53 protein-coding genes (1 of these 53 running past the window's edge) are annotated in these 56588 nt (G+C 63.7%); 36 read left to right on the top strand and 17 right to left on the bottom strand.

Features of this window, described 5'->3' with window-relative positions; all coding sequences use genetic code 11:
* A protein-coding gene (locus ACFVSI_RS13835) for a FadR/GntR family transcriptional regulator (protein ID WP_387824505.1) crosses the window boundary here: on the top strand, positions 1 to 139 show its 3' portion. It extends 557 nt beyond the left edge of the window; the window shows 139 of its 696 coding nt (coding positions 558–696); the start codon falls outside the window, past its left edge; it ends in the stop codon at positions 137 to 139.
* Between the two features lie 70 nt (positions 140 to 209).
* Here ACFVSI_RS13835 and ACFVSI_RS13830 read toward each other — a convergent pair whose 3' ends face one another.
* Positions 210 to 1238, bottom strand: a complete 1029-nt coding sequence (locus tag ACFVSI_RS13830; protein WP_387824502.1) for a LacI family DNA-binding transcriptional regulator — start codon at positions 1236 to 1238, stop codon at positions 210 to 212.
* 179 nt (positions 1239 to 1417) lie between these two features.
* Here ACFVSI_RS13830 and ACFVSI_RS13825 point away from each other — a divergent pair, with 179 nt between their 5' ends.
* The 5 genes from ACFVSI_RS13825 to ACFVSI_RS13805 are packed head-to-tail and all read left to right on the top strand — an operon-like array spanning position 1418 to position 7338.
* On the top strand, positions 1418 to 2830 hold the full coding sequence (locus ACFVSI_RS13825) for a Gfo/Idh/MocA family protein (RefSeq protein ID WP_387824499.1): 1413 nt from the start codon (positions 1418 to 1420) through the stop codon (positions 2828 to 2830).
* Between the two features lie 30 nt (positions 2831 to 2860).
* Positions 2861 to 3856, top strand: coding sequence for an NAD-dependent epimerase/dehydratase family protein (locus tag ACFVSI_RS13820; protein ID WP_387824496.1), 996 nt, complete (start codon positions 2861 to 2863; stop codon positions 3854 to 3856).
* The gene (locus ACFVSI_RS13815) at positions 3853 to 4758 is read left to right on the top strand and encodes a 5-dehydro-4-deoxyglucarate dehydratase (protein WP_387824493.1); all 906 of its coding nucleotides are present in this window, start codon (positions 3853 to 3855) and stop codon (positions 4756 to 4758) included. Before ACFVSI_RS13820 ends, ACFVSI_RS13815 begins: the two co-directional genes overlap by 4 nt.
* Positions 4758 to 5906 carry a mandelate racemase/muconate lactonizing enzyme family protein gene (locus ACFVSI_RS13810; RefSeq protein ID WP_387824490.1) on the top strand — a complete coding sequence of 383 codons (1149 nt, stop codon included), beginning with the start codon at positions 4758 to 4760 and terminating at the stop codon, positions 5904 to 5906. The genes ACFVSI_RS13815 and ACFVSI_RS13810 overlap by 1 nt, the downstream gene beginning before the upstream one ends.
* Positions 5887 to 7338 (top strand): aldehyde dehydrogenase (NADP(+)), encoded by a 1452-nt coding sequence (locus ACFVSI_RS13805; RefSeq protein WP_387824487.1) that lies wholly within the window; start codon positions 5887 to 5889, stop codon positions 7336 to 7338. The genes ACFVSI_RS13810 and ACFVSI_RS13805 overlap by 20 nt, the downstream gene beginning before the upstream one ends.
* Before the next feature lie 132 nt (positions 7339 to 7470).
* On the opposite strand, the gene ACFVSI_RS13800 is transcribed toward ACFVSI_RS13805, so the two are convergent.
* The gene (locus tag ACFVSI_RS13800) at positions 7471 to 8592 is read right to left on the bottom strand and encodes a M24 family metallopeptidase (protein ID WP_387824484.1); all 1122 of its coding nucleotides are present in this window, start codon (positions 8590 to 8592) and stop codon (positions 7471 to 7473) included.
* Entirely contained in the window at positions 8589 to 10637 is a 2049-nt protein-coding gene (locus tag ACFVSI_RS13795) for a DUF6807 family protein (protein ID WP_387824481.1), read from the bottom strand. The genes ACFVSI_RS13800 and ACFVSI_RS13795 overlap by 4 nt, the downstream gene beginning before the upstream one ends.
* 327 nt (positions 10638 to 10964) lie before the next feature.
* On the opposite strand from ACFVSI_RS13795, the gene ACFVSI_RS13790 reads away from it, so the two are divergent.
* The 7 genes from ACFVSI_RS13790 to ACFVSI_RS13760 all read left to right on the top strand — a co-directional run bounded on the left by ACFVSI_RS13790 (position 10965) and on the right by ACFVSI_RS13760 (position 17536).
* On the top strand, positions 10965 to 11909 hold the full coding sequence (locus tag ACFVSI_RS13790) for a carbohydrate ABC transporter permease (RefSeq protein WP_262275886.1): 945 nt from the start codon (positions 10965 to 10967) through the stop codon (positions 11907 to 11909).
* Positions 11902 to 12834 (top strand): carbohydrate ABC transporter permease, encoded by a 933-nt coding sequence (locus tag ACFVSI_RS13785; protein WP_387824477.1) that lies wholly within the window; start codon positions 11902 to 11904, stop codon positions 12832 to 12834. The genes ACFVSI_RS13790 and ACFVSI_RS13785 overlap by 8 nt, the downstream gene beginning before the upstream one ends.
* Before the next feature lie 214 nt (positions 12835 to 13048).
* Positions 13049 to 14425 carry an ABC transporter substrate-binding protein gene (locus ACFVSI_RS13780; RefSeq protein ID WP_387824474.1) on the top strand — a complete coding sequence of 459 codons (1377 nt, stop codon included), beginning with the start codon at positions 13049 to 13051 and terminating at the stop codon, positions 14423 to 14425.
* 140 nt (positions 14426 to 14565) lie between these two features.
* Positions 14566 to 15573: an acetylxylan esterase gene (locus ACFVSI_RS13775; protein WP_387824471.1), complete on the top strand. Its 1008-nt coding sequence runs from the start codon at positions 14566 to 14568 to the stop codon at positions 15571 to 15573.
* A gap of 219 nt (positions 15574 to 15792) precedes the next feature.
* A complete protein-coding gene (locus ACFVSI_RS13770) occupies positions 15793 to 16923 on the top strand; it encodes a 3-deoxy-7-phosphoheptulonate synthase (RefSeq protein WP_387824468.1) in 1131 nt (376 codons plus the stop codon).
* Positions 16924 to 17061: 138 nt separating this feature from the next.
* A complete protein-coding gene (locus ACFVSI_RS13765; RefSeq protein ID WP_387824465.1) occupies positions 17062 to 17274 on the top strand; it encodes a helix-turn-helix domain-containing protein in 213 nt (70 codons plus the stop codon).
* Positions 17275 to 17437: 163 nt separating this feature from the next.
* On the top strand, positions 17438 to 17536 hold the full coding sequence (locus ACFVSI_RS13760) for a 30S ribosomal protein bS22 (RefSeq protein WP_003792170.1): 99 nt from the start codon (positions 17438 to 17440) through the stop codon (positions 17534 to 17536).
* A 237-nt stretch (positions 17537 to 17773) separates the two neighbouring features.
* Here the strand turns inward: ACFVSI_RS13760 and ACFVSI_RS13755 are convergent, their stop codons facing one another.
* Positions 17774 to 18394, bottom strand: coding sequence for an endonuclease domain-containing protein (locus tag ACFVSI_RS13755; RefSeq protein WP_387824462.1), 621 nt, complete (start codon positions 18392 to 18394; stop codon positions 17774 to 17776).
* A gap of 501 nt (positions 18395 to 18895) precedes the next feature.
* Positions 18896 to 19714: an HAD family hydrolase gene (locus ACFVSI_RS13750; RefSeq protein ID WP_387824459.1), complete on the bottom strand. Its 819-nt coding sequence runs from the start codon at positions 19712 to 19714 to the stop codon at positions 18896 to 18898.
* A 170-nt stretch (positions 19715 to 19884) separates the two neighbouring features.
* On the opposite strand from ACFVSI_RS13750, the gene ACFVSI_RS13745 reads away from it, so the two are divergent.
* Together ACFVSI_RS13745 and ACFVSI_RS13740 are read left to right on the top strand one after the other, a co-directional pair.
* Positions 19885 to 20139 (top strand): glutaredoxin family protein, encoded by a 255-nt coding sequence (locus ACFVSI_RS13745; protein WP_262275879.1) that lies wholly within the window; start codon positions 19885 to 19887, stop codon positions 20137 to 20139.
* A gap of 76 nt (positions 20140 to 20215) precedes the next feature.
* Positions 20216 to 20923 (top strand): redox-sensing transcriptional repressor Rex, encoded by a 708-nt coding sequence (locus tag ACFVSI_RS13740; RefSeq protein WP_387824454.1) that lies wholly within the window; start codon positions 20216 to 20218, stop codon positions 20921 to 20923.
* A 44-nt stretch (positions 20924 to 20967) separates the two neighbouring features.
* Here the strand turns inward: ACFVSI_RS13740 and ACFVSI_RS13735 are convergent, their stop codons facing one another.
* From ACFVSI_RS13735 to ACFVSI_RS13725, 3 genes are all read right to left on the bottom strand, one after another.
* Positions 20968 to 21657 carry a hypothetical protein gene (locus ACFVSI_RS13735; protein WP_387824451.1) on the bottom strand — a complete coding sequence of 230 codons (690 nt, stop codon included), beginning with the start codon at positions 21655 to 21657 and terminating at the stop codon, positions 20968 to 20970.
* Positions 21658 to 21885: 228 nt separating this feature from the next.
* The gene (locus ACFVSI_RS13730) at positions 21886 to 22605 is read right to left on the bottom strand and encodes a hypothetical protein (protein ID WP_387824448.1); all 720 of its coding nucleotides are present in this window, start codon (positions 22603 to 22605) and stop codon (positions 21886 to 21888) included.
* Between the two features lie 226 nt (positions 22606 to 22831).
* Positions 22832 to 23383, bottom strand: a complete 552-nt coding sequence (locus tag ACFVSI_RS13725) for a YceI family protein (protein WP_387824666.1) — start codon at positions 23381 to 23383, stop codon at positions 22832 to 22834.
* Between the two features lie 209 nt (positions 23384 to 23592).
* Here ACFVSI_RS13725 and ACFVSI_RS13720 point away from each other — a divergent pair, with 209 nt between their 5' ends.
* The 10 genes from ACFVSI_RS13720 (at position 23593) to ACFVSI_RS13675 (ending at position 37705) form a co-directional block, all read left to right on the top strand.
* Positions 23593 to 24258, top strand: a complete 666-nt coding sequence (locus ACFVSI_RS13720; protein WP_387824445.1) for a histidine phosphatase family protein — start codon at positions 23593 to 23595, stop codon at positions 24256 to 24258.
* A 6-nt stretch (positions 24259 to 24264) separates the two neighbouring features.
* Positions 24265 to 24870, top strand: a complete 606-nt coding sequence (locus ACFVSI_RS13715) for a TlpA disulfide reductase family protein (protein ID WP_144659158.1) — start codon at positions 24265 to 24267, stop codon at positions 24868 to 24870.
* A gap of 5 nt (positions 24871 to 24875) precedes the next feature.
* Positions 24876 to 25631, top strand: coding sequence for a cytochrome c biogenesis CcdA family protein (locus tag ACFVSI_RS13710; protein ID WP_144659159.1), 756 nt, complete (start codon positions 24876 to 24878; stop codon positions 25629 to 25631).
* Entirely contained in the window at positions 25631 to 27334 is a 1704-nt protein-coding gene (locus ACFVSI_RS13705; protein ID WP_387824440.1) for a cytochrome c biogenesis protein ResB, read from the top strand. The genes ACFVSI_RS13710 and ACFVSI_RS13705 overlap by 1 nt, the downstream gene beginning before the upstream one ends.
* Positions 27334 to 28401: a c-type cytochrome biogenesis protein CcsB gene (ccsB, locus tag ACFVSI_RS13700; RefSeq protein ID WP_387824437.1), complete on the top strand. Its 1068-nt coding sequence runs from the start codon at positions 27334 to 27336 to the stop codon at positions 28399 to 28401. Before ACFVSI_RS13705 ends, ccsB begins: the two co-directional genes overlap by 1 nt.
* Before the next feature lie 177 nt (positions 28402 to 28578).
* On the top strand, positions 28579 to 30621 hold the full coding sequence (locus tag ACFVSI_RS13695) for an Hsp70 family protein (protein WP_387824434.1): 2043 nt from the start codon (positions 28579 to 28581) through the stop codon (positions 30619 to 30621).
* A 3-nt stretch (positions 30622 to 30624) separates the two neighbouring features.
* Entirely contained in the window at positions 30625 to 32670 is a 2046-nt protein-coding gene (locus ACFVSI_RS13690) for a LuxR C-terminal-related transcriptional regulator (RefSeq protein ID WP_387824431.1), read from the top strand.
* Positions 32671 to 32843: 173 nt separating this feature from the next.
* Positions 32844 to 34160 carry an IniB N-terminal domain-containing protein gene (locus ACFVSI_RS13685; RefSeq protein WP_387824428.1) on the top strand — a complete coding sequence of 439 codons (1317 nt, stop codon included), beginning with the start codon at positions 32844 to 32846 and terminating at the stop codon, positions 34158 to 34160.
* A 156-nt stretch (positions 34161 to 34316) separates the two neighbouring features.
* On the top strand, positions 34317 to 36158 hold the full coding sequence (locus ACFVSI_RS13680) for a dynamin family protein (RefSeq protein ID WP_387824663.1): 1842 nt from the start codon (positions 34317 to 34319) through the stop codon (positions 36156 to 36158).
* Complete coding sequence (locus tag ACFVSI_RS13675; RefSeq protein ID WP_387824425.1) at positions 36158 to 37705, top strand: dynamin family protein; 1548 nt, start codon at positions 36158 to 36160, stop codon at positions 37703 to 37705. Before ACFVSI_RS13680 ends, ACFVSI_RS13675 begins: the two co-directional genes overlap by 1 nt.
* On the opposite strand, the gene ACFVSI_RS13670 is transcribed toward ACFVSI_RS13675, so the two are convergent.
* The gene (locus ACFVSI_RS13670) at positions 37686 to 38156 is read right to left on the bottom strand and encodes a hypothetical protein (RefSeq protein WP_387824422.1); all 471 of its coding nucleotides are present in this window, start codon (positions 38154 to 38156) and stop codon (positions 37686 to 37688) included. The two genes, ACFVSI_RS13675 and ACFVSI_RS13670, sit on opposite strands and share 20 nt — an antisense overlap.
* Before the next feature lie 126 nt (positions 38157 to 38282).
* Entirely contained in the window at positions 38283 to 38717 is a 435-nt protein-coding gene (locus ACFVSI_RS13665) for a PLD nuclease N-terminal domain-containing protein (protein WP_387824419.1), read from the bottom strand.
* 87 nt (positions 38718 to 38804) lie between these two features.
* Here ACFVSI_RS13665 and ACFVSI_RS13660 point away from each other — a divergent pair, with 87 nt between their 5' ends.
* Positions 38805 to 39116 carry a DUF4229 domain-containing protein gene (locus ACFVSI_RS13660; RefSeq protein ID WP_387824416.1) on the top strand — a complete coding sequence of 104 codons (312 nt, stop codon included), beginning with the start codon at positions 38805 to 38807 and terminating at the stop codon, positions 39114 to 39116.
* Between the two features lies 1 nt (position 39117).
* Here the strand turns inward: ACFVSI_RS13660 and ACFVSI_RS13655 are convergent, their stop codons facing one another.
* The 6 genes from ACFVSI_RS13655 to ACFVSI_RS13630 all read right to left on the bottom strand — a co-directional run bounded on the left by ACFVSI_RS13655 (position 39118) and on the right by ACFVSI_RS13630 (position 44788).
* A complete protein-coding gene (locus ACFVSI_RS13655) occupies positions 39118 to 39999 on the bottom strand; it encodes a 1,4-dihydroxy-2-naphthoate polyprenyltransferase (protein ID WP_262275863.1) in 882 nt (293 codons plus the stop codon).
* A gap of 53 nt (positions 40000 to 40052) precedes the next feature.
* Positions 40053 to 41192 carry an AMP-binding protein gene (locus tag ACFVSI_RS13650; protein WP_387824413.1) on the bottom strand — a complete coding sequence of 380 codons (1140 nt, stop codon included), beginning with the start codon at positions 41190 to 41192 and terminating at the stop codon, positions 40053 to 40055.
* 8 nt (positions 41193 to 41200) lie between these two features.
* Positions 41201 to 42151: a 1,4-dihydroxy-2-naphthoyl-CoA synthase gene (locus ACFVSI_RS13645; RefSeq protein ID WP_144659172.1), complete on the bottom strand. Its 951-nt coding sequence runs from the start codon at positions 42149 to 42151 to the stop codon at positions 41201 to 41203.
* 21 nt (positions 42152 to 42172) lie between these two features.
* Positions 42173 to 42610 carry a VOC family protein gene (locus ACFVSI_RS13640; RefSeq protein ID WP_387824410.1) on the bottom strand — a complete coding sequence of 146 codons (438 nt, stop codon included), beginning with the start codon at positions 42608 to 42610 and terminating at the stop codon, positions 42173 to 42175.
* 122 nt (positions 42611 to 42732) lie between these two features.
* Positions 42733 to 43461, bottom strand: a complete 729-nt coding sequence (locus ACFVSI_RS13635; RefSeq protein ID WP_387824407.1) for a CPBP family intramembrane glutamic endopeptidase — start codon at positions 43459 to 43461, stop codon at positions 42733 to 42735.
* Positions 43462 to 43537: 76 nt separating this feature from the next.
* Entirely contained in the window at positions 43538 to 44788 is a 1251-nt protein-coding gene (locus ACFVSI_RS13630; protein ID WP_387824404.1) for an Nramp family divalent metal transporter, read from the bottom strand.
* A gap of 367 nt (positions 44789 to 45155) precedes the next feature.
* On the opposite strand from ACFVSI_RS13630, the gene ACFVSI_RS13625 reads away from it, so the two are divergent.
* Positions 45156 to 46619, top strand: coding sequence for an amino acid permease (locus tag ACFVSI_RS13625; RefSeq protein WP_387824401.1), 1464 nt, complete (start codon positions 45156 to 45158; stop codon positions 46617 to 46619).
* A gap of 73 nt (positions 46620 to 46692) precedes the next feature.
* Here the strand turns inward: ACFVSI_RS13625 and ACFVSI_RS13620 are convergent, their stop codons facing one another.
* Positions 46693 to 47421 (bottom strand): dienelactone hydrolase family protein, encoded by a 729-nt coding sequence (locus ACFVSI_RS13620; protein ID WP_387824398.1) that lies wholly within the window; start codon positions 47419 to 47421, stop codon positions 46693 to 46695.
* A gap of 137 nt (positions 47422 to 47558) precedes the next feature.
* On the opposite strand from ACFVSI_RS13620, the gene ACFVSI_RS13615 reads away from it, so the two are divergent.
* From ACFVSI_RS13615 to paaZ, 9 genes are all read left to right on the top strand, one after another.
* A complete protein-coding gene (locus ACFVSI_RS13615) occupies positions 47559 to 48215 on the top strand; it encodes a pentapeptide repeat-containing protein (protein ID WP_387824395.1) in 657 nt (218 codons plus the stop codon).
* A gap of 128 nt (positions 48216 to 48343) precedes the next feature.
* A complete protein-coding gene (locus ACFVSI_RS13610; protein ID WP_387824392.1) occupies positions 48344 to 49570 on the top strand; it encodes a thiolase family protein in 1227 nt (408 codons plus the stop codon).
* Positions 49570 to 50370 carry an enoyl-CoA hydratase/isomerase family protein gene (locus ACFVSI_RS13605; RefSeq protein ID WP_387824389.1) on the top strand — a complete coding sequence of 267 codons (801 nt, stop codon included), beginning with the start codon at positions 49570 to 49572 and terminating at the stop codon, positions 50368 to 50370. The genes ACFVSI_RS13610 and ACFVSI_RS13605 overlap by 1 nt, the downstream gene beginning before the upstream one ends.
* Positions 50367 to 51230, top strand: a complete 864-nt coding sequence (locus ACFVSI_RS13600) for a 3-hydroxyacyl-CoA dehydrogenase family protein (RefSeq protein ID WP_387824386.1) — start codon at positions 50367 to 50369, stop codon at positions 51228 to 51230. Before ACFVSI_RS13605 ends, ACFVSI_RS13600 begins: the two co-directional genes overlap by 4 nt.
* A gap of 26 nt (positions 51231 to 51256) precedes the next feature.
* Positions 51257 to 51865 carry a GNAT family N-acetyltransferase gene (locus ACFVSI_RS13595; RefSeq protein WP_387824383.1) on the top strand — a complete coding sequence of 203 codons (609 nt, stop codon included), beginning with the start codon at positions 51257 to 51259 and terminating at the stop codon, positions 51863 to 51865.
* Positions 51862 to 52290, top strand: a complete 429-nt coding sequence (locus tag ACFVSI_RS13590; RefSeq protein ID WP_387824380.1) for a hypothetical protein — start codon at positions 51862 to 51864, stop codon at positions 52288 to 52290. The genes ACFVSI_RS13595 and ACFVSI_RS13590 overlap by 4 nt, the downstream gene beginning before the upstream one ends.
* Before the next feature lie 158 nt (positions 52291 to 52448).
* A complete protein-coding gene (locus tag ACFVSI_RS13585; RefSeq protein WP_387824377.1) occupies positions 52449 to 53363 on the top strand; it encodes an SGNH/GDSL hydrolase family protein in 915 nt (304 codons plus the stop codon).
* A 91-nt stretch (positions 53364 to 53454) separates the two neighbouring features.
* Positions 53455 to 54183, top strand: a complete 729-nt coding sequence (locus tag ACFVSI_RS13580; RefSeq protein WP_387824374.1) for a tyrosine-protein phosphatase — start codon at positions 53455 to 53457, stop codon at positions 54181 to 54183.
* Between the two features lie 128 nt (positions 54184 to 54311).
* Positions 54312 to 56411 (top strand): phenylacetic acid degradation bifunctional protein PaaZ, encoded by a 2100-nt coding sequence (paaZ, locus tag ACFVSI_RS13575; RefSeq protein ID WP_387824371.1) that lies wholly within the window; start codon positions 54312 to 54314, stop codon positions 56409 to 56411.
* Positions 56412 to 56588 lie beyond the last annotated feature (177 nt).

Below are 56588 nucleotides of genomic sequence, written 5' to 3'. Positions count from 1 at the left end.
CAGCAGGCTGCGGATGGAGCACCGCGCCATCCTCACCGCCGTGAACAACAACGACGGCGGCAAAGCCGCTGAGCTGGTGGCAGCCCACATCCAAGGCTTCTACAATGAGGCCGGACTGGGCTCGTCCCATGGGTCCTAGAGCAACGCGGGGTCACTTATGGCCCATGGAAGCCCTCCCAAGGGGTCATAAGTGACCCCGCGTTGCTTCTCTAGGCGGGCTTAAGGGCTGGGGCTGCGGTGCTCTTGCGGATTTCCATACGCGGTGAGAACTCGTCCTGTGCCTGGATGGGGGCCGTGTCTGACTGTTGGATCTGCTCCCGCATCCGCCGCCACGCCAGGCTGCCGAGCTCATTGATGGGCACTGCGGCTGTGGTCAGGGGCGGAGTGGTGTATTTGGCGAAGGGGATGTCGTCGAAGCCCGTCACGGAAATGTCCTCCGGCACCCGGATTCCGCGCTCGTGCAGGCCGCTGAGCAGCCCCATGGCCACGAGGTCGTTGAAGGCCAGGATTCCCGTGGCGCCGCTTGCGATGATGGCGTCGGTGCATTCGTGGCCCGAATCGAAGTTGGAGCCGCCCGGAAGCATCTGCAGCTCGATCTCCGGGTGCTCTGTCCGGAACTGGTCCAAGCCAACCAGGCGTTGCCGGTTGGAGGCACTGTGCTCGGGGCCGGAGAGGAAGGCCAAGCGGCGATGGCCCAGGGATACCAGGTGCTGCGCCAGCTCCTGGATGCCCTGCCCATAGTCCACACTAAGGCTCGGTGTGTTGGTGGCTACCGTGGTGCGGTTGATGAGGACCAGCGGATGCAAGGTTGGTGCCAGTTCCTCGAGCTCGGCATCGCCCATGCGGGGCGCACAGAGCACGACGCCATCACAGCGCCGCCGGGCTTCCCCGGCCAGGATCGCTTCCTCGCTGGTGACTTCCGATGAATCCGCGATGAGGACGCGGTACCCGTCCTGGGCCGCCGCGATGCTGAGTCCCCGCAGGATTGCTTGGAATGTGGGGTTGGCCAAATCCGGGACCACGATCCCGATGGTGTCTGTTTTTCCCAGGGCCAGGCTGCGCCCAACCGGGTTGGGCTGGTACTTGAGTTCAGCCGCGGCGGCGCGCACCCGTTCGGCGATGCCGGGATCAACTGCGGCGTTACCGTTCATGACGCGTGAGACGGTGGCGTGCGAGACGCCGGCCTTCTCCGCGACGTCGGCAATCCCAACGCGCCTGTTGGTGTTCCTGCGTGCCATACGGTCCCTTCCCTTTGTTCGTCCTCCGAGTGCTCCGTCGTTGGAGCGCTGGTTGACGCGACCACCAGAGTCTTGATAGAAAGCTTATAACCCTCCGAGAAAACGCTTTCTCACATATTCTTCCACACGAATCCGGGCCGTCAAGCGGTTCACTCCTGCCTTTTGAAAGGGGCACACACATGGTCAACGTCGACTCAGCCGAGACCCGCACCCCGCCAGCAGAAGCGGCGACCCGCGCCGAAGATACCCAGCGGACCCGAATAGCCCTGATCGGAACGGGCGGGCGCTCGGAGATGTACATCCGGGCCATCTACGGACAGCACGCAGACGTAGCCCAGCTTGTTGCACTGTCCGACGTCAACCAGGGACGCGTGGACTTCTACCGGGAGCTCATCAAGGAACTTGGCGGAACGGAACCCGTGTCTTCCTTCGAGCCCGGCGAACTCACCAACTTCATCCAGTCCAACAACATTGAGCGCGTCATCGTCACGACGCCCGACTACACCCACGCGGACTACATCGTCGAGGCACTCGAGGCGGGTGCCGACGTCGTGGTTGAAAAGCCGCTGACCATCGACGTCGAGGGTTGCCGCCGCATCACCGAAGCAGTCGCCAAGACCGGACGCAACGTGGTGGTCACCTTCAACTACCGCTACTCGCCGCGCAACAGCGCACTGAAGGAAGTCATCCAGAACGGCGTGATCGGCAAGGTCACCTCCATCGACTTCAGTTGGGTGCTGGACACGGTGCACGGTGCGGACTATTTCCGCCGCTGGCACCGTGACAAGAAGAACTCCGGCGGCCTGCTCATCCATAAGGCCTCGCACCACTTCGACCTGGTCAACTGGTGGATCAATGATGTCCCGGAGCGCGTGTTCGCCTCCGGCGGCCTTCGCTTCTACGGCGACAAGAACGCCGCGGAACGTGGCCTGGGGGCCCGCCCGGAGCGCGGCACAGTCGATGGCCTGGAACACGACCCCTTCCGCCTGGACATGCGCGAGGACGAGCGCCTGAAGGCCCTGTACTACGACAACGAAAAATTCGACGGTTACCTCCGCGACCAGGACGTCTTCACGGAAGGCATCACCATCGAGGACAACCTCGCCCTGGTGGTGGATTACCAGGGCGGGCCTACCCTGAGCTACTCGCTCAACGCGCACAGCCCCTGGGAGGGCTACCGGGTCACGGTCAACGGCACCGAGGGCCGTGCGGAACTCGAAGTGGTGGAGCGGGCCGCCGTCGAGTCCAGCACCGACAAGAAGACGGTAGTGGACCCGAGCGCCACCCCCATCGAGGAAGACGACGCCGTGCGCCGGAACGGTGAGCGACTCGTGGTCCAGCGCCACTGGGAAGCTGCCTACGAGGTGCCCATCATCAACGGCGAGGGTGGCCACGGCGGCGGCGACAACCTGCTGCTCTCGGACCTCTTCAACGGCCCCGGCATCGACCCGCTGGGCCGTCCGTCCGGCTACATCGACGGACTTCGCTCGGTATCTGTCGGCATTGCAGGCAACCAATCCCTGGAGACTGATCTCCCCGTCCGGATCAGCGAACTCGGCCTCGGCGTCGATCTCAGCCGCAACCAGGCCTGACCGCTTTTCCCTCACACAAGGAGACAGACCATGAGCAGGATTTTTGTTACCGGCGGTTCGGGCAGGCTCGGCCGCAGCGTGGTCTCCGGCCTCGCCGAGGCCGGTCACCAGGTGATTTCGGTCGACCGCGACGCCATCCCGGCCACCCAGCTGCCGGCCGGCGTCGAGCAATACAGCGCAGACCTGCTGGCGCCCGGGGAAGCGGAGCGGCTCATTCGCGAAACAGCGCCCGACGCCGTCATCCACCTCGCTGCTATCGCCGTACCTTTCAGCGCGCCTGAGGACGTCATATTCAGCACGAACACCCGGCTCGCCTACGCGGTGATCAGTGCAGCGACCGACGCCTGCGTACCGAAGATCATCACGGCCAGCAGCCCCACCGCCCTTGGTTATGGTTCGCCGGCCGGATGGTTGCCGCCGTCGTTTCCCTTGAACGAGCAGACGCCGCCCAAGCCGTGGAACGCCTATGCGTTATCCAAGCTGATCGCCGAACAGACGGTACAGATGTTCGCCGCGGCCCAGGGCAACAACATCCGCTATGCGGCGTTCCGTCCCTGCTTCGTGATCTCCCCGGAGGAGTGGGAAGGAGCGCCCACGCAGCAAGGCCACACGGTCCGCGAACGCCTGGACGATCCCGCCTTGTCCGCGCCGGCCCTGTTCAACTACGTGGATGCCCGGGATGTTGCCGAATTCCTGGATGTTCTGCTGGCGAAAATGGACACCATTCCCAACGGAGAAGTGTTCTTCGTTGGCGCGAAGGATGCCCTGGCCACAGCACCCCTGGCTGAACTCTTCCCGCGCTTCCTCCCCGGCAGCGGGCCCCTCACCGCGCACTTGACCGGAACCAGCCCGGCGTTTTCCATCGACAAGGCCCGCGAGCTTCTGGGGTGGGAGCCGAAGCGCACCTGGCGGACCGAACTTACCCCGCCGTATGCCGGCCCCGACACTGCAGCACACCGAGCACCACTCAATGACGAGATCCATGCCGGCCTGGTACCGGCGGGAGCAACCAAGGAGACACCATGAATTTCGACGGCGTACTGTTCTTCCCCGTCACGCCCTTCGCCGAGGACGGCAGCGTCGATGTTGCCCTGCTCAAGGAGCACATCACCTCACGGCTTCCGTTCGGCCCCGGTGGCGTTTTCCCCGCGTGCGGCACGGGTGAATTCCACGCGCTCTCCCTTGATGAGATCCGAACCGTGGTGACTGCCGCCGTCGAGGCCGTCGCCGGAACCGTTCCGGTGGTCTCCGGTGCCGGCGGACCACTGGGGCACGCCCTTGCCGCTGCCAAGGTGGCCGAAGAAGCCGGCGCGGAGGCACTCCTGGTTCTTCCGCCTTACCTGGTCACCGGCCCCACCGACGGTGTGGTGGCGTACGTTGAGGCCGTAGCGGCCGCCAGCAGCCTGCCGGTCATCGTGTACCACCGGGGCACCGCCAAGTTCACCGCCGAAGCCATCACCAGCCTCACCGCGAACCCGAAAGTAGTTGGCTTCAAGGACGGGATCGGCGACGTGGGCCTGGCTCAGGAAATTGTGTCTGCGATCAACGCGAGCGGCCGCACGGACTTTGCCTTGTTCAACGGGCTGTTGACCGCCGAACTGACCCAGGGCGCCTACCGTGGACTGGGCATCCCCCTGTACTCCTCGGCAGCTTTCGCCATGGCACCGGAGATCGCCAAGGCCTATTACGACGCCTACATGGCCGGTGATGAGGAACGACGCCATGCCCTCCTCGAAGGGTTCTACGCGCCGCTGGTCCGCCTCCGGGACCAGACTCCGGGCTTTGGGGTCTCGCTCATCAAGGCCGGTCTCCGGCTGGCAGGTTTGCCGGTTGGTCCGGTCCGCCCGCCGCTGGTTGATCCCACCGAAGAGCAGCTCCTTGAGCTCAAGGCCATCCTGGCCAAGGGCCACGAATTGGCGGAGCGCTGATGCCAGCCCGCATCACTGGCCTGTCTACCCGGTTGATCACGGTTCCGCTGCTGCGCAGCTGGGGTGCGGAGGCACCGGAGAACCATGTGATTGTCACCAGCCTGACAACGGACGACGGCGGCACGGGCCACGGTTTCTCCTGGACACCCACCATTGGTCCCCAAGCAGTCAAAGCGCTCCTGGACCACGACATCGCCCCGTTCATCATCGGGCTCGAGGCGAATGCGGAGACGGTGTGGGACCAACTGTGGAAGCGGCTCCATGAAGCCGGTGGGGGAGGCCTGACCACCATTGCGATGGCAGGCGTCGACCTCGCGCTGTGGGACATGAAGGCGCGGCGGTCGGGGACGTCGGTCACCGGGCTTTTGGGGCAACGCCAGGAGTCCGTGGAGGTCTACGGCTCGGGCGTGAACCTGCACTATTCACTGGAGCAGCTCGTTGAACAGGCCCAGCGCTGGGTGGCGGCCGGGCACAGGGCCGTGAAGATCAAGGTGGGGAAGCCCGAACTCACCGAAGACGCCGAGCGGGTAGCCGCTGTCCGGCAGGTCATTGGTCCGGATCGGCTCCTCATGGTCGATGCGAACCAGCGCTGGGACCTGGCCCACACGTTCCGCGCCTTGGAGGTGTTGGGGGAGTACGGACTGGAATGGCTGGAAGAACCCATCCGTGCAGACGACCTCTGGGCCTACCGCCGCTTGCGGAAACACTCGCCGGTGCCCATCGCGTTGGGTGAAAACGTCCACACCGTGTACCGCTTCCGCGACTTCATCGAGGCCGAAGCTGTGGACATCATCCAGCCCAACATCGTCCGGGTTGGTGGCATCACACCGTTCCGCAGGATCGTTGAATTGGCCCGTACCCACAGCATCCGGGTGGCCCCGCATTTGCTCCCTGAACTTTCGGGCCAGCTCGCGCTCACCTTGGCTGAACCGGTCAGCGTCGAAGACGTGGAGGATGCCTCGTTCGGACAACTCGGAATCCTGGCCGGCCCTTCGCCAGTTCGGATCAGCAACATGACGGGAACCACCAAGCTCAGCTCAGCGGGCCTTCCCGGACTCGGCTTCCAATTTTCCGGGGAACCGCAGCAGGCCTATGACACTTCAGCCCTTGACAGCAAAGGAAACCGCAGTGAGTACAGCAACTCTTGATCTGACCTCCATCACCGCAGCAGCCACGGCAGCGGCGAAGGTGACCGCAGCAGCTTCCGACGCCGAGCGCGCGGCCTGGTTGACCGCCGTCGCCGACGCGTTGGACGCGAACGTGACAGAGCTTGTGGCCATCGCCGACTCCGAGACGAGCCTTGGCACGGTGCGGCTGACCGGTGAAGTGGCAAGGACCAGCGGCCAGCTCCGGTTGTTCGCCCAGGTCATCACCGAGGGTTCCTACCTTGAAGCGGTCATCGACCACGCTGATCCCTCAACCACCCCGCCCAAGCCCGACCTGCGCCGCATCCTGCGTCCGATCGGCCCGGTGGCGGTGTTCTCGGCGTCGAACTTTCCGTTCGCTTTCTCGGTAGCCGGGGGCGATACCGCGTCCGCGCTCGCCGTCGGCTGCCCAGTGATCGTCAAAGCGCACTCGGGACACCTGCGGCTCTCGGAGCGGACGGCGGAGATCGTCACCGAAGCCTTGTCCAAGGCCGGAGCTCCGGACGGTATTTTCGCTTTGGTCAGTGGCAGGGAGGCCGGGACCGCGCTGGTCCAGGATCCTGCCATCAAGGCTGTGGGCTTCACTGGGTCCATCCCCGGCGGCCGGGCGCTGTTCGATCTCGCGGCTTCACGGCCCGAACCCATTCCGTTCTATGGCGAGTTGGGCAGCCTGAATCCCGTGGTCATCACAGCCGAAGCTTTGGCCGAACGTGGGCAACAGCTTGCTGCGGGCCTGGCGGGCTCCTTCACCATGGGCGCCGGCCAGTTCTGCACCAAGCCCGGGCTCGTGTTCATCCCTGCCGGGACGGACTTTGCTTCGCAGCTTGCGAAGGCAAGCAAGGACAAGCCGACCGCTGCCATGCTGACGGAGCGCATCGCGGAAGCCTACCCGGACGGGCTGCGGAGCGTCGCGGACCAGCCGGGAGTCGCCGTCGTCAGTGGCTCGGTGGAGCAGGACAGCCTTTCGGACGGTGCCGCGCCGGTGGTCTTCTCCACGACGGCGGCCAACGTCCTGGAACGCCCGGAGGAGCTGCTGGAGGAATGCTTCGGCCCCACGACGTTGCTCATCGAGTACGCCAACCATGAGGAACTGTCTGCCGCCCTGGCGAAGGTTCCCGGGAGCCTGACGGGCACTGTCCACGCAGAGCCGGATGAGGATGTCTCGGCACTCGTGGAGCAGCTGAGCGGCTTGGCGGGGCGGGTGTTGTTCGATGGCTGGCCCACGGGAGTGGCCGTGAACTGGGCCCAGCAGCATGGCGGGCCGTACCCGGCCACGACCTCCCTGTTCACCTCAGTTGGTGCGACAGCGGTGCGTCGCTTCCAGCGTCCCGTTGCGTATCAGGACGCGCCGGAAAGTGTGCTCCACCCGGCCCTTCGCGACGCGAACCCCCTGGGCATCCCGCGTCGGGTGGATGGCATCCTGACGCTCGGCTAACCCAACTAGGGGACAGCAAACGTCGCATTGAGCCGTCATTGCGACAGTTGCTGTCCCCTAGTTGGGCCACCACGGGCAAAAGGGGCGGGCCACCGTAATGGTGACCCGCCCTTTTGTGCGTGGCGGCCCCGGTCAGGGGCGAAGCGTCAAGGGACGACGGCGGCCGTCCACTTCCGTGGTCGGCCAGCGTTCGTCTACGGTCAGGACCCGCACGCCGGAGTCCGTGAGCAGAACGGTGTCTTCGATCTTCACGCCGGGTCCCGAGGGGTTCCACGTGAACGGCTGGTTGAGGACGATCAGGTCCGTGACGTCGGCTGTGACACGGGGGTCGCGGCCCGCGTATCCGGCCGGACCGCCCTGGTGATGGAGTTTCCACTGGTCTTCGCCGAAGCCGTGGCGGGTGTAGGCCTTCTGGATTTCGCTGAAGACCTGGTTGAGCCGGACTCCCGGAAGCGTGGCCCGGAAAATGTCGGCCTCCACTGCGGCGATGCGTGCCTCGGCGTCGAGCTCCGCGGGGGTGCCGGCGTCGAATGCCACCCAGCGGGTCACGTTGGCAACCAAGCCGTTGCGACGGGCACACACAACGGCCATGGCGCGGCGCCCGATGGCGGTATGCGTGGCCAGCGGATGACGGAAGCTGCTGCGGGCCTCACCGTTGCAGAGCAGCACGAGCGGTTCGGCGCCCATCGCCACGATGCGGGCAGCGATTTCCGAGACCAAGTGGAATTCGGTGGTTTTCGGCGTCACGGTCTGGAGGACATCTGTCATGGCATGCGCTACTTCAGCAGAGAGCCGGGCATATCGTGAGGCCTCGCCGGGCAAGAGCTGCTGGCGGGCGGCGCGCAATTCGGCAGTCACTGCGCCTTCCACCAGCGGATCGCCGTCGAGCGCGAGCTTCGCCGCCGCGGCGTGCAGATGGCCGTTCCACGGCACCGTGTCCAGGCTGACCCCCTCCGGGAGCTCTTCAGCGGCGATCCGTCCGGCCTCGTTGTTGAACGTCACCAAATGGTCGCCTTCCCGGTCCACCAGGAGCGCGGCGATCGGATCTCCGGCCAAGCTGATGTGGACCCGGCTGCCGTCCAGATACCAGGTGAGGGCCGTATTGGAGGTCAGAAGGAGCGAGTCGCGGCCGGCGGCGTCCAGGATGTCCAGGACACGACGGCGTTTAACGGCACGGTCGGCGACGTTGCCTGGGGCTGTGCCCGCCGGAGCCGGCGTGGAGTGAGTCGTCGTGGATTGAGTAGGTGTGGTCATGCCGGTTCCCCCAAAGTGGTGATGAGCTGTTCAATGTCATGCGTTGCCAGGAACCCGTCCACGATGAGGACCCTCACTGTCCGCTGGACCGGCCGGCCGGGTTCGGTGGCCACGGGGCGGTCCCATGCCAGGGAGAGCCCGACGCCGGGGTAGCCCTCGTGCCGCACGAACCACGGGTCCGGTGCCTGCGGCGAGGCAAGGAACACGAGTGTTGCGGGGTGGCCCAGCCCGGGATCATCGGTGACGTGCGCGGAGCCGGCGGTACCGGCGTCGAACGTTCCTGACCAGGCCAGCCACGGCGCGACGCTCCCGTGGACCGCGTCCTCGCCGCGCGCCTCCGGCGTCCAGATAGTGGCATCGGCAACTGCGGGCATCCGCCAGAAGAAGCCACCGTAGCCGCCTTGCGGCCGCCCGTTGGACCCCGGACTGCCCAGCATCACCGGACGTCCCGTGGCCGATTCCAGCGTGAAGTCGAGCCTCAACTGCCAGGCTGAATGTCCGACGGCGGCCCACTTCCACTCACGCTGTTCGCGGAGTATGGGCGATTGGTCCGGAGCGAGCCAGCTCAGCTGCTCCCGCCGGAACCCGTCGCCGTGTTCTGCGGTGTCAGTGACGATCCTGCCGTGGTCGTTGCGCCAAACGTACATCCCGGCCTCGCGGGTGTAGGTCCGGCCGCCCCAGAAGTTGATCCGGTCCACATCCTGCAGGGCGACGCCGGCCCCCAAATGCCACACATGGTCTTCCGGCACGTGGTCCGTGACCACTGTGCCGCCGAGAGTCCGCACAGGATGGAGGTAGGGCCGTGGCGATGACGTGGGCCGGATGTGCGTGCCGTCCTGGACGTTGGCGACCGCGGCACCGTTGATGGTGAGCTCAGGCGTAATCGAGGACGTCCACGGTACACCGAGTTCGGCGAACGTGGCCTGGCCCAAGGCCGCTCGTCGGATCAAGGACCCGATGCCCTGCACCACCGCATGGGACTGGTCCCCCTGGCCTTCCCATGCAATGAACTCCTGAGGGATCGGGCGTGGGGCGTCGGCTGTCCGGATGGCTTCCAGTACCGCCATGTAGGCGCCGGAACCGCTCAAGGGGCTGAGCAAATCGGCTTCGCTGCGCGCTGCCAGGAGGTTTTCCAGTAGATCGGTCCGTCCGAACGTCTCTTCCCTGCTTCCTTCCGTGGTGGTGATCTCCACGCGGTCTTCCGTGTAGTAGAGGGTGAGTTGGCCCAGGGTGCCGTACACGGTGACGACGGGTGCGGACTGCTCGGGGGCGCTGAGCGTCAGGGCGCAGGTGAGCACGGTCCCTCGCGTCGTCCGTACCCGCACAACGGAGGTGTCGTCACTTTCAGTGTCGTTGGCCCGGTAGAGGTCTGTGTCGACGGACTGAACGTCGTCCAGGGTCCGGGCGCCGGCCAGCCGAAGCCCGGTAGCCACGGCATGCGCCAAGGCGTTGGTGGCCACCCCGTCCACCACATCGGTTCCGTCGAGGCTGCGCTTGCCTGCCCAGCGGGAGCGTTTGAAGTACGCCTTGTCGCGCAGCCACATGCCGGTGGCGCTGATGCCGCGGACTTCACCGATGGCCTTGGCAGCCACCAGGGCGTCGATGGTCGGGAGGGCGTCCGAACCCAGGCTCTGGAAGCCAACCTGGACGAGACAACCGGCGTTGGCTGCTGCTGCCATGACGTCCCGGTACAGGGCCAGGGTGGCGACCGGCGGTTTCTCGAGGTACACGTTGGCCCCTGCCCTGATGGCCGCGAGGGCCAAGGGAGCATGGGTTTGGATTGGGGTGGAGATGATGACGACGTCCGGCGCCGGGCCCGTTGCCAGGAGCTCGTCCAAGGAGGCAAAGACCTCTACTTCCGTTGCGAGTGCGCCCTGGGCGGGAGGCTGCGGATCGGCCACTGCTACCAGTTCCAGGACTCCGGCGGCGGACAGTCTCTCCAGGTTTTCCAGGTGGCGTTCGCCGAAACCGTGCACTCCCACCAGTGCTATCCGTGGCAAACGCGCGGGATCCTTGGGTGGGACGGCAGCCAGGGATTGCGTCATGAAAGTGTCCTAACTGGGTCCGGGACGGAGGTCAAGGGAGTCTGGAGTATGTCTGGAGCGGTTTCATCAGAAAACGCTTTCTCAAAAATTAGCAAAAGGCTGTACATGGGTCAAGAAAACGTTTACTTTGGTACGGAGCCGCTGAAACCGGGACCCGGATCCTGGCACTTCGAAGGGGTAGCGCCAGAGAACAGGCGACGTCCTGCAGGCAAGCACCAACCACACTCGTACTCCGTGGATGGCCACGATGACCAAAGGAGACCACATGGCCGCATATGAACACGCGGGGACGCCGCAAGGCGCTCGCGGGACGGCGAGGGGGAAGCAATGAGCGCTATTGGCGAACTCTCATCCATGACCCGCCGCAAGGGCCCCATGACCAAGGAAGAGAAGAAGGCAAACGGCCGCGATAACAAAGCCGCCTACGTCTTCCTCCTTCCCTGGCTGCTGGGCCTGGGCGTCATCACGGTGGGGCCCATGCTCATGTCGTTGTATCTGTCCTTCACGGACTACAACCTTCTGCAGCCGCCGGAATGGGTGGGCCTGGACAACTTTGTCCGGATGTTCGGCGATGCCCGGCTCCACAACTCGCTGCGGGTCACGTTCACCTACGTGCTGGTAGGCGTTCCTCTCCAACTGGCCGTGGCCCTGGTGATTGCGCTGGTCCTGGACAAGGGCCTGCGCGGGTTGCCGTTCTACCGCTCCATCTTCTACTTGCCCTCCCTCCTGGGCGGTTCCGTGGCCGTTGCGATCTTGTGGAAGCAGATCTTCGGCACCACTGGCCTGGTAAACCAGGTCCTGGCGATGATCGGGATTGAAGGGCCCGGTTGGATCTCGGATCCCAACACAGCTCTTGGCTCCATCATTTTGCTTCACGTGTGGACCTTCGGCAGCCCGATGATCATCTTTCTTGCCGGCCTGCGTCAGATCCCGAACATGTACTACGAGGCAGCCAAGGTTGACGGCGCCACGACGCTCCAGCAGTTTTGGCGCATCACGCTTCCCATGCTGAGTCCCATCATCTTCTTCAACCTGGTGCTGCAGATCATCGGCTCGTTCCAGTCGTTCACCCAGGCGTTCATCGTCTCTGGCGGAAACGGCGGCCCGTCCGACTCCACCATGTTCTTCACCCTTTATCTCTACCAAAAGGGCTTCGGCCAGTTTGATATGGGCTACGCATCAGCGATGGCCTGGTTCCTGCTGGTCATCATCGGTGTCTTCACTGCCATCAACTTCATCGCTTCAAAGTATTGGGTGTTCTACGATGACTAAACTCCAGACTCTCCCCGCGGCCAGCGGCGATTCCGCGGCCACATCAGGCAAGAACCCTCGCCGTCGTGAATCCCGCGGCAACCTGGCTTTCAGCCGCAGCGCCCGCATCAAGGGGCTGGTCAAGCACGCCATCCTGATCATCGTTGGCGGCGTAATGATTTACCCGTTGCTCTGGATGGTGATCTCGTCCCTGCGCCCGAACGACCTCATTTTCCGCGAGCCCGGCCTGTGGCTGAACAACCTCGAAATGAGCAACTACACGGATGGCTGGTCCGCTTTGACCCACCCGTTCGGGCATTACATGATCAACTCGGCGATCGTGGTCCTTGGCTCGATCGTTGGAAACCTGGTCTCGTGTTCCATGGCCGCCTACGCTTTTGCCCGACTCCAGTTCAGCGGCAAGAAACTGTTCTTCGGCATCATGCTCCTGACCATCATGCTGCCGTTCCACGTTGTGATCGTTCCGCAGTACATCCTCTTCTCGCAGATCGGCTGGGTGAATACCTTCTGGCCGCTGATCGTGCCCAAGTTGCTGGCTACGGACGCATTCTTTGTGTTCCTGATGGTCCAGTTCATCCGCGGCATTCCCAAGGACCTGGATGAGGCGGCCCGCATTGACGGTGCAGGCCACCCCAGGATCTTCCTCAGGGTCATCCTGCCACTGATGGTTCCGGCGCTCGCCACCACCACCATCTTCACTTTCATTTGGACCTGGAACGACTTCTTCGGCGCGCTGATCTACCTGACGGACCCGGACATGTTCACGGTGCCGGTTGCCCTGCGGGCGTTCGTCGATTCGCAGTCGGCCACCAGCTGGGGCTCGCTCTTCGCGATGTCCATAGTGTCCCTGTTGCCCGTCTTCCTGGTCTTCCTCTTCGGGCAGAGGTTCCTCATCAAGGGCATCGCAACCACGGGTATCAAGTAGTAGCCCGGGGCTTCAGTGCGTGGAAGACCGCCTGTCGCGGGGCTGCCGGCCCCTTCCCTGACGTCGCTGTCCCTCCCGTGGCGCCGCCGTCGAAATTCCGGCAAAAGGAACAAGCCAGCATCTTGTAATACAAGAATGTGACTTGTACCATAAATTCAAGAAAACGCTTTCCCACACCACATCGCATCAGGATCAACGAAGATCGGAGACATCAGTGCCCGCACAACCAGAGGGTGAAGCAGTCGCCCCCGCAGCAGCACCATCCACAGGAGGATCCTTGGTTGCCAAGGCCAAACGCAGCAAACGCAGGTTCCGTGCCTCTGCTTTGATCGCAGCCACGGCCGCCGCGGTCCTTGCAGTCACCGCCTGCGGTGGAGGTTCCGAAGCCAAGAGTGCCGACGGCAAGGTCGAGCTCCGCTTCTCCTGGTGGGGCGGCGACAAGCGGGCCCAGCTGACGCAGGAAGCCATCAAGGCATTCGAGGCAGAAAACCCGAACATCACGATCAAGGCGGAGTTTGGCGACTGGTCCGGGTACTGGGACAAGCTGGCAACGCAGGTGGCTGCCAACGACGCTCCGGACATCATCCAGATGGACGAGAAGTACATCACCGAATACTCGAGCCGCGGCGCATTGCTGGACCTCTCCAAGTACAAGATCGACACCTCCAAGCTGGACGAGGCCGCACTGAATGCAGGCAAGGGTGAGAAAGGTCTGACGGGCATCGCGGCAGGTATCAACGCCGCTACCATCCTGGCCAACCCAGCTGTCTTCAAGGCCGCCGGCGTTCCACTTCCGGATGACAAGACCTGGACTTGGGACGATTTCGAACGCATTGCCGCGGAAGTGACGGCCAAGTCGCCCAAGGGTACCTACGGTGCCGCGGCCTATGGCACGGACGAAGCCTCCCTCGGCGTATGGCTGCGCCAGAACGGCAAGTCGCTCTACACCCAGGACGGCAAGCTGGGCTTCGAGCCCTCCGACATCAAGGGCTACTGGGAATTCCTGAAGGACATGAGCGACAAGAAGGCCGTCCCGACGGCGTCGGAAATCGTCGAGGCGGAAGCTGCGCCGCTTGACCAGAGTGGCCTGGCGACAGGCAAAAACGGCATGGCATTCTGGTGGTCCAACCAGCTTCCTGCCTTGGAGAAGGCCGCCGGTGGCGAACTGCAGATCCTCCGCTTCCCGTCCAAGACCGGCAAGGCCGACGACGCCGGACTTTGGTACAAGGCCTCGCAGTTCTGGTCGGCTTCATCGCGGACCAAGCACCCCGAGGAGACCGCCAAGTTCATCGACTTCCTGACGAACAACGTCAAGGCCGGCGAAATCCTGCTTGCAGACCGCGGCGTCTACCCGAACTCCGATGTCCGTGAAGCGATCGCGCCCAAACTGGCGAAGGCGGACGTCAAGGTGGTCGACTTCATCAGCGCCATCAAGGACGAGCTCGGCGACGCGCCGGCTGCTCCGCCGAAGGGTGCGGGTGCCATCCAGGAAATCATCAAGCGCTACACCTCGGAGGTCATGTTCAACAGGCTTTCCGCAGAGGAAGCAGGCAAGAAGGCTGTGGACGAAATGAAGTCCGCCATCAGCTAGCTTCTTCCGAGCAGAAACCGCGGTTCCGGCTGGTCATGAGTGATTGGCCGGGACCGCGGTTTCGCTGCTTCTGCAGGCTCGGCACATCCGCCCTCCCGCACTGTGACGGGGCGCACAAAGCCATGACGTAGGATGACCTCATGCCTCTCTTTGACCTTCCACTTGAGCAACTCCGCGACTACACGTCGCCTGCCACGCAGCCCGCAGATCTGGACCAGTTCTGGGACCGGACCATCGCCGAAGCCCGGGCGTTGCCCCTGGATGCGGTGTTCGAGCCAGTGGACAATTACCTCAGCGTCATTGACACCTTCGATGTCACGTTTTCAGGCTTCGGCGGCCACCGGATCAAGGGCTGGCTTCACATTCCGGCGCACCTCGAGCCCGGCACGCAGCTTCCCGTGGTGGTGGAGTACATCGGCTACTCAGGCGGGCGCGGCCTAGTCAACCAAAACACCCGCTGGGCGCAGGCCGGGTATGCCCACTTCATCATGGACACCCGCGGCCAGGGCTACGGCGGCGTCTCCGGGGATACTCCGGATCCGCACCCTTCGGCGGGAGAGGTCAACTACGCGGGTCTGATGACCCGGGGCGCGGACCATCAGGACAACTACTATTACCGCCGGGTCTACCTGGACGCGTTCCGCGCCGTCGAAGCGGCACAGAGCCATCCCGCCGTCGACCCTTCCGCCGTGGTGCTTACCGGCGTGAGTCAGGGTGGGGGCGTCACTGTCGCCGCCGCCGGGCTGACGGCCGGAAGGCTCGACGGCGTTATCGCCGCGCTGCCCGACGTCCCCTTCCTGCAGGACTTCCCCCGTGCCATTGACATCGCTCCGCGCGGTCCCTACCCCGAGATCGCGTCTTTCCTGGGCAGGCACCGGGACCGTTACGAGGCAATGCTGGCTGTGTTGAACTACTTCGACGGCGTCCACCTGGGCAGGGCGGCAACTGTTCCGGCGCTGTTCTCGGCTGCCCAGATGGACGACATCTGCCCGCCGTCAACGGTGTTCGCCAGCTACAACAACTATGGTGCGCTTGGCGGGTCACCGCAGAAGGACATCGAGGTGTACCGCTTCAACAACCACGAGGGCGGGCAGGAGCACCACTGGATCAAGCAGCTGCAGTTCCTGCGCAAACTCCTGTCATCATGACGGACACGATTTGCGGCGTCTGACCAGAGGTGGTTATGGTGTGGCTATGACTAAGCGTTGGTATGCGTATTTTTCGTTGGCTCTGGAGGGGCCCGCGTCTAACTGACACGCATCCAACTTTCCTTCAGAGCCAACAGGGCAGAGATGATTCTCTGCCCTTCGCCATATCCGGCGGGTTCTGAAAAGGGGCCCGCTCCGCATCCCGGACAGGACCCAGAAATGACCAGCATCGCCCCCGAATCCTTGACCTCGGACGAATCCACGCAGCCCGCCACCTCCAACCTTCGGGTGGCCCGCTTCGAGCCGCTTCCGGCGCCGCAGGACCTCATCGCAGAGCTGCCGCTGGATGCACGCTCAGCTGCCGTCGTCGACCGTGGCCGCGACCAGGTCCGCGCCATCATGGACGGCGTCGACGACCGCCTGCTCGTGATCGTCGGTCCGTGCTCCATCCATGATCCCAAGGCCGGACTCGAGTACGCACGCCGGTTGGTCAGCCAGGCCGAGAAGCACAAGGAAGACCTTCTGATCGTCATGCGGACCTACTTCGAGAAGCCGCGGACCACGGTCGGGTGGAAGGGCCTCATCAACGATCCCCACCTCGACGGCAGCCACGACATCGCCGCCGGCCTGCGCGCAGCACGTGGATTCCTGAAGCAGGTCACCGCGCTCGGCCTGCCCACTGCTACCGAGTTCCTCGAGCCCATCAGCCCGCAGTACATGGCCGACCTCGTTTCCTGGGGCGCCATCGGGGCGCGGACCACCGAAAGCCAGATCCACCGCCAGCTCGCCTCCGGGCTGTCCATGCCCATCGGCTTCAAGAACGGCACCGACGGCGACCTCCAGGTAGCCATCGATGCTTGCGGCGCTTCTGCCGCTGAGCAGGCATTCCTGGGAATCGACGACGACGGCCGTGCGGCTTTGGTGGCGACGGCCGGAAACCCGGACACGCACCTGATCCTGCGCGGTGGACGCAAGGGACCGAACTACTCCGCCGCCGACGTTGCCGCAGCTTCGTCAAAGCTCGCTGACAAGGGACTTAACCCGCGCCTGATCGTTGACGCCAGCCACGCGAACAGCGGCAAGAGCCACCACCGCCAGGCCGAAGTTGCTCTGGAAATCGGTGCCCAGCTCGAAGCTGGTGCGTCTTCTCCCATCGCCGGCGTAATGCTGGAGAGCTTCCTGGTGGGCGGCGCACAGAACCTGGATGTCGCCAAGCAGCTGTCCGGTGAGCAGGAACTGGTGTACGGACAGAGCGTCACGGACGCCTGCATGGAGTGGGATGTCACGGCGTCGGTGCTTAACCAGCTTGCTGCCTCGGCCCGGAAGCGCAGGGAGGTCTCGGGGGAGTAGTGTCCCACTTCCTCGAAAAGCTTTCACTTAGGCCCCATCAGCCTCTAGAGTATCTAGCACATGGTTGTTGGATGGCTCAGCATCGTCACACCGTTTCCTGGGGGTGTCCTGTCGGCTGAGAGCAAAGGAATATGGGAAATGTCCGCGGAGACTAACTTCTCGAATGCGCGTTTCATGACGGTGGCCGAAGTGGCCGACGTCCTTCGTGTTTCCAAAATGACCGTGTATCGCCTGGTTCACTCAGGGGAAATGCCAGCCGTCAGGTTTGGCCGTTCCTTCCGGGTTCCCGAGGAAGCCGTAGCCCAGTACCTCAAAGGTGCTGTGGTCGACGGACAACCCGAGACCGCCTGAGGCCGCCGGGGTCCGTTCAGCGGACCGTGGTCATGGGGTACCTCTTTGAAGCGGTACTCTGTTAAGGAACGTTTTACGTCATTGTAAGAATCTGTCAGTTGTACTGTCTGCTTCCGCGGATCCGTTCCAACAGACAGGACCTTCTAGTTTGTAAGGAACTTTCGTGGGTTCAGTTATTAAGAAGCGCCGCAAGCGTATGGCCAAGAAGAAGCACCGCAAGCTGCTTCGCAAGACCCGCCACCAGCGCCGCAATAAGAAGTAGAGATACTTCACCAAGCGTGAATGCCCGTTGCCTCTCGAGGTGGCGGGCATTTTTGCATTCCTACAGTCGCTCGCTCACGTTCCCCGGGTTTCCTGGTGACCCTCGCTCATGTTCCCCGGGTTTGTTGCGGTCGCTCGCTCATGTTCCCTTGGGTTTGTTGCGGTCGCTCGCTCATGTTCCCTTGGGTTTGTTGCGGTCGCTCGCTCATGTTCCCTTGGGTTTGTTGCGGTCGCTCGCTCATCTTTGGGGTCTTGCGAAGCCCGCCTGGATTGCAGGGTCTACCCAGGCCTTGTGCAGGGCTCGTTTGATCTCCCCTGTGGCATCGGCGAAGCCGTCAGCGAGGTCGTCTTTCCCAAAGACAAGGACAGTCCAGCCTGCTGCGCGGAACGCCTTGTCCCTGCGCCGGTCACTGTGGATCTGTTCCTCCTCAAGGTGATGGCCGCCGTCGTACTGGATAGCGAGCCGACGCTCGCGATAGCCAAGGTCGGCTGAAGGCGACAGCCGATCGCCAATCCGGAGGGGTACCTGCAATTCGGGTTCCGGCAATCCGGCATCAAGCATGGCAAGGCGGAGGATGGATTCGGGCGCTGAATCCGCTCCTACCCGCATCAGTTGGAGTGCGTCCCTCGCGCGGACGACACCTTGCAGGTTCTTGTGGCGGTCCACCATCGCACGGAGGCTGTCAATGGTTGCGTATGCCGTGTCCCGTTGTTCGAACTCGGCACGCGGCACGCGAATGAGGTGGTCACCGACGCAAATGAGTTCCTTCAAGGGCAGCGTGCGGGCAAGATCAAGCCAGGTCCTGGATCGTGTGCTGATCCAAAGCCCCCGAACCAATTCAACTTCGCCCTCGGCCACCACCACAGTGTGCCCGGTGACCCCTTTCCGCCGAGCTGCCGGAAGATTCCGCGGCTTACTCAGGTGCAGTTCATGTGCGTCGGATAGCCACGGAGGGAGCGGAAACCCATGAAGTCTGGCGGCAGTGACATGCGATATCCAAGCCCCTGGGCTCGCAGACGAAAGTGATCGTGCAGCTGCTTCAAGGTCAAAGTCCCAAGTTGACGGTCGGTAAATGCCCTTGCTGACAGGTTCTATGCTGACCCGTCCCCAAAGATGTCGTTGAGTCATGCCAGCCTCCTTGGCCTCTGCAAGGGTAAACGGAGCGGACCTCAGCTGGGAGGGGACGGGAATCGGTATCTGCATACGGCATTGTTACCCAGATGGCGTTGGGGGTGCAGAAGTTATCCACAGGTATGCCGGGCCGACTCCGGGATGTGAGAGAGGGGTGGGTTTAAGACGGGGGGATGTGAGTGAGGGTTGGGTTTAAACCGGTGGGATGTGAGCGAGGGTTTGGCTGGGCTAGACGCGGGGGCCGCGGAATCTCGAGAAGCCGCGCCATAGGCCGTAGATCGCCCCGCCGACTGTGGCCGCCTTCAGCCCGAGTGTTGCAGCGCGTCGACCGGAACGGAAGTCGTACACGGGCCAGTTGTTGTCTCGGGCGTGGCGCCGCAGCTTGGCATCGGGATTGATGACAACGGGGTGTCCCACCATGGTCAAAAGCGGAATGTCGTTGGCCGAGTCGCTGTACGCCCAGCAGTGGTCCAGATCAAGGCCCTCCCGTTCGGCAACCAGCTGGACGGCGACGGCCTTGGCAGGGCCGTGCAATATATCGCCGACCAGTTTCCCGGTGTACATACCTTCATGCACCTCGCCCACGGTCCCCAGCGCTCCCGTCAAGCCGAGACGTGTGGAAATTACGGTCGCGACCTCGATGGGTGTCGCCGTCACCAGCCAGACTTTACGGCCAACCCTGAGGTGCTGTTCGGCCAACGCTTTGGTCCCGGGCCAGATCCGCGACTCGATCATCTCGTCGTAGACCTCTTCGCCCAGGGCCTTGATGTCCTCAACGCTGATTCCGGCGGCCAGAGTCAGGGCAGAGTCGCGAACAGCATGGACATCTTCCATGTTCTCGCCACGCATCACGAATTTGAACTGCTTCCAAGCGAAGCCAGCCGCCTGAGGCAATGTAAAGGCCTTGCGTTCATACATTTTGCGCGCGACATGGAAGAGGCTGGCGCCCTTCATCAACGTGTTGTCAACGTCGAAGAAAGCTGCTTCACCGGTGTGCTTCTGCACTTGTGCAGATGCGGCAACGGCGGCGTTCTTCTCCTCGGGCATGCATTGAGTCTAGTCAATCGCCGGTAGCCCGCGCTGAGGGCGCACGAACAAACCCTTAGCGGTGGGGTGTGATGGAGGGTTGGTGTGAAGGGGGTGGGGTGTGATGGAGGGTTGGTGTGAAGGGGGTGGGGTGTGATGGAGGGTTGGGGGAGGCGGCTACCGTTAAGCACATGGCTAATCCCGACGTCGTTCTCCTCACCAAAGCTGACTGCCACCTCTGCACGGAGGCGCGTGCCGCCGTCGAACGCGTGACAACAGGCCTTGGCCTGGGCTGGACTGAACAGTCAATCGACGGCGACCCCCAACTTCAGGAGCGTTACGCGGAAGAGATTCCGGTGGTGCTGGTGAACGGTATCCAGCGCGATTTCTGGAAGATCGACGAAGATCGGCTGACCCGCACCTTGAAGAAGGCCTTGGCGGGATAAGGGTGGAGTCACCCGGTTGTAGTGGCTTTTGTTGAGTCCGGCCGGGGGTCATAGAGTGGAACAACAAAGCGACGCAATGGAGAATACCGTGACTGCGCTGGAACCATCCACGGAAGCAATTTCCGGGGATAACGAACCTGCCGCCAAGCAGATCCCGCCCGCGGCTGTGGCCCGGATGACCCTCTATTTGCGCGCGCTGAACTCCCTCCTGGCCGAAGGGGTGGAGCGGGTATCCTCCGAAGCGCTGGCAGAAGCGTCGGGCGTCAGTTCCTCAACGCTCCGCAAAGACCTTTCCTATGTCGGCTCCTACGGAACCCGCGGTGTCGGTTACGAGGTCCAGTACCTGAGCCGCCACATCGCCGCAGCGCTTGGCCTGACCCATGACTGGAAAGTGGCGATAGTGGGTGCCGGTAACCTCGGGAAGGCGCTGGCCCGGTACGGCGGGTTCGAGTCCCGCGGGTTCGACGTTGTAGCGATCTTCGACGCCGATCCGATGGTGATCGGCAACGAGGTCGGATGGCTGCGCGTCAGCGACTCGGCCGAACTTGAGCGGGTCCTGGAGCGAACGCACACGAACATGGTGGTGCTCGCACTCCCGGCAACCGTGGCGCAGGAAGTGTGTGACCGTGTGATCGCAGCAGGCATCAGGAGCATCCTGAGCTTTGCGCCAGTGCTCCTGCAGGTCCCGCCGCATGTGAACCTCAGAAAAGTGGACATGGCAACGGAACTCCAGATTTTGGCTTACCACGCACAAAGAGCGCAGACACCGGGCCAGGCTGTTTAGCCTTAACCGGGTCTGCGCCCGACGTGATGTGTGGAAGCCGGCCCTTAGCGGGCGTACGGGTTTCCGAACTGCTGCGTCTTCCGGAAATACGGAGCCGACGCCGGCAGGTACAGCAGGACGATCGCTGCGATGCCGAGCAGCGCAGACAGCGTTGCCAGGCTCAGCGGAACCAGGGCGAAGATAGAAAGCGCAGCGAGGACAGTTCCAAGGATGCGTGCCCAGTTCTTGCCCTTGCGGACGTTGATGGCCACGAGAGCGTAAAGTCCGGCACCGATGACTCCGAGTGCAACCATGACGCCGACGATGAAGCCCTTGACGTCTTCAAAGCGGACATCTGCCGCGCCACCGGCCGACATCTGCTCTTCGAACATGTTCCTGAAGGACGGATCGTTCATCGCTGCAATGGAAATGAAGATGGAGATCAGCCAGATCGCAGCTGCTCCTACTATCAACCAGAAGGCGATGGTGACCATCTGGGGTACCGTCGAAGGACCCGGCTGCTGGCTGGGCCAGTTGGTGTCCTGCCCATACTGCGGTGCCTGGGCATAAGGCGAAGTACCTGTCTGGCCGTACGGGGACTGCTGTCCGTATTGCGGGGCTGCGGGCTGGCCGTACTGGGGCGCTGCCGGAGGCTGGGACTGCTGGCCGTACTGCGGTGCTGCCGGCTGGCCACCCGGCTGCGCGGGCTGGTTGGAGTCGCCCGGGTTCGACGGCGGGTATGGAGGGTTGCTCATGGCATTCCTTTGCTTGTTCGACTGCAGGTACGGCCGCCGGGATCAGCAAAGTGACCCTGCCCCCAGCGTGGTTCTGCTTCCACCGTACCCCCAGCTTCCTGCGACGCTGCATACCACACGCAGGAAATTCAAGGGGCCAGGGAAAATCATCATGTTGGAGTACGTCTTCATGATGAAGGCCGCGGGGATCCCCAAGGGACCGCCCGCGGCCTGCGGCTCAGTTGGCGCCTAAACGAAGTGTTTTTGCGATTCCGGGAGCCACATCATGATGGCCGCGGCAACCGCGGCGGCAGAACTGAGTAGTGACAAATTGAGGGTTATGAGCAGGAAGAGCAAAGACAGGACGGCGAATCCGCCCAGGATGGACAGAACCAGCCTGGCCCAACGTGCTCCCTCTTTGAGTCGGATGGCGATGAATACATAGACGGCGCCTATCACCAGGCTGAAGACGAAGTTGAAGATGCCCGTCCCGACGGCCAACGCCCCGAAGTAGTCCCGGTAGATGAAGATGTTCGCAAAGCTGGCAATCACGCCCAAGGCCGCGGCGGCGATCCAGAGCCAATAGGAAGTGACCAGGGTCTTCGGGACGCCCGTGGTGTCGCGGAACCGTTGTGCGATGTTGTTGAAGTCCAAACCGAAGACGTTGCGCGGCGGCGCGTTGTAGCCCAAGCCGGCAGGCGGAGCCGGGTTGGGACCGGCGGGTGCTGCGTAGGCGGGTTGTCCCGGCTGCTGGTAGGACGGCGGAGCCTGGTACCCGTTCGGCGGAACACTTCCGCCCTGGGGAGGCTGATAACCCTGCTGCCCCGGGTATGCGCCCGGCGGAACCGCTCCGCTCTGGGGTGGCTGGTAACCGCCGGGGGGTTGGTAGCCCGCAGGAGGAACATTGCCTTGCTGCGGTGGCTGGGCGCCGGGCTGCTGTGGCTGGGGTGCTTCATCTGGGGTACTCATGGCATCACTGTAGACCGCAGGTTGAAGGTTGCATAGGAAATTCGGAGCTAACTCGCAGCTAAATACAGGGTGTTTGCCGAACAATGGGCGGGTGACCCTTGCGTGTGCGAAACGGCTGCGTGCGGGACGGCCCCAGGCTGGCCGCCCGCAAGCGAAACGGCCGTATTAAAAACGGCGCCCCTGCAGCACGAGGCTGAACAGGGACGCCGTCCGGGGTGTTGCGAAATCAGGCAGCTGCGGGAGCGATGAAAGCGAGCTCAAGGTTGATGACAACCTTGTCGCTGACCAGCACGCCACCGGCTTCGAGGACTGCGTTCCAGGTGAGGCCGAAGTCCTTGCGGCTGATGGTGGTTTCACCCGAGACGCCGGCGCGGGTGTTGCCGAACGGATCCACTGCGACACCGTTGAATTCGGTCTCGATGGAAACTTCCTTGGTCACGCCCTTGATTGTGAGATCGCCCACGAGGTCGAAGCTGTTGCCGTTGGCCTTGACGTGGCGGGAGACGAAGGTGATCTCCGGGAACTTCTCCACGTCGAAGAAGTCTTCGCCCTTGACGTGGCCGTCACGGTTGACGTCGCCGGAGTCGAAGCTGGCGGTCTGGATGGTTGCGTTGACCTTGGAATCGGTCAGGGTTTCGCCGACCTCGAGGGTAGCTGCAGCGTCCTTGAACTGGCCGCGGACCTTGCTGATGCCTGCGTGGCGGACGGTGAAGCCGATCTCGCTGTGGGAAGCGTCGAGGGTCCAGGTGCCGGTGGTGACGGAAGCGGGGAGGGTCATCATGGTTGTTGCTCCTATAGGTAGTGGAAGGTACTGCGTGCTTGCCTGGCTGAAACCAATTGCTTGAAGCGTCAACCGAGCTTCGTGTCTAGTATAAACATGCATATGCATCTTTTATTCCAACTCCGCGGAACATTTCGGGAAAATTTTGAGTTCTACTTGCGGTAGAAGATTTCGGATCGCCCCGCTTCTTTGAGAAACTGGTAAACATGCCCCAAGCAACTGTCCATCTGCTTCGCCATGGCGAGGTCCACAATCCCGACGGCGTCCTCTACGGTCGACTGCCGGAATTCCACCTCTCTGAGCGCGGCCGTGAGATGGCCCGGATGCTGGCCGACCACTTTGTTGCCCGCGTTGCCGAGGGCGCCAAGATCGTGCACTTGGTCGCCTCGCCCTTGACGCGTGCCCAGGAAACAGCCTTGCCGACGGCGGAAGCGCTGAACCTTGAGGTCACCATCGAACCGCGGATCATCGAAGCTGAGAACCACTTCCAAGGACTCCACCCCACCAAGAGTGAGTTCCTGAAGCCCAAACACTGGTTCTACTTCCGCAACCCGCTGCGCCCGTCCTGGGGAGAGCCGTACAAGCAGCAGGCAGCCCGTGTGCTGGCGGCGGTGGAGGATGCCCGCCTGAAGGCCATTGAGCTGGGCGGGGATGGCGCCGAGGCGATCTTGGTCAGCCACCAGCTTCCCATCTGGACCACCCGCTTGACCGCCGAGGGGCGGCGGCTGGCACACGATCCCCGCAAGCGTGAATGCACCTTGACGTCGCTTACCTCCCTGACCCTGGACGACGACGGCAAGATCATCCGAGTTGAGTACAGCGAACCCGCTGCAGCCTTGCTTCCCGGCGCGGCCAGCACCCCGGGGGCTTAGGAAGACATGGACAACAACCTCTCCCGCCGCGGCGTTCTCACTGCCGGCGGTGTCCTGCTCGCCGGACTGACCATGGGCCTTTCCGCCTGCGCGCAGAAGGACTCCCTTGCCGAGCAGGCCAAAGCCGGAGACAACAAGAACTACGTCGCCGGCGACGGCTCAGTGACGGAATTTGCCAAAGCTGACCGCGCAGCACCAGTCGCCCTCAAAGGCACGCTGTTCAACGGCACCGAAGTAAAGCCCGAGGACCTCAAAGGGAAAGTCACGGTCCTGAACTTCTGGTTCGCCGCGTGCGCCCCTTGCCGCATTGAAGCCCCGCAGCTCGAAGCCCTGCACCAGGAGTACAAGGACCAGGGCGTCCAGTTCTTCGGCGTGAATCTCCGCGACGAGAAAGCCACAGCTGAAGCCTTCGACAAGACGTTCAACCTCACCTACCCGAGCTTCAACGATAAGGACGGGTCGGTACTGCTGTCCGTGTCCGGCATCGTCCCGCCAGGTGCTGTTCCCACAACCCTGGTCCTGGACAAGGAGGGCAAAGTTGCCTCCCGCGTGCTGGGCGAGATTGAAAAGAGCACCTTGAAGGCCCTCATCACCTCCGCCGTGGCCGAGTAGTCGCCGTGAACAGTCCATTCGCCGAGACGATCCTCAATGGTTCCTTGCTGCTGGCCGTGCCCGTGGCATTGCTGGCCGGGCTGGTCTCCTTCCTCTCACCGTGCGTGCTGCCGCTTGTCCCCGGGTACCTCGGGTACGTGACGGGACTGACCGGCGTCGACCTGGAAAAGCAGCGGCGGGGCCGCATGCTGGCGGGAATCGGGCTGTTCGTCCTCGGGTTCTCGGTGATTTTCGTGCTCCTGGGCGGCGCTTTCGGCCAACTCGGCACCCTCCTGACCGGTCCCCAGAACGCCTGGATCACGCAGCTGCTGGGCATCCTGGTGATCGTCATGGGCGTGGTGTTCATGGGCGGGTTCGGTTGGTTACAGCGGGACGCCAAGATCCACGCGAAACCACGGGCCGGGCTGTGGGGCGCTCCGCTCCTGGGACTGACGTTCGGCCTGGGGTGGGCCCCCTGCATCGGCCCGACGTACTCTGCCGTGCAGTTGCTGAGCCTGTCCGGCGGCTCCTCGGCTGCCAAAGGTGCGCTGCTGGCATTCATCTACAGCCTTGGCCTGGGCATCCCGTTCCTCCTGATCGCCCTGGCTGTGCGCCGCGGCATGGGTGTGATGTCCTTCTTCCGCAAGCACCGGCTCGCGATCCAGCGGATCGGCGGCGGCATCCTGATTTTGCTCGGCATCCTGATGGCCACCGGTGTGTGGGGCCACTGGGTGACCGAGTTGCAGTACTGGTTCCAAAACGACGTGAAGTTGCCAATCTGATGAGCGGGTCCGTGAAAGCCAAGAAGAAGTCACCAGCCGCTGAAAAGACAGCGGAAGGAAAGCTCCAGCAGGCCAAATCCGAGGCCGCGGTACCTGCGCTCGGATTCAAAGGCATGCTCCGGTGGGCCTGGACGCAGCTGACCAGCATGCGTACGGCGCTCTTCCTGCTGCTCCTGCTCGCCGTGGGTGCGGTACCGGGTTCGCTCTTTCCGCAGCGCGCCGCGAACCCCGTCACCGTCACGGAGTGGATCAAGAACAACCCCGCGACCGGGCCCTTCCTGGACGCCCTCCAGATGTTCGACGTCTACTCCTCAGCCTGGTTCTCGGCAATCTACATCCTGCTGTTCATTTCGCTGATCGGCTGCGTCACGCCGCGCGCCATCGCGCACTACAAGGCCATGAAGTCGCAGCCGCCGCGGACCCCGAAGCGCCTGTCGCGGCTTCCGGAGTACGGCACCCTGGCGCTGCCCGCCGACGCCGGGATCCCGGCGTCGAAAGCCATCAACGATGCCGCCGGGCTGCTCAAGAAGCGCGGCTACCGCGTTGAAGTACGGGACGTCGACGGCGCCCTGCCGTCCCTGGGTGCCGAGCGCGGCTTCCTGAAGGAAGTGGGCAACCTGGTGTTCCACACCTCTTTGATCGGCGTCCTGGTGTCCGTGGCCATCGGCGGCCTCTTCGGATACAGCGGCCAGCGCATCCTGGTGGAAGGTGAAACGTTCGTGAACACCCTGGTGGGCTACGACCAGTTCACGCCGGGGACCAACTTCCAGAGCAGCTCGCTCCAGCCGTACTCCCTCCGTTTGGACAAGTTCCAGGCGACGTTCGACCGGGAGTCACCCAAGAAGACCGGCCAGCCGATCGACTACACGGCCGAGGTCACCACCAAGGAGAACCCGGACGCCCCCGAGCAGAAGCAAGTGCTCAAGGTCAACGACCCCGTTTCCCTGGGCGGAACCAGCCTGTACCTCACGGGCAACGGCTACGCGCCCGTGGTCACTGTCCGGGACGGCGACGGCAATGTGGCCTTCCAGGGACCTGTGACTGCCAAAGTGCAGGGTGCCAACTACTACTCCTCAGTTGTCATCAAGGTCCCGGACGGCAAGCCCGATCAACTCGGCTTCAACGGCTTCTTCCTGCCCACCGCATTCGAGTCGGAACAGGGAATCTCCTTCAGCGCCGACCCGGCATTGGCCAACCCCCAATTGACCCTGGATTCCTATTACGGTGACCTGGGGCTGGATGATGGCGCGCCGCAGAATGTCTTTGAACTGGACGTCAGGGACCTCACCCAGCTGAACGGGCGCAAGCTCGAGGCCGGCGGTATCGTGCTGGGTCTGGGCCAGAGCGCCACGCTGCCCGAAGGCAAGGGAAGCATCAGTTTCGACAGCGTCAAGAAGTACATCGGCGTGGATATCCACCACAACCCGGGCCAGCTGTATGCCTTGATCTTCGGCCTGCTTGCCGTGGCCGGCCTGATGGTCTCCCTGTACGTCAACCGTCGCCGAGTGTGGGTCCGTACCGGGACGCACGAGGACGGCCGCACCATGGTGGAGTACGGCCTGCTTGCCCGCGGCGAAGACCACCGACTCGCAGGCGAAGCCGCAGCTTTGCGTGAACTTTTTGCCCGCGAATGGAACATCCCCGACCCGACGGAGCCCCCCGCACCGCGAACCGTCTCTTCCTCAACCTCGAAGGACCAGTAATGCCAGCCATCAACGAAACCCTGGGCCAGTACAGCGAGCTGTTCATGCTGTTGGCCGCCGGCACGTACACCGTGGCGTTCATCGCTTTTGCCTGGGATCTGGCGAAGAGCAGCAAGACCTTCCAGGCAGTGGACCTCAAGGCCGCGGCCATTTCCACCGGCGAGAAGGTAGCTGTCGGCGCCGGTCGCGTTGGGGCCGCTTTGTCAGGTCCCGACGCCGGTGGGCCGGCCGGGCGGGCCGAGCGGCCGACGTCGGGCCTCACCTACGCGGGCGGAACCGCTGCGGGCGACATGCGGTACACAGGCGAACGACGTGTTCCGGCGCGTGTGGCCGTCGCCCTGACGGTCCTGGGCGTCCTGATCCATGGCGCAGGAGTGGTGACCCGGGCCTTGGGCGCCGGCCGTGTGCCGTGGGGCAACATGTACGAGTTCCTCACCACGGGTGCGTTCGTGGCGGTGGCAGTCTTCCTGATCACCCTGATCCGCCGCGACCTGAGGTTCCTGGGCACTTTCGTCCTGGGCCTGGCGATCATCATGCTCGTGGCGGCCTCTGTCTCCTTCTGGACCCCGGTGGGCCACTTGGTTCCGGCATTGCAGAGCTACTGGCTCATCATCCACGTCTCCATCGCCGTGCTGTCGTCGGCGTTGTTCACGCTGACCTTCGCCATGTCCGTGCTGCAGCTGCTGCAGTCGTACCGGCAGAAGAACCTGGCCGCAGGACGCAAGGACAACCTGGCCTTCATGCGGGTGGTCCCCAACGCACTGAGCCTGGAGAACCTTTCCTACCGCATCAACGCGATCGCCTTCATCGGCTGGACGTTCACGCTCATGTTCGGTGCCATTTGGGCTGAGAAGGCGTGGGGCCGTTTCTGGGGCTGGGACCCGAAGGAAGTGTGGACTTTCGTGATCTGGGTTGTGTACGCCGGGTACCTGCATGCCCGTGCAACGCGCGGCTGGACCGGAACCCGTGCGGCCTGGTTGTCGATCGTCGGTTATGCCTGCGTCATCATCAACTTCACCCTCGTAAACACCGTCTTCAACGGCCTGCATTCATACTCCGGGCTCTAGGAGCCAACCCTGCTCTGAGCAGGAGCTTTACCTGGATAGTCATCACAGGGATCAAGAAATTGACAAATCGGTGTAGCAATTAAGCCTTTTGCCGCTCCGGAGCAGGTGCTAACTTGTTCAGGATCCGCAAGTGAAGCAGCTCGCTCGCGCCGTGCCATGTGAACTTTCGAGGTACCCATGAGCTATGTTCTCGCCATTGACGTCGGGACAAGTTACACAGCCGCAGCTCTCATCAGACCCTCGGGGTCTCCTTCGCCCATTCCTGAAATCCTGCCGCTGGGGCTGCATGGAAGTGCCGTGCCGTCGGTGCTTTTCTACGCAGCTGATGGCCGGATATTGGTGGGGGAGGCCGCTGAACGCCGGGGTTTGGACGATCCCGGGCGGATGGTCAGGGAGTTCAAGCGGCGCATCGGGGACTCAGTTCCCCTTGCCGTGGGTGAGGCATGGTTGGCCCCAGAGGACGTGTACGCCACCATGGCCCGATGGGTGGTGGACAGGGCCGAAGAGCGCGAGGGGAGTTCGCCGTCGTCGATCATCATGACGCACCCCGCATCGTGGGGCGGGCACCGCACCTCCACTGTCCTCGCAGCGCTTAACCTCGCCGGGCTGGCGGATGTCACCCTGATCAGCGAACCTGTCGCCGCGGCCCTGCACTATGCCGCCCAAACACGGGTGGAGGACGGAAGCACCGTCGCTGTGTACGACCTCGGCGGTGGGACGTTCGATACTGCGGTTCTGCGGAAGACGGCGCCCGGCACCTTCGAGCTCCTGGGCCGTCCCGACGGCATTGAAACCCTTGGCGGCGCCGATTTCGACGCCGCCGTTCTGCGCCACGTGATCGCCCACCTGGGTGGGGCCATCGAGGGGGTTGATCCGGAGTCGCCCGAGATCAAAGCCTCGCTGTCGAGGCTGCGGCGGGAATGCCGCGAGGCCAAGGAAGCGCTCTCCATGGACAGCGAAGCCAGTGTCGCCGTCGCCCTGCCGGGAACCCAGCGGACACTGCGGCTGGTCCGGTCCGAATTCGAGGCCCTGATCGAGGCGCCCATCCGGGAAACTGTGCACGCACTGGAGCGCAGCCTTCGCAGTATCAACGTTGAGCCCGCGGAGCTGAGTGCTGTCCTGCTGATCGGGGGGTCATCGCGCATTCCCTTGGTGGCCGGGATGATTTCAGTGGAACTCGACCGACCTATCGCCGTCGACGCCGATCCGAAGTCTTCCATCTGCTTGGGGGCGGCTGTAGCGGGGGCCGGGATTTCGGCAGCCATGGATGCGGCGGCCGTGGCGGCCCGTGCTTCGGCGGTTCCTGAGGCGGCTGCATCCTCCGGCCCCGGGGCGGTATCGCGAGCCCACGTCGTCGCCAGGCCTCAGCTCGGTGCCAAGAAATTTAGTGCCGCTAGGTTTGCGGACAAACCCGGCCATGCACCCCGCGCCCGCCTACGGCTGGCAGCAGCAGCGGTCACCGCAGCGACGGCGCTCACCATTGCCACCGCGACGGCGGCGCAGAGCCCTGAAGGCAACGGCATCCTGGCTTCCATGTTCGGCAGCCAGGCAGCCGACGTCATGCGCGGCGAGGCTACGCCGCTCGGCCCGCCGCACGCTGGCAGCGGGGGAGCGCCCGGGGCTGCGCCAGCGGCAGGGGGCTCGACGGCGGGACTCGAGGCAAGCGTTGGGGCTGGGGTGACGCGGACGGGGACGGGAAAGAGCCCTGCCCGATCGGGCAAAGCAGCAATTGGCGGACCAGGCACAGGGGCCGGGACCGGCCAGGGTTCGACGGCGGGATCCCCGGCAAGTGTTGGGGGCGCGGCTGGAACCGGCGGCACAAGCGGCGCCCTTGGGACGGGCAGCAGCGCCGGGACGAATGGTGCCCCGGTACCCGGAACGCCGGGAACCACCACGCCTCTTCCTGAGCCCACTGGCGGAGCGGCCAGCGGTCCCACGCCACCGCCTGCAACCACCCCGCCTGCCACCACTCCACCGACCGTGCCGCCACCGGTAACGGATCCGACAACGCCTCCCGTCGTTTCGGATCCAAGCGTCCCGCCGCCGTCGACGGAGCCCCCTGCGCCCCAGCCGGAGCCCACTGCGCCACAAAACCCGGTGCCGCCGTCGCCCGAGCCGACGGTGCCCCAGCAGGAGCCCACCCAACCAGCCGCGGATCCGGCACCAATACCGTCAGAAACCAACCCGATACCGGATCCCGCGCTCACCCCGGCGGTCTGACCCATGGCGGGACACGACCACCAGTCCGGACGGTTCCCGTCCGGACTGGACAATCACCTTTCCAGCGACTCTTCGCATGCAGGGGAGTCCGCACCTGAACTGACAGGCCAGCCAGCAGCCGTCCATGAGCTGCTCCTGGCCCTGTCCTTGGGATTTTCCCTCCCCGCCCCTCTGCCCGGCAGCCTGGCGGACAGTGACCTGGACTCCCTGGTCAATACGGCGAAGGACGCCGGCGTACTGCTGCCGGACGGTTCCGTAGTGGGAACCGTCCAACGTGCACTGCTGAGGGCAACACCGCCTGTGCGTATCCGGGAGCTGCAGAAGGAACTGGTGGACATGGTCTCGGCGGAGGGCCGTCCTCTGGGAGACCTGGCCCGCCAGCTGGCGCGCCATGGATTTCAGGACCCGCGTGTCGTCGCGGAACTGGAACGCGCTGCGGAGTCGGCTCTGGATTCTGATCCGGGCCTTGCAGCTGGGATCTATGCCGAGGCGCTGCTGGCCGGGGGAGAGGAGACCGCCACAGCGGCCAAACGGGCGCAGGCAGCAGCGGCCCTTGGTGATCTGGATACCGCCGGCAGGATCGTGGACCGCCTCTTCGGTACCCCTGGCGCCCCGGACCTTCGCTTAGGGGTCGACGTTGCGGCAGCTGTGTGGGCGCAGCGGGGCATGTTGTCCCGGAGCGCCGAAAGCTATTCGTGGCTTGGCGCTGACAGGATCGACAGCTCGGCCCCACTGGCGGCAGTGGCCATGATCGGTTCAGGCAACGTTGCCGGAGCTGAACAGTTGGCAGCTCTGGCACCCCCGGCAGGCTCACCTACTCTGCTGGCCGTGGCATTGTCCTTGACCCAGCAAGGACTGCTCCGGACGCTCGGACCCAGACCGCAAACGGCACTTCCCGAACTGATCAGGGCCTCGGACATGATGAATGCCGCCCGGTCAGCAATCCCCCTGTCCGAGACGCCGGCGGCCCTAGCCGCCATATGTGCCCTGCACACGGGCGAACCCGGCATTGCAGATACCGTGTTGAACGCGGCATTGGCCGCCGGGCAGGGAGGTGATACTGCCCGTCCCAGGCTGTTCCTGTTGCAGGCTTGGTCTGCCATGCAGCAAGACAACGCGGATGAGGCCCGTCTGGCCATCAATGAGGCGGTGAAGGCGAACCACTGGCCCCTGTCGCCCCGGGACGACTTCCTCCTGGCCGCCCTGGAGGTTGGTTTGGCACGCCGCGGCAGCGAAGTCCACGAGCTGGTGCTCGCCTGGGATCGCGCACGGGAGGCCATGATGCACGTGTCCGCGGACCTCTTCAGCCTCTTGCCATGGGGTGAGCTCATGATTGCGGCTGCGCGGTTGCGGGAGACCCGGAGGGTTGGGCATTACCTGGAGGGTGTGTGGCAGTTCCTCGAGCGGGTGCCGGATGCTCCCTTGTGGTCCGTCCCCGTGCACTGGGCCGCCGTGCAGGCCGCGCTCCTGGGTGAAAGCCCGGCCGAACTTGCACCGCACGCAGCTGCGCTGGTCCGGGCGTCGGAACACAGCCATGTGGCTGCCGTGCTCGCCACCGCAGGCAAGGCGTGGGTTTCGGTCCTGGCCGGGCGGTTTGAAGCGTCCGACGTCGAATCTGCCGCCCGCGATTTGGCCACCGTTGGACAGCCATGGGAAGGCGCACGCCTGGCCGGTCACGCCGCCGCACATGCCGACGAGCGGCGGGACATGGTGAGGCTCTTGGCCTGTGCCCGCGACATCCATCCGCAGGGCGCTTCCCCAGCTGCGCCTGCGGAACGCGCCACACTTGCACCCGACGTGCCTCCTGCCGGGGACGGTGGCGCTGCCGGGTTGCAGGACCCTTCGGGACTCAGCGCAAGGGAGCGCGAAGTGGGCCGCCTCATCCTGGAGGGCAAGACCTACCGCGAGATCGGCGAGGCCATCTACATCTCGCCCCGCACGGCGGAGCACCACGTAGCCCGCATGCGGCGCCGTTTGGGGGCCGAAAACCGTTCCGAACTCCTGATCCGGCTGCGCCTGGCATTGGGGGAGGGGTACCCGCCTCCGTAACGGGTACCCCCCAACCCCCTAATGGAAAACCCCTCGATCCCCTAATGGCCGGCCACGGGGTAGGGGGACCACCCCCGATGCCCGGCCACCGGCGTCGGCAATACGTTGAAGGCAAGCCCGGCAAAGGCGCCGGGCCAATCACCACCCACCACAGAATTTGAGGGAGCAGTCCAATGCCAACACTCGCACAACAGCTCGTGCAGTTCCTGATGAGCCTGTTCAACGACCCCGATGCCGCCGAAGATTTCGTTCGTGATCCGGAAGCGGCCCTCGCCGCCGCAGGGCTACGCGACGTTTCCTCCGCAGACGTGGACGCCGTCCGTCCGGTGGTCCTGGACTACGCGCCCATCAATGCGCGGTCCTCGTTCGACCGTGAATACAACACCGGTGGCAACCACGCCACCACTGGCGGCGGACGCCCGGAGCACGACGGCGGCGGCTGGGGCGGAGGACGTCCCGAGCACGGCGGCGGTGGCGCCGGTGGCGGTTGGGACGGTGGTCATGATGACCACGAGCACGACGACGATCACGAGCACGGCGGCGGCGGTGCCGGTGGCGGTTGGGGCGGTGGCCACGATGACCACGAGCACGACGACGATCACGAGCACGGCGGCGGCGGTGCCGGCGGCGGTTGGGGCGGTGGCCACGATGACCACGCCCACGCAGTCCAGCAGCTGGTCCACGTGGTGAACAACTACTCGTACACCACCACTATCGACGACCGCGACACGATCACCGACCAGTCGGTGAACCAGAACATCTGGGCCGATGGAAACGTGACGCAGTTCTTCAACCAGGATGCCGTAACTGCCTCCGGTGACGGTGCCATTGCTGCCGGTGACGACGTCACGAACTCGGGCAACACCACCACCACAACAACGACCACCAACACCGATGACCACTCGGTGGACAACTCCGTCAACGTCAACACCAGCGGCGACAACAATGACGTATCCGTGGGCAACGACTACTCGGACCACTCGGTGACCAAGGATTCGTACAACACCGACGATTCCTACAACACCAAAGACTCCTACAACACGGACGTCGACGTGGATGTAAAGATCAAGGATTCCTTCAACGAGGACAACTCCACGCATACCAACACCACCACCAACACGACGAACACCACCAACACCAACACGAACTCCTTCAACGACAACTCCACCGACGTGGACGTGGACCTGAAGGACGTTCAGGTCATCAACGACTCCGTGGTGGTCCAGGACAACGAACTGGATCTGGACTACTCGCCGGACTACTCCACCAACGTGGAAGTGGACGATGTCAACGTCATCAACGATTCGATCGTGGTGGCGGACAACGAGTTGACCTACACCGAGGACAACTCCACCACCGTCGGCGATGTGGACGTGGATTACACCAACGTCGAGGACAACGTTGTGGTGGCGGACAACGAACTCGATGTTGAGTACAACGACATCAGCGATTCGGTGGTCGTTGCCAAGAACGACGTCGAGATCGACTAAGACAAAGCGCGACACCCCCAGCAGTGCCCGGCAGGCGGACAACCACCTGCCGGGCACTTCGTGGCCTCCAGGGCGGGCCCTGAAACAGCACATGATGTGAGCAAAGGAAGAACGGTGGCGGAATCCATACGCTTGACCACCTTGGTGGAGCACGGAATGGCTGTGGCGGGTGAGCGGAATGACCTCAGGCGGCGGCTTGAGAACACCCTGAAACGTCTCCAGGATCCAAGCGTCAGGGTGATTGTGGTGGGCGAATTCAAACAGGGTAAGAGCCAGCTCATCAATGCGCTGGTCAACGCTCCTGTTTGCCCGGTGGATGACGATATCGCCACCACGGTTCCCACAGTGGTCCGGCACGGTGATCCGGCGTCGGCTGTTGTTCTTGTTCCCGCGGGCGCCGTCGCGGGACCGGACAGCGCCCCCGACGACGGTCCACCCGCGGAGCCGCGGGTGGACCGCCAGCCCGTAGACCTGGCCGCGTTGGCGGATTTCGTGTCGGAGAAAGGCAACCCCGGTAACTCCCGGAATATCATCGCGGCGGAGGTCGGCCTTCCCAGGAAGCTCCTGTCAGGCGGGCTCTGCATCGTGGATTCCCCGGGCGTGGGCGGCCTGGGCTCAAGCCACACCTTGACGACGCTCACCGCGTTGCCCTCGGCTCATGCCATGCTCTTTGTCTCGGACGCATCCCAGGAGTACACCGAACCCGAGATGCGGTTCCTTCGCCAGGCCATGCGCGTCAGCCCCAATGTGGCCTGCGTGTTGTCCAAGACCGACCTTTACCCCGCGTGGCGGCAGATCGCTGAGCTGGACAAGGGACACCTTGCCGACGTCGGGCAGGACATCCCCATGTTCCCCGTTTCCTCGGAGCTGCGGCTGCAGGCAGCACGGCTCCAGGACACCGACCTGAACAATGAATCCGGGTTCCCCGCCCTGATCTCCTACCTTCGCAACAGCATTGTTGGTGAAGCTGCCCTCCTGCAACGCCGCTCAGTGGGCAACGACCTCGTGTCGGTGACCGGGAACCTCATGCTGGCGTTGCGGTCCGAACTCGCTGCCCTGGAAAACCCCGAGGACACGCCCCAGATGATCGCCGGTCTGACCGCAGCAAAGGAGGACGCGGACGCGCTCCGTAAAAAATCCGCCCGCTGGCAGACAACCCTCAACGACGGGATAGGCGACCTCATCGCGGACATGGAGTATGACCTGAGGGATCGCCTCCGCCGCATACAACGTGAGGCAGAGACAGCCATCGACCTGGGCGATCCGGGCCCGGCCTGGGAGCAGTTCGCCAAGTGGCTTGAACAAAGCGTCGCCGCCGCGGTGTCGGATACGTTCGTGTGGACCAGTGAACGTGCACAGTGGCTGGCCGGCCAGGTCGCAGAGCATTTCACCGAGGACGAAGTAGCACTCCCGGCCCTCCATGTCGCCGACACCGGGGGTGTGCTGGATCCTGTGGCAGAACTCCAAGGCATGGAAGATGGGCGCATGGGACCGGTGCAGAAGATCCTGATCGGCATGCGCGGGTCCTACGGTGGGGTGCTGATGTTCGGGTTGCTCACCGGCCTGTTCGGTATGGCCCTGATCAATCCGTTGTCAGTGGGAGCTGGGCTCATGCTCGGCCGGAAAGCGTACCGGGAGGAGCAGGAAGCGCGGCTCAAACGGCGGCAGTCCGAGGCCAAGCTTTTGGTGCGGAAGCAGGTGGACGACGTCGTATTCCAGGTGGGCAAGCAACTCAAGGACCGCTTACGGCTGGTTCAGCGTGCCACCCGGGACCACTTCACGGACATCGCCGAGGAACACCACCGTTCCCTCACCGAATCCGTGGCGGCGGCGCAGAAGGCAGCGGCGACGTACGCCGCCGAGAGGGAACTTCGGATCAGGGAGATCAAGAACCAGCTCAAAGCCGTGGATGCGTTGAATGCCGTCGCCCGGCAACTGCAGGAGGAGGGGGCCTCCGCACAGCAGGCCGTTCCGGCGTCGTCGACGGTTCCGGCGTAATGATCCAGTCGGGTGTCGCGGGTGCAGCGGAGCTGTTGCGCCAGGCGCGGGAGCTGTACCACGGGGATCCGGCCGCCCTGGCAGTGCTTGATGAGCTCGACCATCGCCTTGCCGGGCCTTTGCGCATCGCGGTGGCGGGGATGGTGAAAGCCGGAAAGTCGACTCTTCTGAACGCCATCATCGGAGAAGAGATCGCCCCGACGGATGCCGGAGAGTGCACGAGGATCGTCACGTGGTACCGCTACGGGCATGCACCACGGATCACCCTCCATCCGTTGGCAGGGGAGCCCCGGGCCTTGCCGGTGAACCGTGAAGATGGCCGCTTGGTGTTTTCGTTGGGGGAACTCCAAGCGGAGGACGTGGAGAAACTGGTGGTCGACTGGCCGTCGGCCAGCCTCCGGGACCTGACTCTGATCGACACTCCCGGCATCGCTTCCCTCTCGAGCGAGGTGTCGGCGAGGTCCACTGCCTTCCTGGTTCCCGAGGATGCCCCCATGGCGGCCGATGCTGTCATCTACTTGATGCGCCACCTGCATGCCTCGGATGTGCACTTCCTGGAATCGTTCAAGGACACAACGGCCGGGAAGTCCGGGACGGTCAATGCCCTGGCCGTCCTGTCACGCGCGGACGAAATTGGCGCTGGACGGATCGATGCGTTGATCTCCGCGGCCGTGATAGCCGAACGCTACAGCCGGGACGAGAACCTCAAGCCGCTGGCCTTGGGCGTGGTTCCGGTCGCGGGATTGCTGGCACAGAGTGCACGGACCATGCGCCAACGCGATGTGGATGCTTTCACGGTCCTCGCCAGGCTCGATCGCAACCAGCGCGAAAGGATGATGCTCTCGGTTGACCGGTTCGTCCGGCCCGGGCCCGGTGGGCTGCCCGGACCCGGCGGGCTGCCCGGGCCCGGCGGGCTGCCCGGGCCCGGCGGGCTGCCCGGGCCCGACGGACTGGACCCGGAGTTGAAGGAATCCCTGGTTCAACGGTTCGGCATGTTCGGAATCCGGCTCGCGGTGGCCCTGATCCGGGGCGGAATCGACAGCCCAACTGAACTGGCGCACGAACTGGCGCGGCGCAGCGGATTGGGCCAGCTGCTTGGCACCGTAGACTCGCTGTTCCAAACCCGGGCAGACGCGCTCAAGGCGCGTGCCGCCGTCGTGGGTTTGGAATCGTTGCTCAGCGGATCCCAACCGGGGGAGGCAGCCGTCCTCGAAACGGCACTGGAACAGTTGCTCGCCGGGGCACATGAATTCAAGGAGCTGAGGCTTCTGGGATTGCTGCGGACCGGCGCTTCCGGGCTCGCGCCCGGGCAAGCCGAGGAAGCCGAACAGTTGGTGGGCGGCCGGGGCAATCTTCCATTCCAGCGGCTGGGACTTCCGCCGGAAGTGGGCCCCGACGACATCGCACGGGCAGCCCGTGACGCAGTGGACCGCTGGCGCCACATCGCGGAAAACCCCTTGCTGCTTGATTCATCGGCAGTGGACGCGTGCCGCGTGGTCCTGCGCAGCTGCGAGGGAATTCTGGCGGCTATGCCCGCCGTCCGCTGAGCAGCCAGGCAGTGGTGGACGGCAGGAAGAGCAGTATCAGGCCGGCTGCGGCGAGGATGAACTGGATGGCCAGAAGCACTGTGGCCATGACCCCGTCGGCGCCGGGGGCCGCCACATAGTCCACCGTCATCACAGTGACCACGGCGTGGAGCAGGACGACGGGGGCCAGAACCCAGCGGGGCCATGTGCGTCGCCTGAACAGGACTGCCAACAGGACGGCTTCCACCGCTACCACCGCAGCGATCAGCGCCAGGCTGCCAAGGAATACGACGGCGGTGGCTCCCTCGACCGCTGTGGCGTCACCGTCCGGGACCATGGACTGGATGACGCCCTTCAAACGTTCAAAATGGGCGTCCCGGCCAAGGAAGCCTGTGACCACGACGGCAACTCCGGCCAGGAAACTTGCCAGCCACAGCGAACGGGACAACCTCGCGGGACCGGGAGGCCTCACGGCAGCAACTATGGGAGGCGGGGTGGAAAGGGAGAATCCCGGGCGCTCGGGCGGCGCGGGTGGCCCGCTCACTGATGGCGTGGAGTTTGACTGCCGTGAACCATCAGCTTGCTGGGCCATGTTTACCTACTTCAGCTCGTCGGTATCATGCGCATCCGGCCCGCCGGCGGCGGCATCGCCCGAGCCGAAACCCTTGGCCTCGCCAGCGCCACCGGATGACTTGTCGCGGAGTTTGCGCTCCTTGGCTTCCAGGTCCGCCTTGAGCTTTTTCAGGCGGTCCTCTTCGGCTTGGTTGCGACGCCGGTTTTCAAGGTTTCGCAGGAACTCGGGGTCGTCATCAGGTGCGGTGGGGTGGCGCCGCGCGGGCGCTGCCGTGGGCTTGTTGTACGGGCGGCCGAAAATAAACCACAAAACGGCGCCCAGCACCGGCAGGACGATCATCACGATGATCCAGGCGGTCTTCGAAATGCCGCGGGTCTGGTGGCGGTCCGTACGTATGACATCCACCAGGGCATAGACGAAGACAACAAGGACGACGACGACGCCTATAACGCGGAGCATGCATCAAGTCTAGTGCCCGGAGGCCGTTCACTGGGTGCCAGGTTTTGGCCGTGATCAGAGTGCAACCATCGGGGCGGCTAAACTTGGATGGTGGCTTTCCTGAAGTATTCCCTCATTCGTTTGGCACTGTTCGTGCCGTTGTTCGTGCTGTTCGCCTTTTTGCAGGTCGGCTGGATCCTCGCAGTGGTCTTTGCAGGCCTGATCGCTTTCGCCATCAGCTACTTGTTCTTCCAGAAACAGCGCGACGCCGCAACGGCCGCCATGCGCGAACGTTTCTCCGGGCGGGCCAAGCCCATCCGCTCCGCCGGCGAGGTTGAAGACGCCGACGCCGAGGACAGCCTGGTTGAGCAGAACCCGGACGTTGCCATCAACAACGACAAGCGCCCCGGCACCTTCTAACTCAGAAGCCGCGGCTCAGGATCAGGCCCAGCGAGAACAGCAGGCTGTAGCCGAGGTTGATCAGGCCGGTCTGCTTGAGCACCGGGATCAGGCTCTTTCGCTTCTTCCCGTTCACCATCAACCACGCCGGCATGAGGCACGCGGGAATCAGCAGGAGCACGATCAACATCCACGGTTTGGTGGGCGCCAAGACAATCACCAACAGGATGGCCACCGCAAGCATCAGCACGTAGCTTTCCCGGGCATGGCGGTCGCCCAATCGAACCGCCAGGGTCCGCTTTCCGGCCGCGGTGTCCGTGGGGATGTCGCGGACGTTGTTGGCCATCAACAACGCACACGCAATGAGGCCCGTGCCGATCGCGCCAATGACGGCCGCCAGGCTGACCTGCCCTGCCTGGGTGTACGTGGTGCCCAGGGTGGCAACCAGCCCGAAGAACACGAACACGAACACATCGCCCAGGCCCATGTAGCCATAGGGATTCTTGCCGCCGGTGTAACCCCATGCCGCCAGGACGCATCCGATGCCCACCAGGATCAGCCACCAGGTCTGGGTGATGATCACCAGGATCAGGCCGCACACCATCGCGGCACCAAACAGGCCAAACGCCGCCCACTTGACCTGTTCCGGCCTCGCTGCGCCGGAGCCTACCAAGCGCAGGGGGCCAACCCTGTCCTCGTCGGTTCCGCGGATGCCGTCGGAGTAGTCGTTGGCATAGTTGACGCCGATTTGGAGCAGAAGCGCAACGAGCGCCGCCAGGATCGCGTTCGGCAACCGGAAGGCGTGAAGCTCGTACGCCGCTGCCGAGCCGATCAGGACTGGCGCGATTGCCGCGGGCAGGGTGCGGAGACGGGCTCCTTGGATCCATTGTGCAGCTGTCGCCACGTGTTGTACCTCGTGTGTTTCGCGTTTGATGTCAGTTGGGGGGAAGAACTTGTCTATTGTCCCTGATGCAGATTGGAAAGCAGTTCGATCATGGCCAGCCTGTCCGGCTTTCCGTTGGGGAGCATCAGCAATTCCTTGTCGGCAAGGACCGTTTTCGGTGCCAACACACCCAGGGCGGCTTGCCGTCGCGCCGTAAAACCGCTGATTCCCTCGCGGCTGGGGTCGTCGACGGCGATGTAGGCGGCTACTGCCTGCCCCCACTCCCGCGACGGGACGCCGGCGACGAAAGCCGCGTTGACGCCGTCGAGCTCTTCAAGCTTGCTTTGGATGTAAGCGGCGGAGGCCTTGACGCCGCCGGTGATGATGACGTCGTCGGCCCTGCCCAGCACGGTCAGCTTGCCTTCGGAAGAGAGCTCGCCGAGGTCGCCGGTGACATACCAGCGGCTGCCGTCCTCCTCGAAAAAAGCTTTCTCTGAAGCTCCAGCGGCATCCAGGTACCCGGCCGCAACAGTCGCGCCACCCAACAGGACGCGACCTTCCAACTCGCCCTCACCAAGGCGGACTTCGACGCCGTCCAGAGGCTCGCCGTCGTACACGCACCCGCCGCACGTCTCGGCGGAACCGTAGGTGGTGACGACGTTCAGCCCTTCGGCGTGGGCAGTGGCGAGCAGCTCCGGCGAAGCGGGGGCGCCGCCCAACAGGATCGCATTGAAGCGGCGCAGGACAGCCAGGGTTTCCGGAGAGGGGGAGTCCAGCAGGCGCTGCAGCTGCGTGGGTACGAGGGACGTGAAGCGGATCTTGTCGGTCAGTTCCTCCGCTGCGGCCGTAAAGGCCTCAGGCGTGAAGCCGTTCGACTGGTCCATCACCCATGGGCGCGTTCCGGCGTAGAGCGAGCGGACCAGGACCTGCGCGCCGGCCACGTACTGCAGCGGGAGGGCCAACAGCCACTGACCTTCGCCACGCAGGGCCATGGCAGTCGCCACCGACGACGCCGCCAGGGCATCGATGGTCAGCACGGTCGCCTTGGGGGCCCCGGTTGAGCCGGAGGTACGGACCACCAGTGCCGCGTCCTCGACGCCGGTCTCCACGGGAACCGCACTGGGTTTGCCGTCCGCGTCGGTGACGATTTCGACGGCGGGACCCTCACCGTGGAGGGCAGCGGCGAGTGCTTTGAGAATCGGATCGATATCCACGGCCGGTCCTAGAAGTAGTAGGGGAAGCTGGACCAGTCGGGATCGCGCTTTTGAAGGAAGGCTTCCTTGCCCTCCACGGCTTCGTCCGTCATGTACGCAAGGCGTGTGGCTTCGCCGGCGAAGACCTGCTGCCCGGCGAGCCCGTCGTCGGCGAGGTTGAAGGCGAATTTAAGCATGCGGATGGCCTGCGGCGACTGGCGGGCAATGTCCGCAGCGTATTCCAGCGCGACCTCTTCCAGCCGTTCGTGGTCCACGGCTTCGTTGACAGCGCCCATGCGAACCATGTCTTCTGCGGAATATTCGCGGGCAAGGAAGAAGATCTCCCGCGCGGCTTTCTGCCCGATCTGGCGGGCCAGCAGCGCAGAGCCGTATCCGGCGTCGAAACTTCCGACCGTGGCGTCCGTCTGCTTGAACTTGCCGTGCTCGCGCGAGGCGATGGTGAGGTCGCTGACCACGTGCAGGGAGTGGCCGCCGCCCGCCGCCCAACCGTTGACGACGGCGATGACCACCTTGGGCATGGTCCGCATGAGCCGCTGGACTTCCAGGATGTGGAGCCGGCCGGCGCGGGCGGGGTCGATGGTCTCCTGTGTGTCGCCCTCTGCATAGCGGTACCCGTCCCGTCCACGGATGCGCTGGTCGCCGCCGGAGCAGAACGAGTGCCCGCCGTCCTTTTCGGAGGGGCCGTTGCCGGTGAGCAGGACTGTGGCCACGTCGGGTGTCATGCGGGCGTGGTCCATGGCGCGGTACAGCTCATCCACGGTGCCCGGGCGGAACGCATTGCGGACTTCGGGGCGGTTGAAGGCGATGCGGACGGTCGGGAGGTCCTTGACCGTGCCGTCGGCTGAGCGCTCAACCTGCCGGTGGTACGTCATGTCCTTGAAGTCATCGAAGCCGGAAACCGTGCGCCAGCGCGATGGGTCAAAGATGTCGGAAACCTTGGCAGGGAGATCGTTGTTCACATACCGAGTCTAGTAACGGCCTCAGCTGATGCAGAACTCGTTGCCTTCCGGGTCTGCCATGGTGTGCCATTCGTGGGGTCCCTGGCTGGCGGTCCACAGGTGCCTGGCGCCGCGGGCTTCCAGTTCCTTGCGCACAACGTCCTTCTCCCGCCCGTCCAGTCGGACGTCCCAGTGCACCCGGTTTTTGACGGTCTTGTCATTCGGGTCCGTCTGGAACAGGATGCGTCGGCCGGCCTTTGGGTCCGGGTCCTCCGCCGGAACAATCGCGCAGCCATCGGCCCAGACGAGTTTGCCGTTGTGCGTGATGGTCTGGTCCTCCGTAGCGAAGCCTTGCTCGATCATGGAGCGGATGAAGTTTTCATCCTGGGGTTCCACAGTCCATTCAAGGGTCTCGGCCCACCAATCGGCGAGGTCGTGGGGCTTCTTGCAATCGACTACTACCTGGATGTTGAGTGACATGCCCCCAAGCTATTCCGACGGCGGGGGGCTGGGTAGTCGAATGCGGTCACCTTTCGTCCGGGTTACCCAACTAGGGGACAGCAAATGTCGCAATGAGGGCTCAGTGGGACGTTTGCTGTCCCCTAGTTGGGGAGGAGTTCCGGGGGCACGGCGTAGATGAGGACCACGGCCATGAGGTTCTTGGCTGCATGCACGAAGTAGGAGAACATCAGGTTCTTCCCCGTCCACACGTACACGGCCACCAGGACCGTCGCCATGCCCAAGTAAGGTGCCAGGGCTGACAGCACCAGGCCCTCACGTCCGATCACGTGGATGGAAGCAAAGACCACCATCGAGATCACGCAACAGATCCAGATATTCACATGCTGTGACAACTTGCCGATCAGCAGGTGGCGGAAGAGGTACTCCTCAACGAATGGCCCCAGAATCACCAACAACGGCACCATGAGCCACGCCGGAACATGTTGCAGCAAACCCTGGATACCAAGCTGGTTTTCGGAACTTTGCGCGGTCCCGAACGCAGCTACCAGGATCGCCGTCAGGATGAGCATCACCACGATCGCGAGGGGAATCATGCCCAGGGTGAACCACGGCCGGGTCCCGAGGATCTTCAGGTCGCGGCCCGCCACGCGCCGGGCTGACGCCACGGCAAATATTCCGACGCCGGCATAGAAGATGGCGTTGACCGCATAGGATGCGGTGGCCGGGTCGGGGAACAGCTGGAGCATGAGCCGCTGAACTGTTCCACCTGCGAAGGTGAAGTAGAGGGTGAATCCAAGGTAGGTGGCCACGGCAAGGTAGTCCAGGGCGGTGAATCTGTACAAAGATGCCTTGGTCTGAAGAATGCCCATGTGTCCAGCCTAGCTTTGCTGGGTTCGGGGGTGCTCAGCTTTGTCCGCTCAGGACGTGCCGCTCAACCCTGCCCGCTCAACCCTGTCCGCTCAGGGTCAGCGCGATCAGGACACAGTTCAATCCGACGATCAGGGTGGCGCTGGTCCAGCCGGCAATTTTCAGGGGCACGGAATCTGCGTGGATTCCCATCACGTCTCGTTTGCCGGTCAACCGGATCAGCGGAATCAGCGCGAAGGGGATGCCGAAGCTGAGCAGTACTTGGCTCAGCACCAGGGCCAGCGTCGGCTCAATTCCCGCGCCCAAGACGATCAGGGCAGGGACGAGGGTGATGACACGGCGGGCCAGCAGCGGGATGCGGATCTTGAGGAGCCCGCCCATGATGGTTGCCCCGGCGTAGCAGCCAACGGACGTCGATGCCAGCCCGGAAGCAAGCAGTCCGATAGCGAACACAACGCCAATGGCAGGACCCAATGCCGCTGTTACGGCCGCATGTGCACCGGCAATTGTGTCCGTTCCCTCGATCCCGCGCAGGCTGGAGGCGGCCAGGAGAAGCATGGAGATGTTGACGATTCCGGCGAGCAACAAGGCGCCCACCACGTCCATCCGGGTGGTCCGGATCAGCCGCGTCCGAATTATGGGGTCCGGTGAGAATCCGTGGCGGTCCCGGGCCAGGGCGGAGTGAAGGTAGATCGCGTGAGGCATGACGGTTGCTCCGAGCATGCTTGCTGCCAGGAGCACCGTGTCAGGTCCGTCGAATCGCGGAAGCAGGCCGCCGAGCGCACTTCCGGCGTCCGGGGGATTGACGAACAACCCTGAAACGAACCCCACTGCGATGATCCCCAGGAGAACCAGGATGGCGTACTCGAAGGACCGCTGGCCCCGCTGGGACTGCAGTGCCAGCAGCAGCATGGAAGCGACGCCGACGATCACGCCGCCTGCCAGAAGCGGCAGCCCGAACAGCAGATTGAGGGCGACGGCTCCGCCGATCACCTCGGCCATGTCGGTAGCCCCGGCGACAATTTCGGCCTGGGCCCAGTAGAGGCGCCGACGTTTCGTGCCCAGGCGCTTTCCCAGAATTTCCGGCAGGCTCATTCCGGTGGCGAGTCCGAGCTTGGCGGATTGGTACTGCACCAGGACTGCCATGGCATTCGCGGCCACCAGCACCCAGACCAAGAGGTAGCCGTAGTTCGCGCCGGCGGTGAGGTTTGCAGCAACGTTTCCTGGATCGACGTAGGCGATCGCAGCCACGAACGCCGGTCCCAGCAGCAGCAGTCGCGACCATGCTTTGCCGGGAGTGGCACGTGTTTCCAGGGTGGGTGCAGCCATTGGGGTTCCTCGTCGTTGGGGGTACTCATTACGAGGATAGCGAAATTTAGGCATACCGAAAAGTTTTATTTAGGCAATCCGTTGGAGAGTTGCGACGCGAGGTCAGATATGGCCCCTCCAGGGGTGAACATGGGCCACATCTGACCCCGCGTTGCTTCTGACCGGGGGTGGTGCTGTTGCCTGCGTCACGGGTCCGCTGTCACATGCCGTAAGATAGACGGGTTGCGCGAACGTTCGGCGTTCTGCGGCCTGCGTCACACAGCGGGTCCCTCAAACGGGAAAAACTCGAATTTTGTGTGCAAAAGCCGCCCGTGCTCCGGCACCGGCGCAACCACAACAGCAACACCCCAACCCACAAGGAACAGCTGTGCCGCAAAGTACCCCCACAGATCTCAAGAACCAGACGGCCTCAAGCACCGCCGTCGGTTCCTCCCTCAGCGCCGAGGGATACAAGAAGACCCTGAGCCGCCGCCACGTCACCATGATCGCCATGGGTGGCGCCATCGGCGTCGGCCTCTTCATGGGTGCCGGTGGCCGCCTGGCCTCCACCGGCCCGGCCCTGATTTTCTCCTACGCCATTGCCGGCGTCATCGCCTACCTGCTGATGCGCGCTCTCGGCGAACTCATCATGTACCGCCAGACCTCCGGTTCGTTCGTCAGCTACGCCGGTGAGATGTTCGGTAAGAAGGGCGCCTACCTGTCCGGGTGGATGTACTTCATCAACTGGGCCATGACCGGCATCGCCGAGCTCATCGCAATCGGTCTGTACTTCCAGTTCTTCTTCCCCAACGTGCCGATTGAACTGTCCGCCATTGCAGCATTGGTGCTGTTGGTGGCCGTGAACCTGTTCAGCGTCAAGGCGTTCGGCGAGTTCGAATTCTGGGCTTCCTGCCTCAAGGTTGCCGCGATCGTGATCTTCCTGGCTGTTGGCACGTTCATGGTTGTCACCAACGCCAAGGTGGGCGAGGGCCACGCGTCCGTAGCCAACCTGTTCCACGACGAAGGCGGCATGTTCCCCAAGGGCGGCCTGGTGATGATCCTGGTCCTCAACGCCGTGATCTTCGCCTACAACGCCATCGAGCTCGTCGGCATTACCGCAGGTGAGATGGAAAACCCGGAACGCGAAGTTCCCAAGGCGATCCGCGCCGTCGTGATCCGCATTGTGGTGTTCTACGTCGGTTCCGTTTCCCTGCTCGCCATGCTGCTGCCCTCTGACCAGTACAAGGCCGGTACCTCGCCGTTCGTGACGGTGTTCGGGCAGATGGGCTTGGGCTGGATGGGCGATGTGATGAACATGATCGTCATCACCGCAGCGCTGTCCTCCTGCAACTCCGGTCTGTACTCGATCGGCCGAATCTTCCGCACCATGGCCAACAACGGGCACGCCCCCCAGTGGCTGACCAAAATGTCTTCCCGCCACGTGCCATACGCTGCGATCCTGGCCATCGGCGGTGTCTACCTGGTGGGTATTCTGCTGAACATTTGGCTCGGTGGTTCGCACGCCTTCGATCTCGCCTTGAACACCGCGTCCATCGGCGTGATCTTCACATGGGGTTCGATCTTCGCCAGCCAGATCGCCCTGCGCCACAAGAAGGGCAAGGTCTCTTCCCTGCCGATGCCCGGTTCGCCGTGGACCAGCTGGCTCGGCCTCGTGGCGCTGCTGGCCATCACCGTGCTGATCGGTTTCGACACCATGACTGACAAGGCCACGGGCGAGGTCTTCCTCCTGGGGCTCTGGACCCTCGCCACCATTCCGTTCTTCGCCTTGGTGCTGTGGCTTGGCTGGCAGAAGGTCAAGAACAACGAGCCCAAGAGCGAGCTGTTCAGCTAGCGCTTATCAACGTTCGACGGCGGGTGTCTCCTTCCGGTGATTACGTCACCTGGAGGGGCGCCCGCCGTTTGTATTAATGGTCCTGAAGGTACTTGGCGAAATGCTCCTCGATGCGCCTCCACGCTTCCGGGGCAGAGGCGGGATCCGGCTTGATTCCCATGACCCGCATCAGTGGGCGGAGTGGCCTGGGTCCAACCGGCGCGTCGTTCATGAAGGCGTGGCCCGCTGTCGGAAATTCCTTGACGTCGTGCTCAATGCCAAGGTCGGAGAGGGCATGCTCCAATTTGGCGGCGGCGCCCGGCAGGGTCCGGTCTTTGGCCCCGTAGTTGGCGACCATCGGGCAGGCGCCTTCGAGGGCGCTGTGCAGGTCCCGCGGCAGTTGGCCGTAGTTCACCGACGCGGCGTCGAATCCGTCATTGGCTGAAAGCAGAGCGAAAGCGCCGCCCATGCAGAAACCGATGACGCCCACCCTTCCGCTGCACTTTTCATCCTCGCGCAACCACTCCTTGGCGGTGGCGATGTCCGCGAAGGCCCGTCCTGTGCCCGAAAGCATCGAGCGCATGGTGGCGACGAGGCAGCGTCGTGGACCGCCGTCGCTGTACAGGTCCACAGCCAGGGTCAGGTACCCCGCTGCCGCCAGGCGGTCTGCTTGGCGAAGCATCACATCGTTCAGTCCAAAGGCTTCGTGGATCATCACCACCCCCGGAAAAGGGCCATCTCCGGTGGGCTCGGCGAGGTACCCCTGGAGGCCAATGGAGCCTCCCGCGGCCTTGCTCTTCGCGCTCAAGTCGATGGTGACCACGTGGCCCTCCTTCAGGTTCAAGCGGACGAGCTTTTTGTCAGGGCCCAAGGATAGGCTCGAAGCATGGAACTACCCACTACTTTGACGCAGCATACCAACGCCGGACCGGGGAAGCCCGGAAAGGCGGAGTCACTCTGATGGCGGCAGCGAAGGTTGCCGCCCCGAAGATTTCCCCGGTGCGGTTGGAAGAACTGCGCGACGACGACGCCCCGGATTTCCAGCGCGGCGAAAGGTACGACGGCGTCCGGCTCACCAGGGTTTCCGCGGACGGTGAGGAACTCAGTGGCGCGGATTTCATTGAGTGCGAATTCAACGGGGTGTCCTTCAACGAGGCACAACTGCGCGGGGCAACGTTCCGGGAGTGCGTTTTGGCTGAGCCGTATGCGCCCGTACTGATGGCTGCGCGCACCTCTTGGCAGGACGTGGAGATCACCAACCCACGATGGGGTTCTGCAGAACTTTATGAGGGCACCTGGCGTTCGGTCCGCATCGACGGCGGGAAGCTGGACTATGTGAACCTTAGGGGCTCAAAGCTCATGGACGTGCAGATCTCGGATTGCATTATCAACGAGCTTGACCTCGGCGGAGTGACCGGCACCCGCGTGGCTTTGAAGAACTGCACCATCGGCACCCTGGATGTCTCAGGTGCCAAGCTCAAGGACGTGGACTTGCGGACTTCGGAGTTCCGCGGAATCAATGGACTGGCCGGACTTGCCGGGGTGGTCATCGACGATTACCAGCTGAGCTTGATGGCCCCCTTGTTGGCCGGCCATTTGGGGATCCGGGTGGTGTGAGGCGGCGATGGGGCGGTCCTCCGGGGAGCTTCATCTGTTGACCGTCCCGCTGGGCCGTGTAATCTTTATAGAACGAACGGTCGGTATATTATTCCGCCGGTCCCTTTACTTTCGCGAAGGATGTTCTCATGGTCGAGGCTTTTCTTGTTGGCGGCGCTCGTACGCCTGTCGGACGCTATGGTGGGGCGCTGTCCTCTGTCCGCCCCGACGACCTCGCAGCACTGGTGGTCCGGGAAGCGGTGGCGCGAGCCGGCGTCGACCCTGACGCCATTGACGAGGTAATCCTCGGCAACGCCAACGGCGCCGGTGAGGAGAACCGCAACGTCGCCCGTATGGCAACCCTCCTTGCCGGACTTCCCCTCCACATCCCCGGGATCACCGTGAACCGCCTGTGTGCCTCGGGCCTGAGCGCCATCATCATGGCCAGCCAGATGATCAAATCCGGCGCTGCGGACATCGTGGTGGCCGGCGGCGTCGAGTCCATGAGTCGGGCGCCGTGGGTGCAGGAGAAGCCCGCGACAGCGTTCGCCAAGCCGGGCCAGATCTTCGACACGTCCATCGGATGGCGCTTCGCCAACCCGCTCTTCACCAAAGGCGAGCTGTCCCGCGACGGCAAGATGACCTACTCCATGCCGGAGACCGCCGAGGAAGTGGGCCGTGTGGACAACATCTCGCGAGAGGATGCCGACGCTTTCGCGGTTCGTTCGCATGAGCGCGCCCTGGCAGCCATTGCCGGTGGTCGCTTCAAGGACGAAATCGTCCCGGTCACCGTGAAGACCCGGAAGTCCGAAACTGTTGTGGACACTGACGAGGGGCCGCGCGAGGGAACCACCATGGACGTGCTTGCCGGGCTTCGTCCTGTAGTCCCGGGTGGCTCCGTTGTGACCGCAGGCAATTCGTCCACGCTGAATGACGGTGCCTCGGCCATCATCGTCGCCTCCGAGTCCGCCATCAAGAAGTTTGGCCTCACGCCCCGCGCCCGCATCGTCGACGGCGCCTCCGCAGGCTGCGAACCGGAAATCATGGGCATCGGCCCCGTCCCGGCAACGCAGAAGATCCTGGCCCGGACAGGGCTTAGCGTGGACCAGCTCGGAGCCGTGGAACTGAACGAAGCTTTCGCCACGCAGTCCTTGGCAAGCATGCGTCGTCTTGGTTTGGATCCGGATATCGTCAATAACGACGGCGGTGCCATCAGTTTGGGACACCCGCTCGGTTCCAGCGGCTCACGGATCGCCATCACGCTCCTGGGCCGCATGGAACGCGAACTCTCCTCAGCGACCGGACCCAAGCTGGGTCTGGCCACCATGTGCATCGGCGTCGGCCAAGGTACCGCAATGCTGCTGGAAGGCGTGTAATGGCATTGAACCCTGAAGATTTCACCGCGCTCCTGATTGAGGAGCGCGAGGACAGGCTCGTCGTTCTTCTGAACCGTCCCGAGGTCCGCAACGCGATCGACCAGACGATGGTGGATGAGCTCCACGCGGTCTGCGCCGAGCTGGAACGAAACCCGAAAGTGCTGATCATCGCCGGAACGGACGGCGTGTTTGCCTCGGGTGCCGATATCGGGCAGCTGCGTGAACGACGCCGGGATGACGCGTTGCAGGGCATCAATTCAACGATCTTTGTCCGCATCGCAAAGCTGCCCATGCCCGTCATTGCGGCACTGGACGGATATTGCCTCGGCGGGGGAGCGGAGCTCGCCTACGCCGCAGACTTCCGGATCGGCACGCCGAGTGTGCGGATCGGAAACCCGGAGACGGGCCTCGGCATTCTGGCGGCCGCCGGCGCGACGTGGCGGCTCAAGGAACTCGTCGGGGAACCGAAAGCCAAGGAGATCCTCCTGGCGGGCGCGGTGCTGCGGGCCGAGGAAGCGCTCCGGATCAACCTCATCACCTCCATTGTTGAAGCGCCGGAGCTGATGGACGCCGCGGATGCTCTCGCCGACAGGATCGGTCGCCAGGATCCGATGGCCGTTCGCATCACCAAGTCGGTGTTCCATGCCCCGGCTGAAGCCCACCCCCTCATCGACACCTTGGCGCAGGGAATACTCTTCGAATCCCAGGCAAAGTTTGATCGCATGCAGGCTTTCCTCGACAAGAAGTCTTCGGATAAGAAGAACGCAAACGAAGCTACCCAGGACAGGACCAGGAAATGACAGCCGTTCCCTCCATCCCGCACGTCGTCGGAGTGCTGGGCGGTGGCCGGATGGGCGCCGGCATCGCGCATGCCTTCCTCATCAAGGGCGCCACTGTGATTGTTGTTGAGAGGGACCACGAGGCCGCAGCTGGCGCGCATGGCCGGGTGGCAGAAGCGGTGGCCAAGTCTGCAGCCCGTGGCACACTCAGCGAATCAGCCGAGGAAGCCATGTCCCGATTTAGCACCTCCACGGACTACGAGTCATTCGTTCATTGCGGACTGGTGGTGGAAGCAGTCCCCGAAGATTTCGATCTCAAGGTCACAGCGCTGAAGGCCGTGGAAGACCACCTGTCAGGCGACGCTTTCCTGGCCTCTAACACGTCCTCGCTGTCCGTTACGGGACTGGCCAACGAGCTCCGCAGGCCCGCCAACTTTGTTGGGCTGCACTTTTTCAATCCGGTGCCCGCCTCCGCGCTGATTGAAGTGGTGCTGGCCAAAGAGACGTCTCCCGAACTCGCTCAAGCGGCGAAAAACTGGACAGAGGCACTCGGCAAGACCGCCGTCGTCGTTAATGACGCTCCCGGATTTGCGTCCTCAAGGCTTGGCGTGGCCATTGCCCTGGAAGCGATGCGCATGGTGGAAGAGGGCGTTGCCTCCGCCGAGGACATCGATGCCGCGATGGTGCTTGGCTACAAACACCCAACAGGGCCGCTGAAGACCACGGACATCGTAGGGCTGGACGTCCGGCTCGGGATCGCCGAGTACCTGCACTCCACGCTGGGCGACCGTTTCGCTCCGCCGCAGATCCTGCGTGACAAAGTGGAGCGCGGCGAGCTCGGCCGAAAATCCGGCAAGGGCTTCTTCGACTGGAACGACTAAGGTCCGCGGCCGGTTAGGCTAGCCGGGTGACTTCAACCGAACCCATCACCCTGACCGGCAAATTCGTGACCCTTGAGCCGCTGGCGCCGGAGCACCACGATGGCTTGGTGGACGCCGCCCGTGACGGGAACTTGTGGAAGCTCTGGTACACCTCCGTTCCCACGCCCGAAGGGATGGCTGCCGACATTGAGCGTCGGCTGTCGCTCCAGGACGCAGGTTCCATGCTGCCCTTTGCCACGCGGCTCAACGCCACGGGCAAGCTCATCGGCATGACCACCTACATGAACATCGACGCCAGCACCCCTCGGGTGGAGATCGGGTCCACCTGGAACGCGGCGTCGGCGCACGGCACAGGAACCAACCCGGATTCGAAGTTGCTGCTGCTGCGGCACGCGTTTGAAGCCCTGGGCTGCCCGGCGGTGGAATTCCGCACGCACTGGCTGAACCACCAGTCCCGCGAGGCGATCGCACGTTTGGGGGCCAAGCAGGATGGCGTGCTCCGGAACCACTCGCGCACCAAGGATGGCGTGCTCCGCGACACCGTGGTGTTCTCAATCCTCGAGCACGAGTGGCCTGCGGTGCGGAACGGCCTGGAGTACCGGCTGGCCCAGTACGGGGCGTACCCAACGCCGTGACAACACGCCGGAAGCCCAGGTTCAGTCTCCGGACAGCCATCATCACCATCGTCCTGGGAACTGTGTGGTTGCTCATCTTCAGCAACGCGCCCGCACTCGAGGGGACAGTGGCCGCGCAGGGGACTGTGGTTGACCAGGAAGTAAGCGGCAAAGGTCTATGTGAGCCCATCGCCACTGTGGCGGTTGACGGCGTCACCTACCGGACCCCGCCAGGCACCAGCGCCAAGCCCTGTGCGTATGAGATCGGTGATTCGATCGATGTTACGTACCATCCGGATGATGTGGCAGGAACATTGGAAATTCCCCTTGAAGGATCGTCGAAGAAGGCTGTAGCGCTGCTTCCGTTGGTGGGTGTGGCCCTGTTGATCGGCGGCATTGTGTCCTTGGTGGGAAATATCCTCTATCGCCGGCGGGGCAATGCCTGAACACCTTGCGGCGAGGTCTTTTCCCTGCTTGCCGGCGGGCGTAATCTAGCCACACATTGCCCCGGTATGCGGCCGACTGGTGGGCGAGCCGCGACATCCGCGAACAGCTGAAGCTCGGATTGCCGGAGCCCCATCACCGCAAAAAAAGGGGATTAGTCATGGCAAAGCAAAATTCACGAAGCCGGATCCCGGCTTTGGTCGGCGGCCTCGCCATCGCGGCGCTCACGCTGGGGTTCACCGCCGCTCCTGCCACCGCGGCGCCGCCGCCACCGCTCGACTATGTCGCGCTGGGTGATTCGTACACGGCGGGGACGGGCGCGGATGGGCTCTACTGGCCCGACGATGAAACATGCTGGCAAAGCGAAGGAGGATACGTCGACCTTGTGGCTGCCACAGGCCGCGTGCACCTTGTGGCGAACGCTGCTTGTCATGGCGCCTTCCTGGTCCCGTTGGGAAGAGCAACGCCGATAAGCGCGCAGCTCGCAGGGCTAATACCGGGATCCCTCAATGCGACAACCGATTTGGTAAGCATCACGGCGGGAGCCTTGGATGCCGGGAGCGGAGTCGCCTTGCAGGCCTGCTCCACACCGGGCACTCAACTGTGCGCCGAAAAAGTGGCCGGAGCCATCCAGGACCTTCAATCCGGCGCCCTCTTGGGCGGTTTGGCCCTCACCTATCAAACGATCCAGGATGCTGCACCGGACGCCACCATCGCTGTGCTGGGATACCCCCGACTTTTCGACCCAGCCCAGGGTGACATTTCCTTTCGAGGGGTAACGGTGGTGCCAGTGGCCAACCAGATTCTGGTCAACCAGGCCATTGATGCACTCAACGCCACTATTGCCAAGGCTGTGAGAGTCAGCGGTGCCAACGCCGTGTTCGTTGACATGACCAAGCGCTTCTTGGGACACGCGGTGAACTCAGGCAACCCATGGCTTCAGCTGGAACTGACTCCCGTTCTGCCCGAAACGCGTCTGCCGGATGCCAACTTCCATCCGAACGACGCCGGCCATCAAGCCTACGCGTCAGCACTGCTCTCCAATGTAAAACCCACCAAGCTGGTGAAGCAGTAACTGGCGTTGCCAACCCGCTGATCCGTTGTTGGCCAACAACGGATCAGCGGGTTCGCCACGGTTCCGCCCTGATGTGCTTAGCATGGCTTCCATGGACGGGACTTCTTCAACCCACCAAAGGGTCCACTGGGACGGCGCTGTCAACGCCTGGAAGATCGCCGGCGACGTCTATCGGATGGGCCGCCACGAATGGGTCACCGGTGCCGGTTGGCAGCAGATGTACGACGACGGCGTCCGCACTGTGATCGACCTGCGCGCCTCGCGGGAGCGGCGGCAACGCGACACCGACCCCGAGGTGCCGGACGACGTGAGGGCGCGTATCGCCGTCGTACATTGCCCAACGGAAGATCCGGACCACAGCCAATTCGGGGAGCTGTTCGGCCCGTACTTGAAGGACCCGGCGCAGTACGGCGACTACCTGCAGCTGTTCGGGGAGAAGATCGCGGCGGTGTTCAAGGCGATAGCTGCCTCGCCGGGCAAAGTGGTGGTGCACTGTTCAGCCGGCCGGGACCGCAGTGGAATGATCGCGTTGATGCTGCAGAGGCTCGCGGGGTTCACCGATGACGAGATTCTTCAGGGCTACGAGCTTGCGGCCAGGGGGATCAATGAGAGGCATCGTACCCACGGAGCGCCCCATGCCCACGATCCCTATCTGCCCGGCGAGCAGCTTGAAGCGATGCTGGCGGAGCGCCTGGCGAGTCTGCGGCTCTACCTGGCGTCGGTTGATGTTGCCGGTTTCCTGGTGGCCCATGGGGTTTCCGAGGAGGAGTTGAGCGCGATCCAGGCCAAGGTCGAAGCCGACGCCGGTCTGCCCGGCTGAGAATTAGCTGCTGTACTCTCACGGGCATTCATGTACCCTGTATATATTACCGAACGGCCGGTCAGTAATGTTGGTTCCTCCAGCGATGACCGTGCCGATTTCATGTGCCTTGGAAGGACCCGTCGACGATGACCACTACCGCAGTCGCCCCGGAAACCACAGCCGTTGCCACCGTCCCCAGTTATGTCCAGGATGCGTGGTGGACTCCCGCGTCCGACGCCAAGACCGTCCCCGTCAGGGATGCCAGCACCGGAGAAGTCCTGGCCAACGTGAGCACTGACGGACTGGACCTTGCCGCCGTCGTAAATCACGGACGGACCACGGGCCAAACGGAACTTGGCAAACTGACGTTCCACCAGCGGGCACTCAAGCTCAAAGAGCTCGCCATGTACCTCAACGGCCGGCGTGAGGAGCTGTACGCATCCTCGTCGCAGAGCGGCGCCACCAAGATCGACAATATGATCGACATCGACGGCGGCATCGGCGTGCTCTTCACCTTCGGCTCCAAGGGCCGCCGTGAACTGCCGAACTCCCAGGTTGTGGTGGACGGTCCCATGGAGATCCTGTCCAAGGATGGGTCCTTTGCCGGCGAGCACATTTACACGCGCATCCCGGGTGTTGCCGTGCAGATCAACGCCTTCAACTTCCCGGTGTGGGGCATGCTGGAAAAGTTTGCGCCGGCGTTCCTTGCCGGCGTCCCTACAATCGTCAAGCCTGCGACACCCACAGGGTACGTCGCCGCAGCTGCGGTCAAGGCGATCATCGAATCCGGGATCCTTCCTGCGGGCTCGCTGCAGCTCATTTCCGGCTCGGCCCGGACCCTGTTGGATGAACTCGACTACCGCGATCTTGTGTCCTTCACCGGTTCGGCGTCCACGGCGAACTCCCTCAAATCGCACGCCAACGTGGTCCAGGGCGGCGTCCGCTTTACCTCCGAAACGGACTCCCTGAACGCCGCGATCCTCGGCCCCGACGCCGTCCCCGGCACCCCCGAGTTTGACGCTTTCGTCAAGGCCGTCGTTACGGAGATGACCGTCAAGGCCGGTCAGAAGTGCACCGCCATCCGCCGCGTGATCGTTCCCTCGGAGCTGACCTCCGACGTCGCCGCCGCTATCGGCGCCCGGATCAACGAGCGTGTTGTGCTTGGTGACCCCCGCGCCGAAGGCGTCACCATGGGTGCCCTCGCCTCGCTGGAACAGCTCGCCGATGTCCGGGCTGCTGTCCAGACAATGCTCGACGCCGGCGGCGAGCTTGCGTACGGATCTCTCGAAGCGCCGTCGGTCACTTCCGTTGGCGGCACTGTGGGCGTGGTGGAAGATGGTGCGTTCATGGCACCGGTCCTCCTCAGCTGGGCCGATGCGGAAGCCGAAGAAGTCCACTCGTTGGAAGCTTTCGGACCTGTTTCCTCAGTTCTCGGTTACAGCGACCTCGCGGATGCTGTGCGGCTTGCTGCCCGTGGTTCAGGCTCGCTGGTGGCTTCGGTGTGCACCAACGATCCTGCTGTTGCCCGTGAGTTGGTGACTGGAATCGCTGCCCATCATGGCCGCGTGCACATGCTCAACCGTGAGGACGCGCGGTCCTCCACAGGCCACGGTTCCCCTGTTCCCCACCTGGTCCACGGTGGCCCTGGCCGCGCTGGTGGCGGCGAGGAACTGGGCGGCATCCGCTCCGTACTGCACCACATGCAGCGCACTGCCATCCAAGGTTCGCCGAACATGCTCACTGCCGTTACCGGTCAGTGGCACACCGGCGCCGACCGGAACTTCACTGTGGAAACCGAGGGTGAGCACCCGTTCCGCAAGTCCCTTGCCACGCTGCGCATTGGCGACGCCGTCCGTTCGGAGCTGCGCCAGGTCTCGCTGGAGGACATCACTGCGTTTGCGAACTCCACGGGTGACACGTTCTACGCCCACACCAACCAGGAAGCTGCCGAGGCCAACCCGTTCTTCCCCGGAATCGTGGCGCACGGGTACCTGTTGCTGAGCTGGGCTGCAGGCCTGTTCGTGGAGCCAGCGCCGGGTCCCGTCCTGGCCAACTACGGGCTGGAGAACCTGCGCTTCATCACACCTGTGGCCGCCGGGGATTCCATTCGCGTGACGCTGACGGCGAAGAAGATCACTCCCCGTGAGACCGACGAATATGGCGAGGTTGCCTGGGACGCCGTCCTGACCAACCAGAACGACGAGATCGTGGCAACCTACGACGTCCTCACCCTCGTGGAGAAGTAACCCTCTCTCACATTCCCCGGGTTTGGGCTGGTCGCTCGCTCACTCAAACGATGAAACGCCTTTCCACGCGATGTGGGAAGGCTGCGGTCGTATGGTTTTTTGAGACAGCTTGATGGGAGATTCGTTTCAGATGACCACGCCCAGAAGAAAATATGATGCCGCGTTTCGTGAGGAAGC

This window comes from Paenarthrobacter sp. NPDC057981 (genome assembly GCF_042886835.1).
Taxonomy (GTDB): Bacteria; Actinomycetota; Actinomycetes; order Actinomycetales; family Micrococcaceae; genus Arthrobacter.
This window is presented reverse-complemented; position numbering and strand designations above follow the sequence as displayed.

Excerpts from the sequence above, each read along its gene's own strand:
- ACFVSI_RS13830 (WP_387824502.1), bottom strand. The coding sequence starts at position 1,238 with ATGGCACGCAGGAACACCAACAGGCGCGTTGGGATTGCCGACGTCGCG.
- ACFVSI_RS13825 (WP_387824499.1), top strand. The coding sequence starts at position 1,418 with ATGGTCAACGTCGACTCAGCCGAGACCCGCACCCCGCCAGCAGAAGCG.
- ACFVSI_RS13820 (WP_387824496.1), top strand. The coding sequence starts at position 2,861 with ATGAGCAGGATTTTTGTTACCGGCGGTTCGGGCAGGCTCGGCCGCAGC.
- ACFVSI_RS13815 (WP_387824493.1), top strand. The coding sequence starts at position 3,853 with ATGAATTTCGACGGCGTACTGTTCTTCCCCGTCACGCCCTTCGCCGAG.
- ACFVSI_RS13810 (WP_387824490.1), top strand. The coding sequence starts at position 4,758 with ATGCCAGCCCGCATCACTGGCCTGTCTACCCGGTTGATCACGGTTCCG.
- ACFVSI_RS13800 (WP_387824484.1), bottom strand. The coding sequence starts at position 8,592 with ATGACCACACCTACTCAATCCACGACGACTCACTCCACGCCGGCTCCG.
- ACFVSI_RS13795 (WP_387824481.1), bottom strand. The coding sequence starts at position 10,637 with ATGACGCAATCCCTGGCTGCCGTCCCACCCAAGGATCCCGCGCGTTTG.
- ACFVSI_RS13790 (WP_262275886.1), top strand. The coding sequence starts at position 10,965 with ATGAGCGCTATTGGCGAACTCTCATCCATGACCCGCCGCAAGGGCCCC.
- ACFVSI_RS13785 (WP_387824477.1), top strand. The coding sequence starts at position 11,902 with ATGACTAAACTCCAGACTCTCCCCGCGGCCAGCGGCGATTCCGCGGCC.
- ACFVSI_RS13775 (WP_387824471.1), top strand. The coding sequence starts at position 14,566 with ATGCCTCTCTTTGACCTTCCACTTGAGCAACTCCGCGACTACACGTCG.
- ACFVSI_RS13770 (WP_387824468.1), top strand. The coding sequence starts at position 15,793 with ATGACCAGCATCGCCCCCGAATCCTTGACCTCGGACGAATCCACGCAG.
- ACFVSI_RS13765 (WP_387824465.1), top strand. The coding sequence starts at position 17,062 with ATGTCCGCGGAGACTAACTTCTCGAATGCGCGTTTCATGACGGTGGCC.
- ACFVSI_RS13750 (WP_387824459.1), bottom strand. The coding sequence starts at position 19,714 with ATGCCCGAGGAGAAGAACGCCGCCGTTGCCGCATCTGCACAAGTGCAG.
- ACFVSI_RS13745 (WP_262275879.1), top strand. The coding sequence starts at position 19,885 with ATGGCTAATCCCGACGTCGTTCTCCTCACCAAAGCTGACTGCCACCTC.
- ACFVSI_RS13740 (WP_387824454.1), top strand. The coding sequence starts at position 20,216 with ATGGAGAATACCGTGACTGCGCTGGAACCATCCACGGAAGCAATTTCC.
- ACFVSI_RS13735 (WP_387824451.1), bottom strand. The coding sequence starts at position 21,657 with ATGAGCAACCCTCCATACCCGCCGTCGAACCCGGGCGACTCCAACCAG.
- ACFVSI_RS13730 (WP_387824448.1), bottom strand. The coding sequence starts at position 22,605 with ATGAGTACCCCAGATGAAGCACCCCAGCCACAGCAGCCCGGCGCCCAG.
- ACFVSI_RS13725 (WP_387824666.1), bottom strand. The coding sequence starts at position 23,383 with ATGACCCTCCCCGCTTCCGTCACCACCGGCACCTGGACCCTCGACGCT.
- ACFVSI_RS13720 (WP_387824445.1), top strand. The coding sequence starts at position 23,593 with ATGCCCCAAGCAACTGTCCATCTGCTTCGCCATGGCGAGGTCCACAAT.
- ACFVSI_RS13715 (WP_144659158.1), top strand. The coding sequence starts at position 24,265 with ATGGACAACAACCTCTCCCGCCGCGGCGTTCTCACTGCCGGCGGTGTC.
- ACFVSI_RS13705 (WP_387824440.1), top strand. The coding sequence starts at position 25,631 with ATGAGCGGGTCCGTGAAAGCCAAGAAGAAGTCACCAGCCGCTGAAAAG.
- ccsB (WP_387824437.1), top strand. The coding sequence starts at position 27,334 with ATGCCAGCCATCAACGAAACCCTGGGCCAGTACAGCGAGCTGTTCATG.
- ACFVSI_RS13695 (WP_387824434.1), top strand. The coding sequence starts at position 28,579 with ATGAGCTATGTTCTCGCCATTGACGTCGGGACAAGTTACACAGCCGCA.
- ACFVSI_RS13690 (WP_387824431.1), top strand. The coding sequence starts at position 30,625 with ATGGCGGGACACGACCACCAGTCCGGACGGTTCCCGTCCGGACTGGAC.
- ACFVSI_RS13685 (WP_387824428.1), top strand. The coding sequence starts at position 32,844 with ATGCCAACACTCGCACAACAGCTCGTGCAGTTCCTGATGAGCCTGTTC.
- ACFVSI_RS13680 (WP_387824663.1), top strand. The coding sequence starts at position 34,317 with ATGGCTGTGGCGGGTGAGCGGAATGACCTCAGGCGGCGGCTTGAGAAC.
- ACFVSI_RS13675 (WP_387824425.1), top strand. The coding sequence starts at position 36,158 with ATGATCCAGTCGGGTGTCGCGGGTGCAGCGGAGCTGTTGCGCCAGGCG.
- ACFVSI_RS13665 (WP_387824419.1), bottom strand. The coding sequence starts at position 38,717 with ATGCTCCGCGTTATAGGCGTCGTCGTCGTCCTTGTTGTCTTCGTCTAT.
- ACFVSI_RS13660 (WP_387824416.1), top strand. The coding sequence starts at position 38,805 with ATGGTGGCTTTCCTGAAGTATTCCCTCATTCGTTTGGCACTGTTCGTG.
- ACFVSI_RS13640 (WP_387824410.1), bottom strand. The coding sequence starts at position 42,610 with ATGTCACTCAACATCCAGGTAGTAGTCGATTGCAAGAAGCCCCACGAC.
- ACFVSI_RS13635 (WP_387824407.1), bottom strand. The coding sequence starts at position 43,461 with ATGGGCATTCTTCAGACCAAGGCATCTTTGTACAGATTCACCGCCCTG.
- ACFVSI_RS13630 (WP_387824404.1), bottom strand. The coding sequence starts at position 44,788 with ATGGCTGCACCCACCCTGGAAACACGTGCCACTCCCGGCAAAGCATGG.
- ACFVSI_RS13615 (WP_387824395.1), top strand. The coding sequence starts at position 47,559 with ATGGCGGCAGCGAAGGTTGCCGCCCCGAAGATTTCCCCGGTGCGGTTG.
- ACFVSI_RS13610 (WP_387824392.1), top strand. The coding sequence starts at position 48,344 with ATGGTCGAGGCTTTTCTTGTTGGCGGCGCTCGTACGCCTGTCGGACGC.
- ACFVSI_RS13605 (WP_387824389.1), top strand. The coding sequence starts at position 49,570 with ATGGCATTGAACCCTGAAGATTTCACCGCGCTCCTGATTGAGGAGCGC.
- ACFVSI_RS13600 (WP_387824386.1), top strand. The coding sequence starts at position 50,367 with ATGACAGCCGTTCCCTCCATCCCGCACGTCGTCGGAGTGCTGGGCGGT.
- ACFVSI_RS13585 (WP_387824377.1), top strand. The coding sequence starts at position 52,449 with ATGGCAAAGCAAAATTCACGAAGCCGGATCCCGGCTTTGGTCGGCGGC.
- ACFVSI_RS13580 (WP_387824374.1), top strand. The coding sequence starts at position 53,455 with ATGGACGGGACTTCTTCAACCCACCAAAGGGTCCACTGGGACGGCGCT.
- paaZ (WP_387824371.1), top strand. The coding sequence starts at position 54,312 with ATGACCACTACCGCAGTCGCCCCGGAAACCACAGCCGTTGCCACCGTC.